General features: G+C 70.4%; 39 protein-coding genes and 2 pseudogenes (2 of these 41 only partly in view). 16 read left to right on the forward strand and 25 right to left on the reverse strand.

The annotated features are described in order from the left end of the window. From ACI791_RS10530 to ACI791_RS10545, 4 genes are all read right to left on the reverse strand, one after another. A protein-coding gene (locus ACI791_RS10530; protein WP_456586002.1) for a sensor histidine kinase crosses the window boundary here: on the reverse strand, positions 1-812 show its 5' end (the start). 1,198 nt of this gene lie to the left of the window's left edge; the window shows 812 of its 2,010 coding nt (coding positions 1-812); the start codon lies at positions 810-812; its stop codon lies beyond the left edge, outside the window. Between the two features lie 49 nt (positions 813-861). Further along, complete coding sequence (locus ACI791_RS10535; RefSeq protein WP_456586003.1) at positions 862-1,590, reverse strand: DUF6796 family protein; 729 nt, start codon at positions 1,588-1,590, stop codon at positions 862-864. A 118-nt stretch (positions 1,591-1,708) separates the two neighbouring features. Then, positions 1,709-2,365: a response regulator gene (locus ACI791_RS10540; protein WP_456586004.1), complete on the reverse strand. Its 657-nt coding sequence runs from the start codon at positions 2,363-2,365 to the stop codon at positions 1,709-1,711. Next, complete coding sequence (locus ACI791_RS10545; protein ID WP_456586005.1) at positions 2,362-4,233, reverse strand: sensor histidine kinase; 1,872 nt, start codon at positions 4,231-4,233, stop codon at positions 2,362-2,364. Before ACI791_RS10545 ends, ACI791_RS10540 begins: the two co-directional genes overlap by 4 nt. 177 nt (positions 4,234-4,410) lie before the next feature. On the opposite strand from ACI791_RS10545, the gene ACI791_RS10550 reads away from it, so the two are divergent. Both ACI791_RS10550 and ACI791_RS10555 read left to right on the forward strand, forming a co-directional pair. Beyond that, positions 4,411-5,121 (forward strand): hypothetical protein, encoded by a 711-nt coding sequence (locus ACI791_RS10550; RefSeq protein ID WP_456586006.1) that lies wholly within the window; start codon positions 4,411-4,413, stop codon positions 5,119-5,121. Positions 5,122-5,291: 170 nt separating this feature from the next. Then, positions 5,292-5,495 (forward strand): annotated as a pseudogene (locus ACI791_RS10555) (ADP-ribosylglycohydrolase family protein); the annotation flags it as partial. 72 nt (positions 5,496-5,567) lie between these two features. Here the strand turns inward: ACI791_RS10555 and ACI791_RS10560 are convergent. Continuing rightward, complete coding sequence (locus tag ACI791_RS10560; protein ID WP_456586166.1) at positions 5,568-6,167, reverse strand: hypothetical protein; 600 nt, start codon at positions 6,165-6,167, stop codon at positions 5,568-5,570. After that, entirely contained in the window at positions 6,164-7,342 is a 1,179-nt protein-coding gene (locus ACI791_RS10565) for a hypothetical protein (protein WP_456586007.1), read from the reverse strand. Before ACI791_RS10565 ends, ACI791_RS10560 begins: the two co-directional genes overlap by 4 nt. A 270-nt stretch (positions 7,343-7,612) precedes the next feature. Between ACI791_RS10565 and ACI791_RS10570 the strand changes: the two genes are divergently transcribed. Continuing rightward, on the forward strand, positions 7,613-8,083 hold the full coding sequence (locus ACI791_RS10570) for a hypothetical protein (protein ID WP_456586008.1): 471 nt from the start codon (positions 7,613-7,615) through the stop codon (positions 8,081-8,083). Between the two features lie 276 nt (positions 8,084-8,359). Here ACI791_RS10570 and ACI791_RS10575 read toward each other — a convergent pair whose 3' ends face one another. Then, positions 8,360-8,800: a hypothetical protein gene (locus ACI791_RS10575; RefSeq protein WP_456586009.1), complete on the reverse strand. Its 441-nt coding sequence runs from the start codon at positions 8,798-8,800 to the stop codon at positions 8,360-8,362. 613 nt (positions 8,801-9,413) lie between these two features. Between ACI791_RS10575 and ACI791_RS10580 the strand changes: the two genes are divergently transcribed. Further along, on the forward strand, positions 9,414-10,199 hold the full coding sequence (locus ACI791_RS10580) for a DUF6308 family protein (RefSeq protein ID WP_456586010.1): 786 nt from the start codon (positions 9,414-9,416) through the stop codon (positions 10,197-10,199). Positions 10,200-10,350: 151 nt separating this feature from the next. On the opposite strand, the gene ACI791_RS10585 is transcribed toward ACI791_RS10580, so the two are convergent. Then, positions 10,351-11,661, reverse strand: coding sequence for a DUF6884 domain-containing protein (locus tag ACI791_RS10585; RefSeq protein WP_456586011.1), 1,311 nt, complete (start codon positions 11,659-11,661; stop codon positions 10,351-10,353). A 9-nt stretch (positions 11,662-11,670) separates the two neighbouring features. Then, entirely contained in the window at positions 11,671-13,329 is a 1,659-nt protein-coding gene (locus ACI791_RS10590; RefSeq protein ID WP_456586012.1) for an NERD domain-containing protein, read from the reverse strand. A gap of 224 nt (positions 13,330-13,553) precedes the next feature. Here ACI791_RS10590 and ACI791_RS10595 point away from each other — a divergent pair, with 224 nt between their 5' ends. Together ACI791_RS10595 and ACI791_RS10600 are read left to right on the forward strand one after the other, a co-directional pair. Next, entirely contained in the window at positions 13,554-13,847 is a 294-nt protein-coding gene (locus tag ACI791_RS10595; protein ID WP_456586013.1) for a hypothetical protein, read from the forward strand. A 440-nt stretch (positions 13,848-14,287) separates the two neighbouring features. After that, complete coding sequence (locus tag ACI791_RS10600) at positions 14,288-15,418, forward strand: ADP-ribosylglycohydrolase family protein (protein ID WP_456586164.1); 1,131 nt, start codon at positions 14,288-14,290, stop codon at positions 15,416-15,418. Positions 15,419-16,076: 658 nt separating this feature from the next. Here ACI791_RS10600 and ACI791_RS10605 read toward each other — a convergent pair. The 8 genes from ACI791_RS10605 to drmD all read right to left on the reverse strand — a co-directional run bounded on the left by ACI791_RS10605 (position 16,077) and on the right by drmD (position 39,096). Next, on the reverse strand, positions 16,077-22,178 hold the full coding sequence (locus tag ACI791_RS10605) for a DUF4011 domain-containing protein (RefSeq protein ID WP_456586014.1): 6,102 nt from the start codon (positions 22,176-22,178) through the stop codon (positions 16,077-16,079). Beyond that, a complete protein-coding gene (locus ACI791_RS10610; RefSeq protein ID WP_456586015.1) occupies positions 22,162-24,426 on the reverse strand; it encodes a HelD family protein in 2,265 nt (754 codons plus the stop codon). The genes ACI791_RS10605 and ACI791_RS10610 overlap by 17 nt, the downstream gene beginning before the upstream one ends. Then, on the reverse strand, positions 24,423-24,947 hold the full coding sequence (locus ACI791_RS10615) for a hypothetical protein (protein ID WP_456586016.1): 525 nt from the start codon (positions 24,945-24,947) through the stop codon (positions 24,423-24,425). Before ACI791_RS10615 ends, ACI791_RS10610 begins: the two co-directional genes overlap by 4 nt. Before the next feature lie 656 nt (positions 24,948-25,603). Continuing rightward, a complete protein-coding gene (gene drmC / locus ACI791_RS10620) occupies positions 25,604-26,329 on the reverse strand; it encodes a DISARM system phospholipase D-like protein DrmC (protein ID WP_456586017.1) in 726 nt (241 codons plus the stop codon). After that, complete coding sequence (gene drmB / locus ACI791_RS10625) at positions 26,326-28,413, reverse strand: DrmB family protein (protein WP_456586018.1); 2,088 nt, start codon at positions 28,411-28,413, stop codon at positions 26,326-26,328. Before drmB ends, drmC begins: the two co-directional genes overlap by 4 nt. Next, entirely contained in the window at positions 28,410-32,105 is a 3,696-nt protein-coding gene (drmA, locus tag ACI791_RS10630; protein ID WP_456586019.1) for a DISARM system helicase DrmA, read from the reverse strand. Before drmA ends, drmB begins: the two co-directional genes overlap by 4 nt. 128 nt (positions 32,106-32,233) lie before the next feature. Further along, on the reverse strand, positions 32,234-35,947 hold the full coding sequence (locus ACI791_RS10635; protein WP_456586020.1) for an Eco57I restriction-modification methylase domain-containing protein: 3,714 nt from the start codon (positions 35,945-35,947) through the stop codon (positions 32,234-32,236). Then, the gene (gene drmD / locus ACI791_RS10640; protein ID WP_456586021.1) at positions 35,944-39,096 is read right to left on the reverse strand and encodes a DISARM system SNF2-like helicase DrmD; all 3,153 of its coding nucleotides are present in this window, start codon (positions 39,094-39,096) and stop codon (positions 35,944-35,946) included. The genes ACI791_RS10635 and drmD overlap by 4 nt, the downstream gene beginning before the upstream one ends. Before the next feature lie 160 nt (positions 39,097-39,256). On the opposite strand from drmD, the gene ACI791_RS10645 reads away from it, so the two are divergent. After that, positions 39,257-39,664 carry a very short patch repair endonuclease gene (locus ACI791_RS10645; RefSeq protein WP_456586022.1) on the forward strand — a complete coding sequence of 136 codons (408 nt, stop codon included), beginning with the start codon at positions 39,257-39,259 and terminating at the stop codon, positions 39,662-39,664. Here ACI791_RS10645 and ACI791_RS10650 read toward each other — a convergent pair. Beyond that, a complete protein-coding gene (locus tag ACI791_RS10650) occupies positions 39,653-40,813 on the reverse strand; it encodes a DNA cytosine methyltransferase (RefSeq protein WP_456586023.1) in 1,161 nt (386 codons plus the stop codon). The two genes, ACI791_RS10645 and ACI791_RS10650, sit on opposite strands and share 12 nt — an antisense overlap. 166 nt (positions 40,814-40,979) lie before the next feature. Here ACI791_RS10650 and ACI791_RS10655 point away from each other — a divergent pair. The 3 genes and pseudogenes from ACI791_RS10655 to ACI791_RS10665 all read left to right on the forward strand — a co-directional run. Further along, positions 40,980-41,129: pseudogene (locus tag ACI791_RS10655) on the forward strand (helix-turn-helix domain-containing protein); the annotation flags it as partial. Then, positions 41,105-41,944, forward strand: a complete 840-nt coding sequence (locus ACI791_RS10660) for an IS481 family transposase (RefSeq protein WP_456586024.1) — start codon at positions 41,105-41,107, stop codon at positions 41,942-41,944. The pseudogene ACI791_RS10655 and the gene ACI791_RS10660, both read left to right, overlap by 25 nt. A gap of 105 nt (positions 41,945-42,049) precedes the next feature. Then, positions 42,050-42,970 (forward strand): HNH endonuclease, encoded by a 921-nt coding sequence (locus ACI791_RS10665; protein ID WP_456586025.1) that lies wholly within the window; start codon positions 42,050-42,052, stop codon positions 42,968-42,970. Positions 42,971-42,995: 25 nt separating this feature from the next. Here ACI791_RS10665 and ACI791_RS10670 read toward each other — a convergent pair whose 3' ends face one another. From ACI791_RS10670 to ACI791_RS10690, 5 genes are all read right to left on the reverse strand, one after another. After that, the gene (locus ACI791_RS10670) at positions 42,996-44,102 is read right to left on the reverse strand and encodes a hypothetical protein (protein ID WP_456586026.1); all 1,107 of its coding nucleotides are present in this window, start codon (positions 44,100-44,102) and stop codon (positions 42,996-42,998) included. 7 nt (positions 44,103-44,109) lie between these two features. Beyond that, positions 44,110-45,195 (reverse strand): endonuclease NucS domain-containing protein, encoded by a 1,086-nt coding sequence (locus ACI791_RS10675; protein ID WP_456586027.1) that lies wholly within the window; start codon positions 45,193-45,195, stop codon positions 44,110-44,112. A gap of 93 nt (positions 45,196-45,288) precedes the next feature. Beyond that, on the reverse strand, positions 45,289-45,777 hold the full coding sequence (locus ACI791_RS10680; protein ID WP_456586028.1) for an enoyl-CoA hydratase-related protein: 489 nt from the start codon (positions 45,775-45,777) through the stop codon (positions 45,289-45,291). Beyond that, on the reverse strand, positions 45,735-46,034 hold the full coding sequence (locus tag ACI791_RS10685) for an enoyl-CoA hydratase/isomerase family protein (protein ID WP_456586029.1): 300 nt from the start codon (positions 46,032-46,034) through the stop codon (positions 45,735-45,737). The genes ACI791_RS10680 and ACI791_RS10685 overlap by 43 nt, the downstream gene beginning before the upstream one ends. Before the next feature lie 105 nt (positions 46,035-46,139). Continuing rightward, complete coding sequence (locus ACI791_RS10690; RefSeq protein WP_456586030.1) at positions 46,140-49,421, reverse strand: TM0106 family RecB-like putative nuclease; 3,282 nt, start codon at positions 49,419-49,421, stop codon at positions 46,140-46,142. A gap of 294 nt (positions 49,422-49,715) precedes the next feature. On the opposite strand from ACI791_RS10690, the gene ACI791_RS10695 reads away from it, so the two are divergent. From ACI791_RS10695 to ACI791_RS10710, 4 genes are all read left to right on the forward strand, one after another. Further along, on the forward strand, positions 49,716-49,937 hold the full coding sequence (locus ACI791_RS10695) for a FitA-like ribbon-helix-helix domain-containing protein (RefSeq protein ID WP_456586031.1): 222 nt from the start codon (positions 49,716-49,718) through the stop codon (positions 49,935-49,937). Then, complete coding sequence (locus tag ACI791_RS10700) at positions 49,934-50,317, forward strand: type II toxin-antitoxin system VapC family toxin (RefSeq protein WP_456586032.1); 384 nt, start codon at positions 49,934-49,936, stop codon at positions 50,315-50,317. Before ACI791_RS10695 ends, ACI791_RS10700 begins: the two co-directional genes overlap by 4 nt. Positions 50,318-50,521: 204 nt before the next feature. Beyond that, a complete protein-coding gene (locus ACI791_RS10705; RefSeq protein ID WP_456586033.1) occupies positions 50,522-51,145 on the forward strand; it encodes a hypothetical protein in 624 nt (207 codons plus the stop codon). A gap of 140 nt (positions 51,146-51,285) precedes the next feature. Further along, the gene (locus ACI791_RS10710; protein WP_456586034.1) at positions 51,286-52,314 is read left to right on the forward strand and encodes a patatin-like phospholipase family protein; all 1,029 of its coding nucleotides are present in this window, start codon (positions 51,286-51,288) and stop codon (positions 52,312-52,314) included. Positions 52,315-52,406: 92 nt separating this feature from the next. On the opposite strand, the gene ACI791_RS10715 is transcribed toward ACI791_RS10710, so the two are convergent. Further along, positions 52,407-53,159, reverse strand: a complete 753-nt coding sequence (locus ACI791_RS10715; protein WP_456586035.1) for a hypothetical protein — start codon at positions 53,157-53,159, stop codon at positions 52,407-52,409. Positions 53,160-53,391: 232 nt separating this feature from the next. Further along, positions 53,392-54,141, reverse strand: a complete 750-nt coding sequence (locus ACI791_RS10720; RefSeq protein WP_456586036.1) for an enoyl-CoA hydratase/isomerase family protein — start codon at positions 54,139-54,141, stop codon at positions 53,392-53,394. Positions 54,142-54,509: 368 nt separating this feature from the next. On the opposite strand from ACI791_RS10720, the gene ACI791_RS10725 reads away from it, so the two are divergent. Together ACI791_RS10725 and ACI791_RS10730 are read left to right on the forward strand one after the other, a co-directional pair. Further along, positions 54,510-55,748: a polyhydroxyalkanoate depolymerase gene (locus ACI791_RS10725; protein ID WP_456586037.1), complete on the forward strand. Its 1,239-nt coding sequence runs from the start codon at positions 54,510-54,512 to the stop codon at positions 55,746-55,748. 330 nt (positions 55,749-56,078) lie between these two features. After that, a protein-coding gene (locus ACI791_RS10730; RefSeq protein ID WP_456586038.1) for a S9 family peptidase crosses the window boundary here: on the forward strand, positions 56,079-57,671 show its 5' portion. It continues 333 nt past the right edge of the window; the window shows 1,593 of its 1,926 coding nt (coding positions 1-1,593); the start codon lies at positions 56,079-56,081; its stop codon lies beyond the right edge, outside the window.

The raw sequence follows: 57,671 nt of genomic DNA on the forward strand, positions 1-57,671 counted from the left end.
TCGATGCCGAACAGCCGGTAGCGGACGACGGAGATGCCGATGGCGAGCGGCACGGCGAGGGTGGCGACGAGGTTCACCGGAGCGGGTGCGACGAAGGAGGCCAGCACCGCCAGGGCCAGCGCGTAGCCGACCCAGGCGATCTGCCGCCGTCCGTCGGGATCGGCCCGCCGGAACCGCAGGACGAGGCTCGCGAGGGCGAGCACCGCGACCACCGGGAGCAACGGATTGAGGACCGTCTGGGCGGCGTCCAGGAACGGCTCGGGAACCGGAACGGCGAGGGGGTTCGGCGGCTGGTCCCTCTCGGGCTGGATGCCGGTGAAAGCGGTGAGCAGCGACATCGTGGCGATCAGCGCCAGCGCGGTGATCGCGACCGGGCGCCAGCGGCGGGACAGCAACCGTCCGCCCGGGAAGATCAGCGGAAGGAGGGTGACGAACGAGACGAACGACGGCACCCAGGTCCAGAGGGTGAGCCAGGCGGCGATCCGGAAGACCAACGCCGGGTCGTCACTGCCGGTGAAGCCGTGGACGGCGAGCCCGACGGAGCCGGCGTACACGCATGCGACGCACCCGATGACCGTCATCAGCTGCAGGACCCGGTGGCCGGGCACCCGTCCCAGCAGGACGGCGCCGACGATCGCCATGGCGGGGCCGACCACCGGCTCGGGGCTGGCGAAGAGGTCCGCGCGCTCGGCTGCCGGGGTGGCGGCGTGCGCGATCAGGCCGGCGACGAGCCAGCCGACGGCGGCCACGGCCGAGAGCCGGGCCACCGTGGTGGCGGCCCGGCTCGTCGGGGCTGCGCGTCGTCGGAGCACTGGCTGGACCACCTCGCGGGGCGACGCTAACGGAATGCGGGCCCGCTGATCAGGGGGTTGCCTCTTCCGTGGCGCGGGCCAGCCACCACTGCCGGTCGGTCTGCTTGGCGATCAGGACGGCGACGCCGAACGAGGCGGCGACGAACAGCCAGTGCGGGTCGACCGGTCCGGTGGGGAAGCCGCCGAAGTCCACGACCAGGAAGACCAGGAGGACGACGGGGATCCAGATCGGCACGACGCGGGTGCGCAGGTAGCCGATCGAGGTGAGCAGCACCGAGCCGGCCATGCCGAGCAGGAACGGCACCAGGACCAGCAGGGCGAGCGGGCTGTTCTGCGCCGACTCGACGAGGGCGACCATGGCCTCGCGGTCGGGCTGGTCGGCCGCCGCGTAGTCATAGATCCCGACGACGTGGATGCCGAAGAAGCCCAGGGCGCCCACGAAGCCGAAGACCATGGCGGTCGTGCCGAGCTTGGGCATGCGGGGACGGATCAGCTGCGCCATGGCGACCAGGCCGAGCAGCAGGAACGGAACGGCGATGGTGCCGAGGACGAGGCCGATCCGGGCGAGGGTCGGATTCGCCGCGTAGGCCTCGAGGCTGCCTTCGACCGAAGAGCTCTCGCCGACGATCCGGTTGATGAGGGCTTCGGCGAGATTGAGCGTCGCGCCGACGGTGAGGGCGACGACGGCGGCGCGGCGGCCGATGGGGGCGGGCCGGGGGATCGGGTCGACACGGGGCGTGGTCGCCGACAGAGCCGGGGACACGGGCTCAGCGGTCATCGGTGTACCTCCTTCTCCCGACAGGTCCTTCCCGGCGGGGCGAGGAACACGGTGGGCCGGGCGCTGTCCCGGCGTCGTGAGGCACTGGTCCCGATCCGTGCGGGTCGACCGGCGGCGGTCACCGGGCGGCAGGCGGAAGGCCGTTCTGATAGGCGACCACGACTGCCTGCACCCGGTCGCGGACCCCGAGCTTGGCCAGGACCCGGGTGACGTGGGTCTTCACGGTCGCCTCCCCCAGGTACAGGGCCGCCGCGATCTCCGCGTTGTTGAGCCCCTGTGCCATGGCGGCCAGCACGTCGGTCTCCCGCTCGGTGAGCGACCGCAGGCGGTCGCCGGAGCCGGTGCGCGCCGCCGGCCCGGCCAGGTAGGCCTCGACCAGCCGGCGGGTCACCGTCGGGGCGAACAGCAGATCCCCCTCGTGGCAGGCGCGGATCGCCGCGGCGAGCTCCGCGGGAGCGGTGGTCTTCAGCAGGAAACCGCTGGCCCCCGCACGGAGGGCGCCGGCGACGTACTCGTCGAGGTCGAAGGTGGTCAGGACCAGCACCCGGCACCGCGGCCGCGCCGACAGCACGGCCGCGGTGGCGGCGATGCCGTCGCTGCCGGGCATCTGCACGTCCATGAGGACGACGTCCGCCTCCTGCGCGACGGCCTCCCGCACCGCCTCGGCCCCGGACGCGGCCTCACCCACCACGGCGATGTCGGGTTCGGCGGCGAGGATCGCGCCGAACCCGCCCCGGACGAGATCCTGGTCGTCGGCGATCACCACCCGGATCACGGCCGTACGCCGGCCCGGGACGACGGCACCGGCATGGTCGCGGCCACCCGGAACCCGCCGGAGGGCTCCGGTCCGGCGACGAGCTCGCCACCGAGCGCCCGGACCCGTTCGGTCAGGCCGACCAGCCCGAAACCGGAGGACGACGATGCGGGAGGCCGGCTGCGTGGGCCGTCGTCGACCACGGTGACCGTCAGTCGGTCCCCGGCGCGGTCGACCGTGACCTCGACGCGGCTACCCGGCGCGTACCGGACGGCGTTGGTGAGCGCCTCCTGGGCGACCCGGTGGACGGACTCCGCGACGGCGTCGTCGGTGGGCAGGTCCTCCGGCACGCGCAGCCGGACGGTGACGCCGGCGCCCTCGATGCGGGCGGAGAGTTCGCCGAGCGCACGGGCGAGGCCCGGCGGCCGGGCCGGAAGGGCATGTCCTTCGGCGCCGGCCGCGCCGCCGTCGAGCAGCCCGAAGAGCACGTCGAGCTCCGCCAGCGCCCGGGTACCGGCATCGGCCACGGCCCGTACCGCCTGCCGGGCCCGCGCCGGCTCGCTGGTGCGGAGGGCCAGGGCCGCGCCGGCCTGGACGACCATGACCGAGATCGCGTGGCTCACCACGTCGTGCAGTTCCCGCGCCAGCCGCTGCCGCTCGGCCTGGACCGCGCGCGTCGACGCGCTCCGCTGTGCGGCCTCGAGGGTCGTCGCGGCGGCCTCGGCCGTCCGGCCGGCGTGGTCGCGGGACATCCACAGCAGGCCGGCGACGGCGGGAACCGCGAACGTCGCCACGGTGACCGCCACGTTCTCCGAGGCGTGCAGGAAGGTGTCGGCCGTGGTGGCCCCGGCCAGCACGGTCAGCGCCGCGAGGCTCCACCGGCGGCCGTCCGCACCGGCCGACCAGGACAGCAGCGCCCACGCCAGCACGGTCGACAGAGTTCCCGGCAGCGGGACGCCCGCCGCCATGGCCACGCCCGGCGGAAGTGCGGCCAGCAGGCAGGCGACGGCGGCGTCCACCCGGCGCAGCGCGACGCAGCAGCAGACCGCGGCGGCGAGCAGGGGCCCGAGGACGCCGGTCCTGCCGGTCGCTTCCAGTGCGGTCGTCTCGAGAGCGGCCAGGGCGGCCAGCACCGCCGCACCCCCGACGTCCAGCCTGCGGCGGCGGGGCCGGTTCCGGCTCCCGGCCGGTTCCTCCGGTGGCCGGGGCTCCGGGCTCTGCCGGAGCAGGCCGAGCAGGCGTCGGAGCTCGGTCACCGCCCGCCGTCCCACGGTGCCGACGGCCTCCAGGTCGGCAGTGGCGAGGGACTGCTCGGCTGCTCCCGCGTGCCGGCGCATCGCGAGCACGGCCTGGCGGACGACGTCCAGCGTCTCGCCGGCCAACCGGGCCCGCTCCTCGGCGACGACGCGGCGGGCGGTCTCGGCCGGGTCCCGGTCGCGGAGCTCCGCGGCGGTCGCCGCCGCCGCCCGCGCGTCGTCGTCCCGCCGGCGGACCGCCGCGCCGAACGCGGCGGTGCCGCCGACGAGCAGGCCGACGAAGAGCAGGTTGGCGACGGTCGGCTGACGGGCGACGACCGCCGCCACCCCTCCGGCCAGCAGGACGAGGCCCCACGCGCTGGTGTCGTAGCGGCGGAGGGCGAAGGCGACCACGAGGAGCGGGGCGAGGAGCGCCGGGTTCTCCAGGGGCACCCCGGCCGACCAGGCGAGCAGCTGGTACGCGACCGCCGCGGCCCCGGCGGGCAACGGCCGGCGACGGAACGGCAGGACGGCGACGACGGTCGCCGGCCCGAGGAGCAGCGCCTGCTCCGGTTCGGCCACGAAGACCGCCACCCACGCTCCGCAGGCGAGCGCGACCCCGAGCTCCGCGCCCCAGCTCCGGATCAGGTCCACCCGGGAAACCGTAGAACGTCGTCTGGCTCCTGGGATCCCCCTGCGGTCGGACCGGGAGGTCCTCCGATCGGCGAGAGATCGGGGTGCGCCGCGGGGGACGCGCGTCAGGAACCGGCGCGGACACGCTCGGGACCGTGCCGGTGGAGAGCCCACCGGACAGGGACGAGGGAGGCCGTCATGGCACGGAAGGCCACGTGGTTCGGGGCGGGGAGCATCGTCGCGGCACCGCTGCTGATCGGTCTGGGTGACCAGGTCCGCATGGCGGAGGTGGATCGCTCGGCGTCCGCCGGGATGGTCGACACCGGGTACGGGCCCGAGCAGGCCGCTCAGTACCTCGAGCAGGTAGCGGCCAACTCCGGCGCGTTCGCCGCCGCCGGAGCGCTCACCTACGCGGGAGCGCTGCTGCTGGTGCCCGCGCTGCTGACCATCTGGCGGCTGTCCGTCGGTGGCGCCCCACGGTGGGCCTGGGCCGGAGCCGTGCTCGCGGCGCTGGGCGTGCTCGGGCACATGGTGCACCTGCAGGGCTACTACGGCACCAACCTGGCGGTCGCGCCGTTCGCCGACCAGCCGTGGGCGGGCGAGCTGATGATCGGCCTGGAGGGCTCGCCCTTCGCGCTCGCGCTGTTCCTGCCGTTCCTCGTGGGCTGGCTCGCATTCCTGCCGCAGGCTGTCGGCCTCCGGCGGGCCGGGGTGATCCCCACGTGGGCCGCGGCGTCGGTCGTCGTGGGCACGGTGGTCTTCCTCGTCGTCGGTTCGACGCCGTGGAGCACCGGGCTCTGGATGGTCGGGCTGATCGCGGGCCTGGCGCCGGCCGCTGCGGCCGCGGTGCGTCGCGATGCCACGGACCCGGCGGGGGCTCGCGCCGAGGCGCGCGCCGCGGTGGGCTGAGGTTCCGTGTTCCCCGGGGAGTGGATGGGCCGCATGCATCGCTTCCACCGCGTCGCCGGCGCGCTGGTCGGATCCGCCGTCGGCGACGCGCTCGGTGCACCGTTCGGGTTCGGCCCTCCATGTGCGTCCTCCCCCACTCCCCGGTGCCCGCCCGGGGCTCGACGACGGAGATGTGCGGCGGTGGTTCGCTGGGCTGGGAGCCGGGCGAGTTCACCGACGACACGCAGATGGCGTTGCTCGTGGCGGCGTCGCTGGTCGAGCGCGACGGCGTGGGCGAGGCGGACCTGTTCGACCGGTTCCTGCGCTGGGCGGAGGCGGAGCCGCCGGACATCGGCAACCGGACCTGCGCCGTGCTGAGGTCCGGCCTGCCCTGGGACGTCGCGGCGGCCGGGCACTTCGCCCGGTCCGGTCGCCGCAGCGCTCGGCCGGGTGCGCTCAGCGCACGGCTACGTGGGAGGAACTGCCGGTCCTCGACCACCGAGCCCGTAGAGCGCCCGGTCCACGTCTCGGGCAGTCCAGTGAGGGCGATGCGGACGGATGTGCGCCAGGAGATCGTCGACTTCGTCCATGTATCGGCGATAGCGACCCGACCGGCGCCCGATGTCCCGCCCGATCGCATCGCGAAGCGCCGCATGGGCCCGGCGGTCGTAGACCGCCATGCGCTCGGGGGCCGACGCAGCGATCAGCGCCGATGCGAGCGCATCGCCGGAGGCGAATCCAGGGAGCACCGCCGGCGCGCGGCGCGCGACTGCGGCGGCTTCCGGCACCTCAGCGGAGTTGTCACGCGCGGCAGCGACGGCCGACGCGGTGACCTCCCGGACATCCCAGTCAGCCACATGGTTGAGCGCCGCTACCCACCGTGTGTCGGCCCGCAGTCGCCTCCAGAAGAGAAGCGCGCCGATGTCCGACTTGCCCGCGCTGCCACTGGTGCTGATGCGGGTGGACACGTCGGCGAAGACCTCGTCGTACACGCCGGTCGGGTTGGACTCACGGGCCTCGATGAGCCACCGGACCACGTGCTCGCCGGGCCGGTGTTCCACCATCACCGCAGCGGCGCTGCCTGGGCGACACGCTGAGGCACTTCGATGAGCTCGACGTCGAAGGCCTCGCAGACCCGCTGGAGCCGATCGCGCCAGCGAGCCTGCTGCGTGCGGATCTCGGGGACGACGACGGCAGCACGGCACGTGGCGTGGTCGAGGCCGAACTGCTCGAACCAGGGGGCGAGGTACGTGGCCTGGCGGATGAAGTGGCGGTAGAGGACCGCTTGCTCGACCGCGTGCCGGTAGTAGTTGCCCACTCCGCCCGAACCTTCGATCTTGATCTCGATGGCCCAGGGCGTGGAGCCGTCGCGCAGCAGGGCATCGAGATACCGACCGGCGTTGGACGGGGTGCGCCCCCAGCGTGTCGGGAACTGGCTGCCCCAGCTCACCCCATCCCTCACGGGACGCAACGTCTCCAGCACGCCGCTCGAAGTGCGGATCGGCACGGCGCCGCGCAGGATCCGCGACTCCAGGGCGTGCTCGTTCTGCTTCTCCCCTGCGGACAGCACGTCCTGCCAGGCGTCGGCGAAGCGGTTGATGACTTCCGTGGCGCGCGCGACGGAGTAGGCGGATTCGGTGACCTCCAGCCGGCCGTCCGGGACGAACTGCATCCACATCGTGCGCTCGGGTCCGCGCCGTCCTTGGTAGTCCTTGCCCACGTCGAGGCGGCCCAGGCGCGGGCCCACCTGAGCGACCTCGAGCCCCTCGAGTCGCAGCGACCACCACCCCTTGTTGGTCAGCATCGGGTAGGCGCGGAACTCGTCGCGGGAGACCCCGGTCATGATCCGGTCGACGAGGGCAGGCGGCTGCTGCCCCAGATCCATGAGGTATCCGAGCCATTCGGTGTACCGGTACCTCTCGTGATCACCTATGTCATCGAGACCGTGCCCGCTGATCGGGAGGATCTCCGCGCGGCTCGTCAGGCGGCGCAGGTTCACCCGGAACGTGGCTCGGAGCTGGGCCGAGAGGGTCCGCAGCGCCCCTTCGGCCTCGGTGTCCCAGTCGTCGTCCGCGAGAAGCAGCGTCACCTCGTCGGGGGAGACAGGGACCCCCTCGACGGTGTCATCCCCGTGTAGGTGTAGGTCGACAAGGTCCAGCAGCCCGCCGATCTGCGTCTTGCTGTCCGTACCGACGCCAACCGCACGCTGTCCGTCGTAGACGCAGCGCAGGACGGTGCTCACGACGGAGTCGACCCTGTCGCTGGAGTCGTCGATGCGGGAGACGCCGGCAACCTGACCCAGCAGGGCGGCTACGTTCTCAAGGGGTGCCATCTCGACCTTTCGCTTCGCGCGTTCAGACGTCGAACAGGGTGCCGTCGTCGTAAGGGTGACCGCCGGGCAAGGGCAGGAGTGCTCGCGTGCGCCTTCCGTAGGTATCGGCACGGCTTGGCGCGGGGCGAGCGCCGTGACGAGAACCCTGTGGTCGCCGATGGGCGCGGGGCAGGAGGTGTGGTGCTGCAGCAGTGGCCGCCCACGCCGCCGGTGGTCACCGAGCTCAGCCCGCCACCCGCCGTCCCCGACTCGTCACCCGAGGAGCTGTTCGCCCTGCCCGACTGGGGCTACGGGCAGGCGATCGAGTGGCGCTACACCGCCGGGTCACCGCAGGAGCCCGGACCGGCCGACGTCTGGACCCGGGTGCGCGTCCCCCTGGTCGCCGGCCGGCCGCTCACCGGTCTCGACCGCGCGCTCATCGCCGCCGACGCCGCCAACGGCATCTCCGTGGAGCTGCCCATCGACCGCTGGTGGTCCATCCCACCGGGCATGACGACCCACCTGACCCGCGAGCCGGACGGCGAGTGGGTGCACCTGGCCTGCCGCACGCAGATCGCCGCCGACGGCATCGGGCTGTGCCACGGCGAGCTCTCCGACGAGCGCGGCTCGATCGGCGAGGTCGCCCAGCCACTGCTCGTCCAAGCCCGCTGACGAATTGCCCCGTCGCCAACCGGCCCTGCAGGACGGGTTCGGCCACCGATCACAGGGGGCGGTCCCCCGGAGGTGCTGACGGTCTTCGCAACCAGACCCGCGCCACCTCGGACCGGTCTTGGGACATGGCCGCGGCCCAGTACTTCGCACGGTCGGATCCCCTGCGGGGAACGGCTCCTGGAACCCGGCTGACTCCTACCAACGGTGCTCGGTTCAGACGCCGCGGCGGACGGCGCGCTCGTGCACGCCGACCGCCGCGGTGACATCTCTGGTCGATCAGGGGCAGAGCTCCCCCCGCTTCACCACGCCGAAGTCGATCTGGCCCTCGACGTCGCCCGTGACCTGCTGACCGGCGGGGATGTTCTGGTCGCAGACGAGCCAGTTCGAGTCGACCATCTGGTTGCGGCTGCCCAGCAGGTCGTGAGAGACGCTGACCCAGACCTGGTTGGTCTGCAGAAGGTTCTGCGCCGACTGCAGGTCCATGCCGACGAAGTTCGGCATCGGGAAGTCGACGACGGGGGTGGCCGGCGTCGTGGCCGTCGGAGGTGCCACGGTCTCCGGCGCGGGTGCCACCGCTGCCGGAGTCTCCGCCACGGGTTCAGCCGGGACGGTCGCGGTGACCGTCGTCGTCACAGCGGCGGCGGTCGATGCCTCCTCAGGGTCCCCACCGAGCGCCGAGCCGATCGCGCCCACCACGACGACTCCGGCGAGCACCATGACCCACGGCCGCTTGTAAAGCGGGGTCTGGGTCGTGGGCGACCCGCCCTGCGGCGGGTACGGCGGCTGACCCTGCGGCGGGTACGGCGGCTGACCCTGCGGCGGGTACGGCGGCTGGTTCGGAGACCAGGCACCCGGCGGAGGAGGAGGCGCCTGTCCCGGGGCGTAAGCGGGCTGGGCGTACTGCGGGTGCCCGTGGTTGTCCGGGACCTGCGGAGGCGGTCCGTACGGCGGCTGCGACATGTGATTCCCCGTGTTCGTGCGTGGCCGACCACCGTCGTGCCGAGGCGTCGGGCACGAGCGGTCGAGAGTTGACCGACGGACCGTGCCACAGGCCGACTGCCGGGATGCGCTCCTCCAGATGCGGCTCGTCGCGTTTCACCCCTGGGGCTTCGCCGGCCCCAAGAGCACCACGACCTTGCCGCCTCGTCCCGTCCGGATCGCCCTCCGCAGTGGTGACGAGGTGCCCCGTGCCTCCGACCGGCCGGTGTCATCTCGCCGTGGTGGCGGAGTCGACGTAACCGGCCGGCCGCGCGGCTCGGCCGCGGTGTCCCTGCGCGAGGCTACGGTCCCCCGCGGGCCGTCGCCGGCGGCCCGTGAACGGGGGAAAGACATGGACTCACCCTTCCGGCTGCCGAGCGTGGCCGCCGAGCCGATCGCGTGGGGCGAGACGCTGGCCGCCGTCGTGGGCTACGCCCGTGCCGAGCGCGACCTGCGGATCGCCTGGACGCCCAGCCACCCGGACGGCGTCACCGTCAGGGTGCGGGCTTACGCCTACCGGGTCTACGACTGCGTGCTGCCCTCGGACGACGACGAGTTCGCCTGGCTGGACGTCCTCGTGGTGGACGGCATCAACGGGAAGATGGACCAGACCGCGATCACGGCGCTGAAGCACGCCGCCGACCGGGCATGGCCGCACGTCCGGACGGCGATCGAGCGCGCCGAGGGCCGGTCGTTCTGGGACCTCGACGAGGTGGAGGTGGGTCGCACGCCCCCGCCGGGGACCACGGGAGCAGAGCTGGCCGACGCCTGGCGCGAGTGCTCGGCGACCACGGGAATCAAGACCGCGCTCACCCACAAGCTGCTCCACCACAAGCAGCCGACGCTGTTCCCTCTGATCGACAACGTGACCGCGCCGCTCCTACGGCGCCACACGGATGACGACGTCAGCCTCTGGGGCGTCATCCACCGGGAGCTCACGGCGAACGCTCAGCAGTTCGATGCGCTGGAGAAGACGTTCGCAGGGCTGGTGAACGGTCCGGACGACGTGCCACTCACCCGCCTGCGGCTGCACGACATCCTGCTGTGGCTGCAGGCGAGCGGGAAGTGGGCCCACGCCGTCGCCGCGGGCAAGGCCACCGACGAATGGGCCCGGTGGCACGACGACGACACAGCCTGAGCGCTGGCGCGCTGGCCTACGCGCGCCGGACCCTCGACGAGGTCACCACACCGGCGCACCTTGGGTGCCGAGACTTCCTCGGCCGGCACCTTCCTCGTCCGTGTGGGACCCGGCCAAGCGGTGCCCCCGGCGCGTTGACCGGGGGTCAGCCCTACCGGTTCCTGATCGCGGAGCGTCGTCCGCTCAAGGCCTTCCGCAGGGGCGTGGGAGGAACGTCGCGCAGGTTGAGCGGCGCGTCGGTGAGCTCGAGGAGTCGGGCCTCGCCGGTCGTCACCTGATCCGCGGGCAGCGGCAGCGTGGCCACCCGCAGATGCGCCTGCATCCAGGCCGTGAGGTCGTCCTCGGAGATCGACTGTTCACCAGGCCGGGTGAGGCAGGAGGCCAGGGTCAGGCGGAACGTCGAGAAGTCGCGGTTGCCGCCCAGGTGCATGGTGGCCACCCGACCCCAGAGCGTGTTGGTCGAGCGGACGCCGTTCGGGCGGACGCCGCCTGCCCGGCCGGCGTAGATCAGGCCAGGAAGCACGCGGTGCCCGAGCCCGGCGGAGAGCTCGTCGGCGCCTTGGTCGTCGGCCCACCAGCTGTAGAGACCCGGCCGATCGGATGCCGTGCGGCCGGCGGCGAGAAACTCGCTCGGGGGCACAGCGTTTGGCTGGTCCAGCAGCCAGGCGACGTCCGGAATGTCGGCAGCCGCGGGCACGAGCTCGGCGGGCAGCTCCGCCGAACCGCCGTACCAGGCCAGTCGCTCCCCCTGCCGGAGTCCGACGAGCGGCTGGACCAGCGTCCCGCCGGCCCGGGCGAGGGGGCCGACGAGGGGCTCGCAGTAGGCCCTGCCCGCATGCGCCTCCACGGTCAGGCCGCGGAGGTCGTGCCGTTCGCCGAGCTGCGCCACCACCCAGTCGCCCCAGGCGCTGCGGTACCGGGCCGACTGCTTCGGCAGGTAGACGTCGTACGGCGCGACCACCTCGTCGGGGTGGAGCAGGCCGAACTTGGCGCTGAGGACGTACCAGGGCCGGCCAGACCGGACGGCGCGATCACGCGCCTTCCGGAAAGCGGTCCCGGTGAAGATCTCGGCGGCGGGCGCCGGGCCGGTCGCCTTGGAGCCGGAGCAGCCCACCAGGACGACGTCGGCACCGAGATCGGCTGTCGCGGACGCACCGGCGGACCCTCCCGGGAGTGGGGCCGAGGCCTGCGCCGTGGTCGAGCCCACCCCCTCGGCATCCTGGCTCCTCCTCCACGGGCTCGTCGGGAAGCCGAGTCGGCCGAGGACGTCGAGCGCCCTGTGCGACGTGAACGCCGACCGCTCCATCCCGGTGGCCAGGGCGAGGACCTGCTTCGGCGGCCAGCGCGTGCCCTCGACGTCGACCCAGTGGGTGCGCACCTCGTCAGGAGCGGCCCCGCGCAGCGCCGCCCGGACGGCTTCCGCATCCAGCGAGTACCGAGCGCCCTCCTGCACGAACTCCACGACTCCCCCTCAGCCCGTCGGCGTGGAGCCGGAGGACTGCGCGAGCCGCTGGGCGACGGCGTGGCCGCCCACCCGCCGGATCAGCTCCAGGTCGCCACAGACCACCAGCAGGTCGCGGGCGCGGGACAGCCCGACGTACAGCATCTCGCGGGCGCGCTCCTCGTCCCGGAAGCCGTTGACCGCGAGGACGACCGCCGGCCGCTCCAGCCCCTTGAAGCCGAGCACGTGCCCGTAGAAGAGGTCGTCGTCGGACCAGAAGGAGTTCCAGTAGGCGTCCTGGCCGGCGGTCTGGCGCTCCGCCTGGACGGGGTGCCGCCGGTAGGTGGTCAGCAGCGCCACCGACTCGGCCGGCCAATCGGCGTCGAGGAGGGCGGCCGCCTGGTCGTCCGCCGCACCGATGGCATCGTCGGTGGCGCACTGGACGAAGCGCACCGGGACGCCGTCGCCACCGCGGTAGCGCATCTGGCTGGTGGTGAGGCTGCCGAACGTGCCGGCGATCTGCTTGGTGTTGCGGAGGTTCTCGTCGAGGTCGAAGGGCGTCAGCGCGACAGGTGGTCGGCCCTGGCGCGCGAAGACCCGCTGCCCCTCGTCGGCGAACACGTAGAGGCAGCCGTCCTCCGGGGAGCGCAGCGCGGCCAGGACCGCCGGCCACCAGCTCTCGGCGAAGTCCTGCGCCTCGTCGATGACGATGGCGTCGAAGCGGTCGGCCACGGCCAGCCCGCCGGCGAGCTCCACCATCCGCTCGGGGAGGTACTCCTCCCAGTAGCCGCTGTCGTCGTCCGACCCCGGGGTGACGCCCCAGTCGATACCCAACCCGTGGAAGGTGCCGACGTAGGCCGGGCGCTCTTTCGGCTTCCACATCTCGACCCGGCGGCGGAGGTACTCGGCCAGGCCGCGGGAGTAGCACATCACCGCGACCCGCTCCCCCTCGAGCGTCAGCCGGCGGGCCTTCTCCAGCGCGAGCCAGGTCTTCCCCGAGCCGGCGCCGCCGCGCACCTCGACCCGCCGGTTGGAGCGCAGCCAGTCGAGGACGCGCGCCTGGTCGCGGGTGAGCAGGTCGCACTCGGCCTCGCGCTCGTGCAGCGTCGCGAGCAGCTCCTGCTGCGGGATGCCGACCCCGGCGAGGCAGTCGACGAACGCCTCGAGGTCCTCGGCCGTCGGCGGCTCGACGTCGCTCTCCCACTGCCGCAGCGCGCTCGCGACCCTGGCCGCTGCCTGCGGCAGGTCTGCCTTGTCCAGCACCATCCAGCGGGGCGCGTCGGGGGCGGCGAAGTCGTCCGGCAGCGTCGTCGCCGGCAGGGCGACTAGGTGCACCATCCGCGGGTCCCCTGCGGTCCAGCGACGGTCGCGACGCAGGTAGTCACGCAGCAGGTACTTGCAGCGCAGCGCCTGCTCGACGGGGCGGATCTGCTTGTCGAGCCCGCCGCCGACCTGACGCCACTCACCTCCGCGGAGGTGGACGCTGCCGCCCTTGACCTCGATGACGGCGATCCCGAAGCCCGGCCAGGCGACGATGACGTCGGCCTCGCGGTCCTCGCGCCGGTCGCTGAACCGCTGCCCGCAGACCATGACGGCGTCGTCGGGTAGCTGGTCGCGGAGCGCGTCGGCGAACAGCCGCTCGGCGTGCGACTCGAAGACGGGACTGCTCGGGAAGACGCGCGCCGTCATGCGCGCACCGCGGACGTGGTCATGCCTCTGCCCCCGTGGCCGGCTCGGATGGATCGTCCCGGCAGCGTGACATGCCATACCGACACCTCAGCCGAACCGGACGCCGAGTTCTTCAGGCAGGACACATCTGCCTCTGCCCGGCGTCCCCCCCACCAGTCCGCTCACATTCTCCCCGGGCGGCGCATTGGACCGGGGAACCCGGCGCGTTCGCCGACGACACCCAGATGGCGGTGCTCGTGGCCACCTCGCTTGTCGAGCGGGTGAACCTCGACGACGCGGATGTCTTCGACCGATTCCCCGCGTGGGCGTGGGCGGAGGCCGAGCCGCCGGACATAGGCCACCAGACGCGCGCCGCCCTCCATTCCGGCCGGCTGAGGGACGTCGCTGCGGCCGGAGTCCCGTCCTGGTTCCGGCCGCTCGTTCAGACTCGACTCAGGAGCCTCGGCCCTGTCGGCAGACCGCCCGCTGCAAACGGCGGCGGCGGGACTGTCCGCTCGCGTGAGAGCGTCTTGCCATGACTGACCTGACGCCTACCGGTTCCTGCTTCTGCGGATGCGGCGGCGCTACGAAGCCAGGCCGATTCTTCGTGCAGACGCACGACCGTGTCGCCGAAACAGCGGTGATCCGTGAGAAGTACGGCTCGATCGCGGCCTTCGTTGTTGCACACGGCTACGGCCCGGAAGCAGCTGTCCCGACGACCCGGTAACGCCGCTCAGCCGAGAGGTCGCGATCAGGTTGCCCACCGGACCGGCTGCTTCTCGCCGACGAGGTGTCTCATAGTGGGCCGCAGCGACATCCCAACGCCGCCGCCGGCCCCGATCAGCAGGGTGAACGATGGCGGCCGGGGTACCAGCACCACGCCTCCGTGTCCGCCGGACGACCCAGCGATCACTGAGCGCCGGCGGCGCGCGCCAGTGCCCGTTCGAGTGCATCCATCGCCGCCCGGCGGATCTCGGCGCTGACCCACGGCGACCCGTCGGCCGGCGAGGGCTGCGCGATCTTCCACGAGCTGATGCGGGTGGCGCTGGACGGCAGCGACCCGCTCGCGGCAATCCCCTCCGCCCTGGAGGCCGTGGCGCCCGAGCACCGCGAACGGTGGGCGACCGTGCTGGCGCCTTCGTGGACTCCGACGGACGCGACCGAGTCCAACGGCGCGGTGTGGCCGACGCTCGGCCAGGCGGTGTGGGCGCTGCGGAACGGGCGTGACTTCGCCGAGGTGCTGCGGCTGGTCATCGACCTGGGAGGCGATACCGACACGGTCGCGTGCGTGGCCGGCGGGCTGGCCGGGGCCGTGTACGGGATGGGCGGCATCCCGAGCCGGTGGGCCTCGGTGGTGCACGGCCAGGTGCCCGGGCACGGCGACAAGGTGTGGCGCCTGTCCGATCTGCAGCAGCTGGCGGCGGCCCTCGACGGCGGGGTGCAGCGGAACTACGACCCGGGCGTGATCCCGCGGATCGGCCCGACCGAGGTGCTGCCCGGCATCTGGGCCGGCAACCTCGACGGCGCCCGGTACAGCGACGACGACTTCGCCGTCATCTCGCTGTGCCGGCTGGGCGAGCCGTTCCCGCACCCGGTGCACCGGATGGCCTACATCGCCGACAACGAGCACAACGCCGACCTCGACGTCATGCTCGCCGACGTCCTGGACGACATGGCCGCACTACGGGACGAGGGACACCGGCTGCTGGTGCACTGCCACGGCGGCGCCTCCCGGACGGGGCTGGTGCTGCGCGGCTGGCTGGTGCGCGAGAAGGGGATGTCGGTCGGGGAGGCGACGGCGCACGTCGCCGGACGCTGGCCGCATCTGGGCCTGTGGAACGAAAGCTTACGACAGCCCTGCAGCGCCTCAGGAGGCAGCGTAGGTAAACGAGCCTGCGCACTCAAGCGCAGTCTTCGACGAGACGAGGGGCCCCGCCCGACACCGGAGGACACACACGTTGCGGGCAGAGCCCCTCTCGCTTCCGGGCAGCGCCCGGCGCCGGGTGGCTCGGGACCTTCGCCGCTACTCGAAGGACCCCCGACCTTTGGCGGCACCATATGGACGTACAAGCCGGGAGGGGCGATGACTCGCCCAGGCAACAGTCGGTAAAGCGCGAGTAGGTGACCGTTGCGCCGACGAGCCGCTCCACGCTCTGCTCCCAACGGCGACTGACGAGATGGACGACGGGCTCTGCATCGCCGCCGACGTCCGCCGGTACGGGCAACAGTTCTTGCCGGCAATCGATGATCGCCTCATCGCCTGCAGGTGAGGCCGGCTGTCACCAGCAGAAGCCACAGACTCCTGACGTCGGCACTTCTGTGTGACACTCCGGGCAAATTTGGAATCGACGCCGAACCATTGACCCGGGATCGCCTCGGGAGCTCGCGCCCGCGGCTGGACGCGAACGCGCCTCCCGAACCTTCTCTGTATCCGAGACGCACTGTGCGCAACGCAGCCGCCGACTCGACACCTTCGTAGAACCACACATTTCGCACCGCGGCACTACCCGACGGCCATCCTGGTCCACCGCCGCGCCGGCACGCGCGATGTCGAGCTCCTCCTTGATCGTGCGGACCCGCTCTCCTCCCCCAGCGTCCATCACCCTGAACAGGGGACGTTCGTGGTTCAGATTGCTCATCCGCGACTCCCTGCTGTGTGAACACGCCGCTCGTGGCGACGAGGCCACCGCATCGTATGACGCACGTCACGTAGCGGGTCGCCCTCGGAGCTCGCGAGACTCCCTCAGCCCCTAAGCCTCCGGCGGTTTTCAGCCCAGCTCCGCCTCCCGCAGGATTGCCGCCACTTCATCCGTCATCGGCTCGAAAGCCTCGAGCTTCTGCCTGGCAGCAGCCCGCTCGCGGTCCGAGAACATGCCCGCGAATCTCTGATCGAGCACGCTGGCCGCCGGGCTCTTGTGGAGCAGCGAGCTCTTGGCCAACCGTCGCCAGTTGAAGCGCGCCTCCTCGTCGGCCACCAGCTCCTTCACCGCTTGGCGTGCGCCCGCTGCCAGCACGCGGCTGGTGAAGTGTGCGGGCTCGTAACCGCAAGCCGTGCGCACGTAGGCCAAGTCAGCGCGGATGCGATCGTCGAATAACTTGAGGAGACGCTTCGACGGGCGATCGGGTGCTCTCCCGACCGATGCAGCTGGAGGCCCTTCGCCCGCATCACCCCGCTCCTCACGGAGCCGATCGGCGGCCTCAAGCAGTGTGGCTGCTCGGGCCGGCTGAGCGAGTTCCTCGTCGAACAGCGTCTCTGGTTCTACAGCAGGAGTCCTGGGCGAAGGCGTTGCGGCCGTGTTGATGGTCGGCAGGACGCGGTCACCCAGCCGCAGCTCACCGTCCTCGTTGACCAGCGAGCCGGACTGCTGGAGCCGAGAGATGGCTGCCGAGACGGCAGCCTGGATGTCCGATCCCTGCCTGCGCCAGCCGAAGAGCCGAGCGACCGCAGTCGACAGGTCGGCGACCTCCATCGCTCGCGCATCACGCACCAGCAGCAGCACGGCGAGGTCCAGCTCGGCCGGCGGGATCCAACCGACCTTGCGGACCCCCTCGTCCACCGCCGGCACCCGCACCTGCGTCATCTCGGCACCGGAGAGCGAGAGGAAGCCAGCCGTGTCCCGGAGGACCCGCCGGCCGTCGACCGTCACCTTCAACAGCATGAGGTCGATGTTCTGCTGGATCGCGGCACCAGCTCGTCCCACCCCCCAGTCGCCGCGGAAGCGTTCCAGCAGACGACCGTGGTGCAGGGGTGCCTCCTCCCGGAGAACACGTTCGAGGTAGGTCCGGATAGCAGGGAGTGCATCCTTCGACCCCGGCGTCGCCCACGTCCGCTCGGCGGGTCGGCGGCCGTACTCGGATGGCGCCGGGTACGCCACCGCCCAGTCGGGCTTGGCGTCGAAGTCGACCTCGTCGAACAGCACCTCGGGAGCCGGCTCCTCGGACGCCCGCGGAGCGGGAGAGGTGTCGCCGCGGACAGCCGCCTCGATGGCAGCACGGAGCCGCTCCGTCTGGCCGCGCCGGTCCCGGACCCAGCTCAGCCCCCAGATGCGGTGCATCCGCCAACCGAGACCTTCGAGCACCTGCTGACGGAGCCGGTCGCGGTCCCGGGCCGCCTTGGCCGAGTGGTACATGGCGCCGTCGCACTCGATGGCGAGCACGTACTCGCCCTCGCGCTCCGGGTGACGTACGGCCATGTCGATGCGGTATCCCGCGCTCCCGACCTGCGGATCGACGGCGTAGCCCATGCCGCGGACGACGTCGAGCACGTCCTCCTCGAAGGGGGTCTCGGGGGCTGTGATGCCCTCTCGGGCGTCAACGGCCAGCGCCGGGAGGCCACGGGCGGCGAAGTCGAGGTATGCCTTGAGGTGCGGAACGCCGTTCTGCTCGTCGGTCGGCACTGGGAACTCGTCTGTGGTGATGCGTCCAGCTCGGAAGGACGAGACCACCTCGACCCGCCGGCGGGCGCGGGTGACGGCCACGTTAAGACGCCGCCATCCTCGCTTCCGGTTCAGCGGTCCGAAGTTCATGGTCATCTTGCCGTGCTCGTCGGGCCCGTAGCCGATCGTGAAGATGACGACGTCGCGCTCGTCGCCCTGGACGCTCTCCAAGCTCTTGATGAAGAACCCGTCGAGTCGGTCGTGATCGCTCAGCAACCGCCGAAGGACGGGTTCGTCGACCGAACGGCGTTCCATGGCCGCGAACACCGCTTCGACCTGTGTCGAGCTGAACGCCACCACCCCGATGGACAGGTGGGGATGCAAGGTCGCGTGGTGCAGCACCCGGTCGACGACGAACTCCGCCTCGATGGCGTTGTCGCGAGTCGTCCCCCGGTTGTAGACGCCGTCGACGACGAAGCTCTCCACACCCAGGTCCGGCGCCTCGAACGTCGCGCCGGGGAACGAGTGCAGCTCCCCGTCGTAGATTCGGTGGTTCGAGTAACTGATCAGCGATTCGTGCTGGCTCCGGTAGTGCCAGAGAAGCGGCAGGTTGGGCAGTCCACCGGATGCCTTCGCGAGCAGGAGGAGGGACTCGAACGAATCCGTCGCTTCGTCGTCGTCCTCGGTGAGGTCCTCGCTGTCCGTGGACGCCGTGAAGAAGGCCGTCGGCTCCAACTGCTTCTCGTCACCCGCGACGATGAGCGCATCTCCTCGGTAGATGCAGTTGACCGCATCCCACGGGAGGACCTGGGAAGCCTCGTCGAAGATGACGACGTCGAAGCGCATGTCCGCCGGCAGGAACTGGGACACCGCCAGCGGGCTCATCATGAAGCAGGGCTTGAGGTCCTGGACGAGCGAGGCGGTCTCCGCGAGCAACTGCCTGATCGGCTTGTGCCGGGCCTTCTTCACCGCTTCGCGGGTGATGATCTGCGCGGCCCTGCTCCCGTTCGAGCTCGGCCTCCGAGCTGCGCACTGGGAGACCACACCGGCGTAGCGGTCGTCGACCTGTCGGCTGTCGAGCGCCCGGAAGTCCTCCACAAGGGCATCGCGGTCCGCCGCGCGGTAGCGCTCGAGCCGATCGTCGATGCGCACGGTCGCTTCCACCCAGGCCATCAGCGTCGCCCGCTCGATGACCGGGGCGACATCAGCAGCAGGAGCGACGGCGGTCACCAGCTCGTCCAGCACGCCGGCGAGGCCGTGATCGCCGAACCACTCGGTGAGCCGCGTGTACTCGACCCAGTCCTCGATGTCGGTGGCGGCGCGCTCGGTCATCTCGTCGAGGAGGTGCTCGGCGTCCTCGAGGTCCATCGCGAAGGCCTCCCCCAGTTCCCGCGATCGACCGTCGAGGAAGAGACGGCGAACCTCACGGGCTGCGGCCGACCAGCGATCGACCAGCGCGGTGAGGTCGGCGGACGTCAAGCTCGGGGAGACGACCTTCTCGGCGACGACCGGGGCGACCGCACCGCCGAGCTGCTCGCGGACGCCGCCAGCCCATGCGAACGCCCCCTCCAGGTCGGCCCACGAGGTGTCGAGGCCCCGGTAAGCCGGCCCCAGCTTCTCCTGGTCGTCTTCGTAGGTCTCGAAGATGCGGGCGCCCGCATCGTCCCGGCGACGGGCGATCCGGAGGAGATCCTGCGACTCCCGCACGGTGACGTCTCGACCGGTCACGGCAGCGACGTGCTCGGCCGCTTCGACACCGACCGCCAACGTGGCGGCCGCACGAGCGCACCACTCCGCGAGCTGGTGCAGCGGCATGTCCAACGCACCCGACCCGAATGCACCGAGCTGCTGCTCGATCTCCGTGTGCAGCTGGCCGGTGAGGGTCTGCAGCCGGGCGCCCACGGTGGTGAGCATCGGGTCGGGATCGCCGTCGACGGACAACTGGCTGGAGAGCGCGCGCATGTCCAGGTCATCGCCGGCCAGGCGAACGGCCTTGCGAGCAATTTCGATCGCCGTCGCCAACCGACCGAAGTCGGTGTCACCGCGGCGGTAGTAGGAGCCCAGCCGGGACGCGTGATCGATCTCGCCCTGGTCCAGGGCGTGCTCCGCCCGCTGCCACTCGGCCGCCTCCCCGAGGAGCGAGAGGACGTCGGGGGTGACCTTGCCCGAGACGGTAACGGCCTTGAGCTGCTTGCGATCGGCACGCGCCTGACCGGACCAACGACGCAGCCCCGTGTGCACTTCTCGGAACCGGTGATCCAGGGCCGCCAGCTCGAGGTCGAGCGCCTTCGGGGTGAACACGCCTTCGAGTGCTGCTCGGCGGCCCTGCATGGCTCCGACGAGCGCGCCCAGGACTCGCTCGGACTCCTGGAGCGCGGCATGGAGGCTGGGGTTGAACCACGGTGCCAGCGGCCGTGCCGTGACCTCTCCGAGGACGGCCAGGTCGGCGAGGCGCCGGGCGACGGCCAAGGTCGGGTTCTCCGCACCGAAACCGAGCGCGCCGCCCAAGCGCTGCGTCATTCCGAGGACCTCGACCAGCCGCTGCGGCAGTTCGCCGAGCCACTGGACCAGCTGCCGCGACTGGGTGGCGGTCGTGGTCCCGCCAGGGACCCAGCCCGTATCTGCCGGATCGAGCAGGGTCTGGACGTCGTCGGTGCGGTCGCTGTCCAGCTCGGCGTGACGCGGACCGGCCTCTCGGAGCAGCCGTGAGGTGACGTCCTGGTACTCGGCGACCTGAGCCTTCAGCTCCGCCGCGCGATCGTGGACGGCGGCGAAGTGCGTGTCACCGGCGGAAAGCCACGAGACCAGCGCGCCGTCCGGACGGGATTCCACGAGCGCGAGGACCTGGTGACGTCGCTCGACGTCTCGGTCGCGGTTGCCGAAGGACATGCCGAGGTCCGCGTCGACCGCCGAACAACGGCTCCTGAGCGCGGCGACGGCATCCCGCGCGAGCTGCGTCGATCGCCGCATGCCGTCGACGTCGAGCCGCCCGATGGACGCCACGTCGAGGTCGCGCCAGAGGAAGTCGTCGCCCTGCAGCACCGACTCCCAGGCCCGTGTCAGCCGGGCTGACCGGTCGAGGATGGCGGCGAAGGTGCCGTCGGACAGGTCCGCCCAGCTCGCGGACACGGGGACCGCGACGTGGCGGTACGGCTCCAGGTGTGCGACGCGGCCGAGGACCTCGAAGAGGCTGCGCCCGAGGATCTTGCGCACCTCGTTCATCGCCTCGGCATAGTCGCTCAGCTGCAGCCTGTCCTGGGTCAGGGCCGAGAGCTCGACGTCGGTGAAACGAGCAGCAGCGCGCGGGGACTGCGTGAGGGCGCGGTGCAGCTCCGCGGCGACCTGCTTGCGCGTCGCCGCGTGGCTGTGCAGCTGCAGCAGGAAGGGGCTGAGCTGCTTCTCCGCGAGCCGGTTGCGGACGACGTCGAGGGCGGCGGCCTTCTCGCTGACGAAGAGCACGGAGCGAGCGGAGGCCATCAGCTCGACGATGATGTTGGCGATGGTCTGGCTCTTGCCCGTACCCGGAGGGCCGTCCATGACGAAGCTGCGCCCGTCGCGTGCAGCGAGGATGCAGCGGCGCTGGCTGCTGTCGGCGTCGAGGATGCTCATCAGCTGCTCGGGCGGCACGACCCGGTCGACGTCGTCCTGGTGGACGGGCTGGAAGTCGAACTGCTCCCCAGTGGGCGAGTCCGGGCCAAGGGCCAGCAGCTGCACCATCGGGTGCTCGAGGACCTGCTGCTCGTGGTTGAGCAGGTCCCGGAAGATCGCCTCCTTGTGGAAGCTGAAGTTGGTCAGCACCGCTCGTTCGACGACGGTCCACCCTTGCTGTCCTCCGACCACCGCGGCTACCTGGGCGAGGTAGTCGCGGACGACGACACCGTCGGCGTCTGGAGTCGGCAGCGCGAGACCGTAGTTCTGCTCCATGAGGAGCTGGAGCGCCGGGTTGAGGACGACGTCGTCCTCGGTGGATGCCAGTGACCACGCGCTGGCGTCGCCCTCGCGGTGCAGCTGCACCGGCACCAGGAGCAGGGGGCTCTCGACCCGCTTCTCGTCAGGATCGAGCCAGCTGAGGAACCCCGCCCCGACGTACAAGCTCCAGAAGCCTCGGTCGGCGTAGGTGCTCTGGCTGACCTGGTCGAGTCGCCGCAGGGCATTGGGGAGCTTCTCGGGCGTCTTGTTGCCGACCTCGATCCGCGGCCGATCGCTCCGCAGCGAGGCGAGCCGCCCTCGGTCGTCGTCGAGGTCGTCGGCCTGGTCGGTCGTGACGACGGCCTTGCCCGCCGCCACCACGCCGAGCAAGCCGTCGAGCCCTGGTGCGGTGATCTCCAGCGACGCCGTCTGGACGTGCTTGAAGTAGATGAGCCGTTGCCGACCGTCGACGGCGACGAGCGCTGCGCGCCACTCCGCGATCTGCCGACGCAGCTTCCGGTCCAGGGCATCCGGGAGGCCGAGACTCACGTTCTCGGCCTCCGGGCGATCAGAAGAGCGTGTCACGGATGCCTCCCTGCAGGAGCCGGCGCACGAGGTCCTCGACCAGGCGCCGGTCGTCCTGGTCCAGCTGCGCGATGAGTTCGATCAAGGAATCGCCGTCCGGCTGGGCGGGGCACTTTCCGTCGGCGACCTCCAGGTCGGCGATGGCTTCCTCCGCGGACGCAGCCATCGCCACGACCGGCCGTGGCGGTACGAGGTGGCCGAGCCCCTCGGGAAGCTCCTCGGCGTCGACGAGGCGGAGCACCTGGGTGCACCGCGTCATCGCCACGTAGAGCTGTCGCTGTCCGTCGACGAAAGAGCGGGATAGCTCGGTGGGGTGCAGAAGGACGACGGAGTCGAACTCGAGTCCCTTCACCACCGAGGCAGGGACGACGGTCAGCGGCTGGCCGAAGTCGCCACTGCCCCCGTCACCGATCGAATCGTCGACCTGCCGATAGGACGCGAGCAGACCGCCGTAGGACTTGTCTGGCACCACGATGGCCGTGGTCATGCCGCTCTCGACGTCCTGCTGTGCCAGCTCGAGTGCACGCTCCTCCCCCGGCTCGATCGCGTCGAGGTGCACGGTGGGAGCCCCCGCTCCGGCGCGGACCGACCGGGGGGCCGTCAGACCGGGTGAGATGAGAGGGAGCAGCCGGGAAGCAAGTCCCAGCACCTCGCCCGGCACGCGGTAGCCGATGGTCAGTGTCTCTACGCTGGCGGCACCAGCGGAGAGGTGGTCGGTCAGCTCGGTCCAGTCGTCGCGCACCCACGGGCCGGTCGCCTGCGCCAGGTCGCCCAGCACGGTGAATGAACCGTCGGGGCACCGGCGGGCCAGCGCTCGCGCCTGCATCGGGGACAGGTCCTGCGCCTCGTCGACGACCACGTGCCCGTAGGTGCGGACCTCGCCGTTCAGGAGGAAGGACAGCTCGTCCAGGCAGAACAGGTCGTCCACGGTCCACGGCTCGTCGGCGATGCTCGCCCGCGCCTCGCGGAAGAGGCCGGCGCGTTCATCGGCCGACAGCACCCCGGCGGAGGCGTCCACGAGCCATGACTGCGTCCCGTAGAGACTCCGGAGCAGTTCCTCCGCGGTGAAGGTGGGCCACATCCGGTCGAGGGCGTTCGTGAACGTCGACAGGCGACGGATGGCCGGCTCCGTGGCGATGACCGCTCGGCCTGCACCAGCCTGCGCCTCCGTGTACGCGGCGAAGGCCGCAGCGGACAGCGCCTGCCGGAGCACATCGCGCGCCTGGTTGTGCGGCAGCTCCCGTCGACCGACGTCGTCCAGCAGGGCGCGGATCCGTGCCGCCGGCACGATCGCCCGCCCGCCCCCGAGGGAGAGCTCGAGGTCTTCGTCGCCCCAGCCACGTCGGGCCAGCAGCGCCCGCCGCAGGACCACAGCCATCGCCGCACTGCCCTTGACTCGTGCGACCTCGGGTGCGTCGAGTGCTGCGGGTGTGGCCTCTCCCGCGTACAAGGACGAGAGGTCGACCTGCAGGATGTCGGAGGCATCCAGCGAGGGCAGGACGCCACTCATGTAGGCCAAGAACGCCGTGCTCGGCGCGACGACCAGGATCCCTGCCCGACGGAGAGCTTCGTCGTTGAACGCGAGCCACGCCGCGCGGTGGAGGCCGACGACGGTCTTCCCCGTCCCCGGGCCGCCCTGGACGACGAGGACCTGGTCCCTGCCCGCTCTGATGATGCGGAACTGCTCGGCCTGGATGGTGGCGACCACCTCGCGCATCGCGCCGTCGCGGGATCGGTCGAGCTCGGACAGGAGCGCGTCGCTGATCGGAGTGGGGCCGTCCAGGTCCTCGTCGCTGAGGTCTGTGGCGGCAGCGGCGGTGATCTCGTCGACAACTCGCGACAGCACACGATCCTGCTCGCTGAACACGCGCTTGAGCTGGAGCCCGCACGGGTCCTGCGCGGTGGCCTCGTAGAAGACCTGCGCTGCGGGCGCGTGCCAGCTGGCGACGACCAGATTCTTCGACTCGTCGTGGACTCGCCGGCGACCGATGTAGAGCGGCTCCCCGTGCTGGTCGACCCGACCGAAGACGAGCTGACCCGACCCACGGCTGTTGCGCAGGACCTCGAGCGCGCGCCGCAGGGCTGCTGCCGTCGCCCGGTTGCCCTCTCCGTAGCTCTGGTAGGTCTGCTCGACGCTGGCGAGGCCCTTGTCGAGCAGCTCGTACGCGCGCGTGACGTAGGCCTGCTCGAGCAGGTGCTCGGGGTGCGCCGACCGGCTCTCAGCCGATGGCACGACGACAGCGGTCACGCGAAGCGTCCCTCGAGACTGCCGCGGAGCCCGGAGGCCACGCTCGCCGACACCAGATGATGCATGTGGTTCCCCCGCGCACGTCTGAACCGACCAATTCGTGGCCGTCTTCCGAGACGCTGCCATCTCGTGCCGACGATCCTGGAGATGCGGACGTCTCCGTCACCGAAAAGGAGCAATTGCTCGACCACCGGGCTCAGCAGCCCCAACTGCCCCGCGCCGCATCGGCGTGTGGGAACCCATCCGACGATGCCCGCGACGTCATCGGACGTGGTCACCTCGTGCCGCCGACCAGATCGCGGGGTCGACTTCCCAGGGGTCACCTTCGCCGCGCCTTCGCGACTGATCACCTCCGCGACGTCGATCAGCAGTTGCTGGGCGACCTCCGGGTCGCGCACGCCGTGGGGCGCGAGCCACCGGAGGACCATCCGGTCCGGCTTGATCCGGCCGTCGTCGCCGCACAGCATCCGGCAGTAGCCGCGGCGGATGCCGTAACGGCCCTCACCACGGACACGGCGCATGCCATTCTTGATCGACGCGAGCAGCGGCGGCGATGCCAGGGCATGGTTCGCGGAGGCACGTCCTCGACGCCGTGTTCCAGCAGCACGCGCGCGTAGCCGAGCACAGCCTGAGCCTTGGTGATCCCGCCACGGGTAGACGTCCGCTGACGCTTCCTCGAGACGGCTAGCAGCGACTCCTCGTCCGGGAAGCGTTGCACGAATCGATCGAGCGGATACACGTCGTCGACGAGGGTCGCCGGCGTGAGCAGTGGCCCGGTGGCCCCGGACCCGAGCACCCGCCGGACCACAGGCACCACGACCCCGTCGTAGCGCGCGCCGATGCTGCACACCGCGTCGAGTACGCACGCAGAGAGACTCGCCCAACGCTGCTCGCGAGGGCGAGGGCCGAGCGCTGCCACGCGCTCGGCGACGGCAGTCACCACGTCCTCCGATGGGGGGACGCGGAAGAGCGTCGTCGACGTCATCGTCCAGTGCTTCCCGTCTCGTTGCCGCGCTCGCTACCGGCCTCGGGGCACCATGACATCCCCCGAACGACAGTTCAGAGCAGCTAGATGGTTCAGCATCACCGCGCATGCCCCCGCCCTATTAGCACCCTCTGAGGTTCCATAAGCCTCGCGAGGGCAGCCGCGCGGCTACACGACCTCCTATCGCGAGGATCAAGCCAGGTCTCGAAGATTGCCGGCCGCCAACAGGTCCGCGAATCGCCGAGTTATCTGGCTCGCGAAAGCCGCGTCTTCAATCAGCACTCCGGCCTCCAGGTTCAGCTCCACGGCGGCGTAGGAGAGGTTGGCACTGGTGACCAGGGCGGCGCGGTCGTCGATCACCAAGACCTTCGAGTGCTGCATCCGCGGTTGTCCGGTCTCTGGATCGCAGTAGCCCAGGACCCTGGCTCGGGGAACCGCCCCCCGGATCGCCTCGGCGCAATCGCGACGCTGACTCACATCGCAGACGACGGTGATGCTCAAGCGCCGCTGCGCCGCGCGCCTCAACGCCTGAACGAACGGGGCGGTCGCCGTGCCGGAGTACGTGGAGGCGAGGACTGACTCCTCAGCTTCGTCGATCAGACGGACGATGGCGGCCGTCGTCCTCACCGATTCACCGGGTAGCTGCGCTCCGCTCCAGACCAGCGTTGGTGGCAACGGCGTCCTCTCGACGGTCGACGCGATGACACGCAGGGTTGCAGCCACTGCTTCCCGACTGCCGAACGCGCTCAACACTGCGGCCACGTGCTCTTCGGCCACCTCACGCTTGTGTGAAGCAAGGGTCCGCACCGCACGTCGGGCCACGCCGTCAATCGCCAGGCTGTCTGCCACCCTCCGGAGCTCGGTAGGAAGAAGGAGCTCGCTCAGGGGCTCCAGCTTCGCCAGGCCCGCTGCCGTCACGTCGTCAGACCGTCGAGCAGCCCACTGACCCCCAGGATGCCCGCCTGATTTCCGAAGAGGGTCAACACGAACCTGCGGTCCAGGAACCTGTTGGCGTTGTCGCAGGAGGTCTCCGAGAGAAAGGTGCAGAAATGGCACGCGGCACCGTGGAGGAAGTCCTCCTGCCCACGCGGCACCCGGTGGGAGCAGACGGGATCGGAGGAACAGCGCGACGCCCGCGTCAGGGAACGCGTGACGAGTCGCTCCATCGCCTGCCGCGCGGACTGTTCCACGAGGCCGCCCAGCGTCCCATCGCTGTCCGGGGAGGTCGTGGAGATGAGGAATCCAGCCGCGGGTTCGTGATCGTCACTTCCGCGCCACGCGTAGATTCGCTCGCTGAGCGAGGCTGAACCGTAGCCGGCATCGAGCGCCATCTGACGGATGACCAGATGGGCGAGGGTGTGGATGGCCCAGTAGCGAGGGGGCTCCAGCCGGCTGTCCGGATCAGTGACGGAAGCGGAACTGCTCGTGCGCCGCTTCACGTTCCGGCGGTGCGCCTCCTTATGGGCATCCCAGAGCGCGGAGTCGAGGACCGCCTTCTCCCAGGGGCCGACGACGTCCTCGCGAAGGCGGAGGAACACTCCTTCCCCGTGATCCTCGGTCGCCGGGACCCAACGCGGCTGCTTGCGCGCCAACGGAGCCAGACGCTCTGGTGCGTCCCCGATGCGGTCGAAGGCATCGACTCGCGTGAAGCCGACGAACGCGTTCACCTTCTTCAACCGGTCGACGGCCGCAACCGTCTCGATGGCCGGAGTCAGGTTCGTAGCGACCTCTACATCCCGGATCCGGAAGTCGCTCTCACGGGCGTGCTTGGCGAAGTCCGCGGGCCGAATGAGTGTTCGCCACTCTGGCGCCCGCAGTTCGATCGGGCTGTAAGGCGTCGTGCGACCGTTGTCCTCGACTCCCTCAGCGGCGAGTTGGAGCGCCTCCCAGACGACCGCGTCAGAGACGTCCGACAGATCGAGGCCGTTCTTGAGGACGAACATCTTGAACATCGGTACGACGGCCTCGGTGGTCGCCATCGCCCGCACCTCAGCCGAGACGCCTTGCAGCCGAGCAGCGACGTCGACCGCCTTCAGCTCCTTGCTCTCCGGAACGACCAGGAGGCTGATCGTGGCCGGGAACCACTGGTTGGCCGCGCCCAGCAGCATGAGCTTGGTCTCGGCCGTGCACTTCTCGAACGTCCCGAGGTGGGGATGACGCCCTCGGCAGTGCGGCATCCGTTCGGCCCCCGCCGTCCCGGTGAGTTCGCGCATGCTTCGCGTCGATCCGCAAGCGACACAAGTGACACGCACCTCGGGACCGATGTTGCTGCGCCACTCGAGCATCCGCAGCCTCGTGGCGGGGTTCGCCACCCCGGGCGTCTTGTCACAGGTCCAGGTCCCGCCGTGCGAGCCGTGGACGAAAGCGGTGTACGGGAACTCGTCCAGGTGACCATTGATGCACGCCACGAGATATCTCGCCGGCACAGCCACGCTCTCGCGCGGCTTGCCCTTGCCGTTGCGGCCTCTGCACTGCTTGTGTACGAAACGGGCTTGGTCGGGACGCATGCCGATCGTGTTGAGGAAAGTGAAGACGCCGCCCTCCCCCTCGAACGGAGCGAGACGATCGCACCCCGTGCACCGCAGCCATCGAGGAAAGGCAACGGCCGGGACGCCCAGCCTCGGCACCTCGCGGGGCCCTACTTCCTGCTGTGGTGGGCGCCGCAGTTCCCGGATCTGACGGCCAAGCTGTGCCTTCACGGCCTCGACGAGCCGGGGCTCGAAGATCTGGAGGGCTCCACCCATCTGCGCGTACGCCCGCTCCCAGGCGTCGAGGCCCTGCGGCATGACGGCGATGTGCGGCAAGTCCACAGACGCCCCGATTCCGGCGGTGTAGAGCAGAGCTGTCGGCCGCACAGAGCCGACGCGGCCGAAGTTCTTCGGCTTCACCTGGTCTTGGTGCTCGAACGGATCGACGATCTCCGCCGTGGCGACGTAGGTCGCCGAGGTGTCGGGCTCGCCTGCGCTCTCGGTGCCAGGGGTCGTGGCGGCTGCCTCGCTCATGCGTCCATCTCCACAGGGAAGACCCACGCTGGCGCACCCGGCGGGTCGGGCTCCGCGATGCGGTCACCGTACGAACGGACGACCAGGCTGATCTCCGGCTGGACCTCGCGCATCGAGTTGGCAACCCGCAAGTAGACGTCGTCGCCGAATGCAGGGCCCTCCTCGGGGCTAACCAGGAGGCCTCCCGCCCCCGTGTAGTCGATGTCTGGCACGGCCTTCGCCTTCTTGTACCAAGCGTCGAGTCGACGAGTGAGCTTGTTCTTGATCTCCTGCACGCGGTCGTCGGCATCGGAGCCAGCCGCTCGCCGGGCGATGACCTCGACCAGGTTCTGAAGGGTGCTGAACCGCGAAGTGATGCTCCACGCGCCCGCTTGCGGGGAGTACGAGGGCGTCCGGCCAACATCCAGGACACGAGCGATCGAGACGAGCACACCCGTGAGACCGCGTTCTAGGGAACTGTCCGAGTAGGGAGTGACCGACAGAGCTTCCACGTGGGCGTAGAACGTCCGGTGATCGTGCTCGAACTGCTCGTAGTGCGCCATGTCTCGCGGACGGGAGCGGTTGGCGAGCGTGACCACGAGCCCCGGCTTGTCCGAGACGCGTCCCACACGGGAGGAGGCCTGGATGTACTCAGCCGTGTTCTTGGGCTGCCCGACGACGAGCATGAGACCCAGACGCCCGACGTCGACCCCGACCTGGAGCATCGACGTAGCGAGGACGACGTCGTAGGGCCGCTCCCCCGCGCGCTTGGGAACCGCCTTGTCCGCCTTCCGGAGAGCGGCGTGCTTGTTGTGCGCCTGCGTCGTGTCCCAGTTCGCGTCGAATGGAGCGGAGAGCCGGTCGAGGGTCTTGGTGATGTCCGTCGAAGAGACGCGCGAGGTCAGCTCGCCGATCTCGAGCCCCCAGGTACCGCGACGCGGGTAGCCACTGGTCTTGTCCGGGTTGGTGATCCGGGTCGTGACGTCGTCGTCCAGGTATCGGCGCATGCCAGCCAGTTCACGAGTGGCGCTGAAGTAGCCGACGAGCGTCATGTACGGGTCAGCGACGTCGCCGTGTTGGTCGAACAACTTCTGCCCAGCCAGCAGGAGGATCTCGCTGACGCGGATCTCAGCGAGGGTCAGTTTGGCTCCGTGCGCGCAGACACCGAGATAACGCCGGCCGGGGTGCTCGGCCGAGACGGGCACTTCCTTCGAGAAGTACGTGTCGGAGACGTCGAGGACCTGCGGAGGGAAGATCTCGACGCCTCGTCCGTACAGACGAAGCACCTGATTCTCGGCGTTCCGGCTGGTCGCCGTCGATGCGACGACCAGCGGGCGGACTGGATCGGCAGTTGCGACGTCGGTGCCTCGTTGCCAACTGCACAGCGTGTCGACTGCCACCTCGAACAGCCCGACTGCGGTGCCGAGCGCGCCCGTGATGAGGTGCAGCTCGTCCTGGATCACCAGGTCCGGAGGACGAAGGCGTCCGGCGGCTTGGACCGTCACCTTGGGCAGGACGCCGCTCGTGTTGTGGCTCGTGCCGGTACAGACGGCCACCGGTGTGTCCGGGTGACGGTAGCCATGACGGGGACAGCGCTGTGCGACATGCCCGAAGAGGCTCGCTGCCTGACCCTCACGAGCGATGCGGGCGAACTTGTCGACCGTCGCCAACAGGAAGCTTGGTGGATACCGGTAGATCTCCTCGTCGACGGTGAGGACCGGCAGACCATCCTCGACGGTGCCGCCTTCGGCGAAGGGGCATTCCGCGCCGAGCTTTGCACCGCAGTGGACGAGCACACGACGCCGGGCTTTGTCGAGACGAATGTGCTGCTTGGGCGAGATGGGCGACCCGCACCACGGGCAGCGCTGGAGCTGGAGCACCGTGATGCCGTACGGGCGGCCCTCGGTGGCCACCGCGGCGCTGATCTGCTCCTCAGCCTCGGTGAATGACTTCGGACTGACGTTGCTACCTACCCACAGTCCGATCCTGAAGGGCTCCGTCCCCCAAGTCTGGGGGTCTTCGCGACGGACCAGCTCGGCGGCGCAGACGAGCGCCGTGGCGCGCTGGAACTGCTGAGTGGTGAGCAGGCGCAGGGTGTACCGCATGAGCACCGCGACACCATCGCCACCGTCCAGCGGCCCATCCGGAGCCTCGACCACGCCTTGAAGCCGTCGGATCGCGAAGGTGTACGCCGCGAGCCCGAGATAAGCCTCTGTCTTACCGCCGCCAGTCGGGAAGAAGAGCAGCTCCGCCCGGGCTGCCTCGCTGCTTCGTCGAGGGGACGTCGGATCCGTCAGGGCCGGCAGTTGCATGAGGATGAAGCCGATCTGGAAGTGACGCCATGACGCTGCACCCTCCCCCCTCGCCGCCACCTTGCTGGTCGCGGCGGCGATGCTGAGAGCGGCATCCTCGGCCCGGGCCTGGCCCACCTGACTGTGCACTCGCTGGTCGGCCATGACTCGGTTCATGAACTGGAAGGCGCGGAAGACGTCAGGATTCGAGCCGAGGAGTGCGAGCCCTTCCTCGAGCCGGTCCGCGGCCGTTCCCGCGTCCTCGATGGCAATCTCCGCGATCTCAAGGAGGTGTTGCGGGAGCTTGGCCGCGTCAGACTTCCGGAGCTCGAGCCACTCCCTGTAGCCGGCCAATAGAGGCGACAGCCCGTCAACGACCTCGGCCTGAGATGCCGACGCGAGCCGCGTCATCGAGAGAAGCGTGCCTTCGACGCCTGAGGCAATCGTCTGCGGGATCTCTGCCTCCGGAACCCAGGTGGTTCTGACACGGTTGGCCGTGCGGGAGCCGTCGGCTAGATCTCGACGCCACAGACCTTCAGGGGAAGGAGGGAGCGTGCTCCAGGTCGCAGAGCACGTCCTGCCGACGGCGAACTCGAGGCGATCCCGGTAGAGCAGCTCCAGTCGCTGCTCCTCGTCATCCAGTCCTGGGGCCAAGGCATTCAGCGGGTCGTGGATCGAAAGGAACGCGTTGCTGCCATCTGCGGCGGCGACCTCAAGCTCCGCCTGGAAGAGCCATTGGCGCGGGGGCAGGTTCCCGTCGGTCACCCGTCGGTTTTGCAGCGCCACCTCGACGATGAGGGTCCCATCGCCGTCGGCCAACACCTCGACGCTGACGGATACCTCTACGGACCCAGCGTGCTCCAGGACCGGTAGGTCGAGGTCGGCACCGGGCAAGAGCTGGCTAGCAGGCACCGAGACGCGGTGCTCATGGGGGGTTCGGTCGTAATAGGTGCGCGTGCGGCCGTCCTCGTCCATCTCCCGGCGAGCGGCGTAGGACCCCCAGCGTGCGACGAGCGTGAGCCCAGGGCCATCGGGGGCGATGCGGAATCGCAGCCCGATCGAGGAGGGCGCGATCAGCTTCGACGCCGGCCCCTTGTCGTCAGCCTCCTCTGGATCGTCCGACTCCGTCACATCGAGGTCCGGAGCTTCTGGGACTCCTGGGCTCCCCTCGTCGACCTCGGTGATCAATGGCGCCTCTACCGCTCGCAGATCCGCCACGTCGGTAGCCAACGAGAGACGAGGGGCCTCCACTGGCGCAGCCGTGTCAACTTTCACCGGAGCAAGGGCCCCCGCCAGATACCGACCACGTGGATTGCCAATAACTGTCTCTACAGGCCCTCCCCAGGGCCCAACAAGGTCCGCGACCAGTAGTCGATGCAACTCGTCTCTCACATCTGCCGACGAGACGGAATCGTTACCCATTCGGCCTCCACCGCCTTCCCCATCGCCAACACCCCATTTGACGGGATGCCGCGTCTCACTCTGACTACGCAAGAGCCTGCTCCATCAATTGAGCGGGCCCTACCGACGTGGGCGACCCCATTCATCGACTAGCGACTTCTATAGTCCCCATCAGGCCAGGCCGCCAGCACGTCTCGCTCTTCCGCCGAAAGCTCGTACGCATCGGCAACTAAGGCTTCGAGCTTTCTCAAGGCTGCGACATCCATCGGGTCGTCTACAAGCGCATCCACCACCTCGGCTATCGCCGGGAGAACTGCAACGTTTGACGGAGCAGGGTACTTGCGCAGATGCCCGATCTTCATCTGTGGCATTCCTTCACGGGCGTCACGAAAGCTGAGATAATGGAACCATCGCAGTACTCGCGAATTCAATAGCCCCAGAAGTACCGACGCGGTCCACGGTGCCTGGCCGAACACGCCGATGACTGAATTGCGAAAGTTTACACCCGAAGCAGGTGCTGCAATCGGAAAGCGAGCCGTCTGGCGAATCAGGACATCCGCGGCCTTCTGCTGTGCATCCCGACCCGAAAGCAAGTCGGCCGGGATGTGAAGCCGAGCCACCGGGACGCTGAATGGCTGAATGTCTTTTCCGGCGATGATAGGCACACGCCCGAGACCCTCGGCGCCAAGCAGCCGCCTCGTCTCGGCACTGGTCTGGAACCCGACCTCACGAAATAGCCCTGCGGGGAGGGGCGGCAGGGAGGAAAGGTGGCGCATGAGCCCGTGATCCTCGAGCTCGTCTGCATCGTCGTCCCGCAGATCCCAAGCGCGCGCGGAAGAAGTGCCACTCCTATCGGCACGGGCGGAAAATCTCATACACGGCATGAAGACCCGCCGAAATCGTCCGTCCCCATAAGTTGCCATAGGGAGCCGCAACTCGGCAATTGACGTCACAGCTGCCCTAGTAGGGGCGTACCCGTCGAGATCAGCGACGGATGTCGGTATCACGAGGTCGACAAAGCCACCAGGCCGAGCCAAGCTGCATGCTCGCTCGATGAACATCGAATGCGTTGTGCGGTAGCCGGCAAAACTACGATAAGTGGACGCGAAGAGCTGTCGAAGGTTTGGATTCATCGGGGCCGCGGCACGACCAGCATGAGCAACCCAAGGGGGGTTGCCGACGACGGCATCGAAGCCACCGCGTTCCACAACAACGTCTGGTATCTCCACCACCCAGTGAAGTGGCCTCCAGCCACCCCAGTCGTTCGTCGCGACGTCCTGCAACGTGTGCAGGATCTTGGCGAGCATGCCTTGATCAGCGAGGTCAGGTTTATCGGGGAACGCCTGCGCCGTGGCCAGATCGAGTTCCACGTAGGCGGCCCGCCCTCGACTACTGCCGGACAGGGCCGCGGCAATCACGCCATCCGCGATGACTCGCAGGGTTCGATTGTTCTCGTCAAGCTCGCGCACAAGTGTTCGCTTTGCCCGTGCTGAACGCATAGGATCTTCCTCGGAAACAACATTCGCGAGACCCTCGCGGATTTGACTTGCGCGTCGAATGATTGACTCAACGTCAACCCTCAGGCCCGCATTATCCGAATGGCCCACTTCAGGATCCAACCGCAAGCCTTGCAGCTGATCCAGATCGGTCAGTCCAAGTATCGAGCTACCGCACAGGATCTTGTCGTCTACGAACGAGAACGGTCGGGCAGGATCGAGAGACACCAGCCAAAGCGAAAGCTTGCACATTTCAATGGCCATCGGATCTATGTCCGCGCCGTAGAGACAATGGGCAACGACCTCCCGAACAGCATCGAGCCGCCGACGCTGGCGGTCGACCGCTCCGAGGTCATCGTGTGCGCCCCCTTCGCGCTCCCACGCATCAAGGAGCCGGTCGGCGAGGTATCGCGCGGCGGCTACCAAGAAGGCACCCGAGCCCACTGCAATGTCGGCAACCTTGAGACCGAGCAGCGCAGCCGATGAGATCGGAACCCAAGCCGTGCTGTCATCCGTTTCGAGCGGGCCAGGCGAGTAAACGAGCGGCTCCAGAGCGTGCCGGACTACTTCCTCAGCAAGTGCGCGCGGCGTGTAGTGCGTCCCGGAAGTTGCCCGCGAGCGAATTTCGATAACGAGCAGGCCGCCGGCCGGGACTACATAAGGGAGGCCTTGCGGATCGAGGCGCATTAGGCGGTAGTAGCCGATAAGCTCGTCGACCAAAGCGCCATCACCGACCACCGGCCGAAGCTTCCGGCGAGCCTCGTCCTGAACTGCGTTGTCGCCGCTCTCGACATACGCCCTCGCGAGCTGACGCGCTGTGCGACTCTTGGCCGCCGGCTGGTGCTCTTTGACCCAGGCGACTAGACGCTCGGCGAAATCGTCCGGGTCCTCCTCCGCAAGGTCATTGAGCTCGTGGAGCGCCTCGAGTGCCACCTCGGGCTCGGACCCGCCCTCTGGGCCTTGGAGGCCGACGACGACCTCATCGGTATACCGAGCGGAGTAGCCGAGCAGTCCCTCGTAGACGTAGCCGATCTGCTCGACGTCCAGCTCACGGAAGGAGACCTGGCGGTCCTCTCCGTTGACGTCGACGTGCTGGACCGACCGGAGAACGTGGAACATGACCCGGTCGTCGACGAGAACCTGCAGGCCGCCGGTGGCTTCGTCGGTCGACGTGAGCCAGGGGAATCGGTCCGGGTCGAAGAGCGAGCCACCGTAGGCCGGCATCCGAAGGTCCTCAAACGTCGCCCCGTCGTACAGGGCACGACTCGTCGCGAGCAGGCGGTGCCAAGTGTCGTACGTCGACGCAAGCGCCTCCTCCCCCTGCACGCCGACCGCGTGGCGGCGTCGCTCGTCGAGACGATCGAAGACGTCGGAGATGCCGTACGCCTCGCGATAGAGCTGTTGCGTCGGGAGCAGCTCGTTCGCCTCGGCGAAGAGGAGGAATACGATGCGCATCATCGAGGTGACGGCAGCGTCGTAGACCTCGTGCGCGTTGGCCGGTAGAGGCGACACCGAGCCAGCGGCGAGGGCGCGCAGATGGGACGCGGAGAAGGACTGGACGAGGAGCTCCACGGACGCGCGGACCTGGTTGCCCAGTGCGTCGGTGATCTCCTCCGCGCTCGCCACGCTGGCCTCGAACAGTGCGTCGAGTCGTCGCTCCCGGGCTCCGCCGGCGAGGGATGTCAGCCGGGCCAGTGCCCAGAAGGCGTCGCGCATGTCGGGTTCTTCACGGAACAGTGCTCCGTCGAAGATTCCGGATCCCGTGCCGCCTTGGGCGTTCTGCCAGACGAGTGACCACCAGCGTCCGTCGGTCACGATGGCCACGGGAGCTCGGGTGCCGCCGTTCTCGCCGGAGGCTCGGAGCAGCGCCGCACCGCGGTCGATGCTGCTCGCCGTCCATCCATCGGCACCCGGCGCGGCGAGATCCTCGGTCGGCTCGACGACCAGTACGAGAGCCGCGCGAGCACCCCCCGCGTCGAGCGCACCCGAACTCTGGACCGTCACCGAAGCATCCAGGTTCGTCGCAGTGACGGCTGCGTCCGGATCCGTCCGGTAGTACTCCCCCCACTCCAAGACGTCAGTCACGAAGGTCTGGACCCAGGCATCGCGCTGGCCGAGATACCGGGACGATGTCTCGACGTCCGTGCGGTTCTCGGCGCGCATCCACTCAGTCCAGGCTTTCTCCCAGTCGCCGAAGCCGGACCGGAACGCCTCGCGGACGTCGTCGACGGCGTCGTCGGGCCGTGCCAGTCCAGCCGGGAACTGAGCCTTCAGCGCGGGTCGGGACAGGAACGGCCCCTCCGTCAGCACGAGCTCAAGCCATGCGAACAGGTCTTCCGTACGACGACGTGGCCGACGCTGCCTCACGCTGCCACCTCCGCATCACCAGGGGTGAGGGCGAGGACGAGTGCACCGATGAAGACGTGCGGCACAGGACGCGCATAGCGCGCTCGCACGGCTACCTGCTCGCGCGAACGCTCCTCGGCCAGGACGTCGAGGCGGCGCTGCACCTCACGGATGTCGCGACGCCGCTGCGCAGCGCTCCCATCCGGCTCGAAGAGCGTTTCCTCCGCCTCACGAGCCTCTCGTTCCATGCGGGCCATGGAGCGCGTGAGGGTCTGCTCGAAACGCTGGAAAGTTCCATCCACTCGTGACAGGTCAGACTTTAGGCGGGCGTCGAGATTTGTCACCAACTCGCGCACACGGCGTTCAGTGCGCACGCCTACCGAGCGCTCGACGCGGCCTCGCAGGCCCTCGGGCTCGTCCGCCTCTGCATTCCAGCGCTGGACGATTGCCCGCAGAACTGGCGCCGGCACAGGCATTAGGTGGTCACCGTCCAAGGTGGCGGCCAGGAGTTCTTCGGACAACTCCCCGCCGAGCTCCTGCCGTCGACGCAACCGGGTTCCTGCCAGGAAGACCTCTTCGTGCAGTCGGACACCGCTCGCCCCCACGAGGACCAGCCGCGCGACTGCAGCAGCGAACGAGTCCTGCAGCTCCGGGACGACCACCGCCGTCACTCTGTGGATCGACGGGACCGGTTGCCAGAGCTCCTGGCGCAGCGTGCGGGTGGCGTGCTGGACCAGCGGATGGCCGAGGTGGGTGTGCACGATGTCCGTCCGGCCATCCAGGACGGCGTCGGCGTCGAACGTGATGGGCCGACGCTTCCCGGTCAGGGGGTCGTCGAGATCCGTTGTCGCGAGCTGCCACGTCGGTCCGACGCTCCGGGGCACCTCGAAAACCGCAGCATCGCTGCGGTCGTCACCCACCTCCACCAGCTGCGGCTGGTGCTGCAGGGACAACGCGGTGTCGACGACCCGACGGACGTTCGCGGGGTGGAGGTGGAGTCGATCGCGGACGGCGCCGAGTTCACCGGCGATCCGCGTCAGCTCACCGGAGAGCCGCCGTTCGCCCTTGAGCATGTCGTTGACGGCCTTCTGCGAAGCGTTCGCGGCCGCGCGGGCGGGGCGAGCCACACGGCCGAGGAGCTGACGCTCGATGTCTGGCGCGAGCACCGGATTGGCAGATCCGAGGTCTGCCCGGACGTTCTGCATCTTGTCCGTGAGGCGCTTCAGGAGGTCCATGTCCCGTGCGAGGGCGGAGGCCCCACCTTCAGCGGGGACGAAGTGCCATGCGACGGGAGTCTCGGTCTGCCCGTAGCGGTCGATCCGGCCGATGCGCTGCTCGAGGCGGTTCGGATTGAACGGCACGTCGAAGTTGACCAAGCGATGGCAGTAGCGCTGCAGGTCGATTCCTTCGCCAGCCGCGTCCGTGGCGAGCAGGATGCGGACCGGATGTTCCGACGGGTCGGCGTTGAACCGGCGGCGGATGTCCTCACGGTCCTCTTGAGGCGTCTGCCCATGGATCACCGCGAGCCGGCTGGAGTCGTAGCCGACTCCCTCGAGTACAGCCTGGATCCACTCGAGCGTGTCCACGTACTCGGTGAAGACGACGACACGCTCGTTGAACCACGTCCCATCGGGTCTGGTGACAGCGTCCAGGAACGTCATCAACGTTCGGAGACGTGAGTCCGGGGAGGCCTCGTAACCCTCCCCCCACGAGATCAGGGCTTCGAGGTCATCCGCGTCTCGCTGGGCCAGATCAGGCAGTGCTCGTCGCGTGTCGAGCAGTGTGTCCAGCTCGAGTTGAGAGGCGCGGCCCTCCTCGTCGTCGGAGGCGTTCTCCCCCATGACGTCGTCATAGTCCGGGAGCTCTGGCTCACGGCCGTCTCGCCTCGCCTCCAGGTAGGCGCTGGCTGTCTTGGCGAACGCCCAGGGCGAGGACAGGAAACGCTTTTTGAGCAGGAGCGCCGCGATGTCAGATGCGTTCGACTGCCCAGCGCGGGCGGCCCGCTCCCGCCGTTCGATGAGCTCGATCAGTCGTTGGTAGTGCTCAGCCTCGTCCTCGTTCGGCGCGAAGGGCAGCGCTCTCACCTCGCGCTGGTGGAAGCGCTCGTCGTGCAAGTCCGTCTTGAGCCGGCGAACCGCCACCTCGCCCAGGGCGACACGGTCGATCTCGGCGCCGCGAGCGAAGCGGTGGTCGTCCACCATCTCCAGCAGTGCGGTGAAGGATTCCTGGTACCCGTTGTGAGGGGTCGCGCTGAGGAAGAGGCGGTGTTCGGACATGCGAGCGAGCTCCCGCACAGCCAGAGTCCGCTGGGAGTCCACCGCGTAGACGCGCTTCTCGGAACTCCGCTGCGGTGCCGACGGCGCGACGTGGTGCGCCTCGTCGACGACGAGGACGTCGAATGCGAACCCGTCCGTCGCGGGTCGCTGGCGAGCGACGTCGAACGCTGCCTGGAGGAGGCGTTGCGCACGAGCAGTCGGCAACCAGGACATCGAGACGATCACTCGCGGGAACAGGACGAACGGGTTCGCGTGGACGCCGTACTGCCGGCGGACATCGCGCATGCTTTCCGAGCTGATCGCTTCGAACGAGAGACCGAACTTCTCCGCCATCTCGTCGCGCCACTTGAGCACGAGGCCAGCAGGGCAGACGACGATCACCGTGCGCGCGCGGTGACGGAGCAACAGCTCTTGGACGACCAGACCGGCCTCGATCGTCTTACCGAGACCGACATCATCTGCGAGCAGCAGGTTCGTGCGTGGCGCCGCCAGAGCACGACGCAAGGGTTCGAGCTGGTACGGCTCCACCGTCGCTCCACTGCGGAACGGTGCCTGGTACGCCGAAGGGTCGGCCGAGGTGACCGCTCCCCAGCGGAGGGCGTCGACGAAGGCCGCGAGGGTCGCAGGCTCGTCGATCTCCTCGACGCCCAGGGTGTGGGGCAGACCCTGTTCGGGGACGAGATTGGTTCCGCTCTCGATCTCCCAGACCACACGCAGCTCGTCGCCGAACCGGTCGTCACCCATCGCCTGGAGCGCGACCGCGTGCTGGAGATCTGCCGCCCCGTCGTCAGCCGAAGAGCGCGGAAGACCTTGGGCTGTCACGTCGGTGACGACCCATCGGGCCCCCCGCACGTCGACGAGCTGGCCCACCTCGGGTAGCGGTGCAGCAGTCAAGGGTGATCGCACTCCTTCACGAATCGTGTCTGAACACTAACTTCGTGCTGCCGGAGATCTGTGCTTGACGCACGGAGATCCGCCTGCCGCGTGACAGCCTGGACGCGTGCCTGCCAGAACGCCCCAGCCAGGTCCCCATCCGGGGTCATCTAGTGCCGAGATGTCGCGGCGCATGGGCGCGGTGAAGAAGCGTGACAACGAACCGGAGATGGCCGTCCGCCGACTGCTGCACGCCGCCGGCCTGCGCTACCGAGTGGCCTGGCCGGTTCCAGGCCAACGCCGGCGGACGATCGACATCGCCTTCACGCGCGCACGTCTCGCCGTCTTCGTCGACGGATGCTTCTGGCACGGCTGCCCTCTGCACGCGACGTCGCCGAAGGCCAACACAGCCTGGTGGGTCGAGAAGATCTCGACCAACCGAGCCCGCGACGCGGACGTGACCTCGCAGCTCGAGGACATGAGCTGGACGGTGCTGCGCTTCTGGGAGCACGAGACGCCGGAGGACGTCGTATCGACCATCGTCGAGCGGCTCACATCATCCGAAGGCGCGTCGAGGTCAGGGCGCTGACTGGGCCACGTGCTCGTCGAGCGCCGACATGAAGTCCCCCGAGTACCGGAGGTTGCTGCGCCGGAGTCGGTCACGGAAGCCCTTCGTCGCTCTGTGCGACAGGGGCTCCTGGCCGTGTGTCCGGAGGACGTCAGCCAGGTGCTGGTACTCAGGTGCGGGAGATCGTGGCCACTCGGACGCCTGGACGTCCCACCTCTGCCCTCCGAGGTGGCAGGCGGCCTTCGGCCAGACGCCGCCGTCCACGTGCGCTGTCGTCTCGAGGGTGCCCGCCGTATCGCCGGCGGCGAGCAGCCCTTCCCCGATCCACCGCGCCACCGGGACGCTGACGGCGTTGCCCACCAGCTTCCACCGGTCGCGCGTCGGCGCGTTCGCGGTCCATCCGGCAGGAAACCCCTGGAGCACCTCCGCCGCTTCGATCGACGGCCGCACGATGCGCATGCCCGGCTCGTTGTCGCACATCCACACCGCCGGCGGGCTGGGGATGCTGACGGTCGTGGAGCCCTTCAACGTCGGCACGGCGTCGATCGCCCACCCGACGCCGCGGTTGCCCTCGGTCCAGTAGAAGCCGTAGGCACTGTCACGTGCGGCTCCGGAGGCTGCGCCGTCCGGCTCCTCGGACGGTGCGTCGCCCCGGAACAGGACGGCTGCCGGGTCGTGCATGGCGGATGCAAGCAAGTACACGCGCTTGCGGCGCTGGGGCAGCCCGAAGGAGCGGGAGTCGATGGTGCGGTAGGCCCACGCATAGCCAGCGGACTCCAGGGATGCGGTGATCTCCCGGATCGCCGCCCCCCGACCGAGCCGGAGCATGTTCGGCACGTTCTCGATGAGCACCCATTCGGGACGCGATGTCCGGAGGAGCTGGAGCACGTGGCGGATGAGGCCGGAGGCCAGCCCTTCCAGACCTGACGTGCGGCCCGCCTGCGACAGGTCAGTGCAGGGGAAGCCGGCCGTGACGATCGTGGCGTCGCGCAGGTCCCGGAGCCCGATGACGTCGCCGTTCAGGTCGGCGTCCTCGAAGTGGTCGGCCAGAACAGCCCTCGCGGATGGCCACCACTCGTACAGCTCGGACGGCTCGTCGATGCCTGCCTGCTGCAGCCCGAGCTCCATCCCGCCGATCCCGGCGAACAGTCCGAGGATCGAGTGCGCCACGGCGAGAAGCCTCCCACGGTCACTTCGATCTGCGCTGGTTCGGCACACGCGACTAGCTGTAGCGACCACGGACGTTGTTGGCAGTCGGCGTGGTGGCTTGATCACGAAGGAGACCTCCGGAAGGAGTGGTGGTGCTTGACGTCACCATTGCCAACCGGAGGTCTCTGTGGCCCACGCTAACGCCCGCACGACCCTGTATGCCCGCAAGCTGATAGTCGCCCGTGTCCGAGCAGGTCACCGCCCCGGCGAGGTCGCCAAGCAGCTCGGCATCAGCCGGCAGACGGTCTACAAGTGGGTGTATGCTCGCGCACTGAGGGCGAGGCCGGGCTGTTCGACCGCTCCTCCCGGCCGCATCGGTCGCCTCGGAAGACATCGCCAGAGACGACAGCGGCGATCGTGGCTGCCCGCGTCGAGCACCACGCTGGGCCGCTGCGGCTGGCGGCGATCCTGGGACTGGCGGCTTCTACGATCGGCGTGGTGATCGCCCGTGCCGGACTGCCCCGGCTGGCCGAGGTGGACCGGCTCACCGGCGAGTTGCTGCGCGGCCGGCGGCACAGCGACCGCCGGTATGAGCGCGAGCGCCCCGGGGACCTGCTGCACGTCGACGTCATGAAGCTCGGCCGGATCCCCGACGGCGGCGGCTGGCGAGTTCACGGCCGGCAGGCCACCGTCGGCCACCGGCACAAGCCGGTGCCCATCGGCTTCGACTACGTGCACGTGGCCATCGACGACCACTCCCGACTGGCCTACGTCGAGGTGCTGCCCGACGAGCGGGTGGATGCCTGCGCCGGGTTCCTGCGCCGCGCAGCAACCTGGTTCGCCGCCCATGACGTCACCGTCGAGCGGGTCCTAACCGACAACGCGATGAGCTACCGCCGCGGCAACGCCTGGGCCGCCGCCTGCGCCGAGCTGGGCCTCGGCCGCCGGTTCATCCAGCCCGGCCGACCGTGGACCAACGGCAAGGCCGAGCGGTTCAACCGCACCCTGCGCACCGAGTGGGCCTACGCCACCGCCTGGACCAGCAACGACCAGCGCACCGCCGCGCTGGACAGCTGGCTGGAGCACTACAACACTGCCCGCAGCCACTCCGCCCTCGGAGGTCGCCCGCCGATCAGCCGCCTCGCCGCGTGAACAACGTCCCTGGTCGCGACAACTAGCCCTTCGGCTCCGGGGTTCGCGGACGCCTCCCCGGCGCTCCTCGTTGCTGAACACGTCAGATCAGTAGAAGCTCCGCCCGTGACCGGAGTTGCCTCGGAGCAGTACGTCAGAGCAGCCGCCCTCGACTGGTTGAGCAGCGTGTCGCTCGACGGGACCATCCCGGTCACCCGCGCCCAGCTGCGAGACGACTTCCGCGTCGGTGGTGACCGCTTCCCGCTGGTCGACGCGGGCCGCGGGATCCGCCGGCCGAAGGGATGGTCGGCGGCGCTGAGCATCCTGACCGCGGCGCCGGAAGGCGCTCCGTCCCGGCCCTATGACGACTCCGAGGGCGCGGACGGGCTGCACCGGTACAAGCTCCGGCGGGACCAGCGAGGCGCCGCGGAGAACGAAGGGCTGCGTCGCGCCATGCTCGAGCAGGCGCCGCTGATGTGGTTCTACGGCATCCGGCCCGGGATCTTCCAAGCGATCTTCCCCGTCTACCTGATCGGGGAAGAGCCCGAGCACTCGCAGTTCGTCATGGCGCTGACCGAGGAACAGCGTCAGGTCCAGCCAGGCAGTCGCGTCGAGGAGACCCTGCGGAAGTACCTCATGACGATGACCCGCCGACGCCTCCACCAGCCGGTCTTCGCCAGTCAGGTGATGGTTGCCTACGAAACTCGCTGCGCCGTCTGCTCCCTCAATCATCGGGAGCTCCTGGACGCCGCACACATCACCCCGGACTCAGACCCGCACGGAGCAGCAGTCACCAGCAATGGGCTCGCACTCTGCAAGCTGCACCATGCTGCCTACGACAGAAACATCCTCGGCATCCGGCCCGACTACACCGTCGAGATCCACCACCGCCTGCTCGACGAGATCGACGGCCCGATGCTCCGACATGGCCTCCAGGACCACCACGGGCGAACGCTGATGCAGATTCCCACCCGCCGTGCGGATCGCCCGGACACGGATCGACTGATGGACCGCTACCAACACTTCCTCGCTACGCGCCGTCCGTAGTGTGGTGCTCGAAGCCAAGAGCTGGTCAGGTACTAGCCTGGTCGCCGAGCAGCTCATCCAGAGCTTCGACGATCACGTCCTTGGCGCCCGGGGCAGTCAGCGATGTCTCAGGTATGGAAGGTCGCTTCGCGTACCCGCGAACGGCCAGATCCGCGTACAGCGGGGTCACGCCTGGAAGCACCCGCAGTCGCTCAGCGAGTCGCTCCACCGCCTCGATAGGTAGCCCTGCCCCCCGGCGATGGATCCAGTCGAAGTTCATTGCCAGTACGCTGCGCCCTTCCGGGGCCGTGGAAATACTCCACACAGGGACGTCGATCCCGTGCGTTGAGAACCAGGCCGTGACGGACGGGTGCGCGCCTTCCCCCCAGTACCAGCGCGAGAAGAGCGGGTGGCTGCGACCGTGTTCGTAGACGGCGGTGAGTACCTCCGCCGCAACTGGGCCACTGTGGTCGGCGATCGCCGACAGCAACTCTTGTTCGTTCCAGCGACGCCGGGAGCCTTCTGTCGCCTTGCGGCGAATGCCCTCCTGGCCGTAGACGGCGGGGACGAGCACCTCGACGCCTTCGTGCCCCATGTAGGTCAACTCGAGCGCGAGCACTTCGAACTCTGGCCGTGTCCGGTCGTTGAGGAACTCGATGATGCGCTTCAGCTCGTCGGTGATCGCGTCTACTGCGATGACCAGGCGCATGGCGCCCGAGGCAAGGTTCCGGGTCACCGTCTCGCGCAACGACTCCGGGTCGAAGTCCCCGCCCGAAGCGTCCGCCCGTCCCCCGAGGACCTCCACCAACGATCTGCCCGCCCGAGCACGGAATGCCTCGTCGAGCTCGGCGTATGACATACGCCAGATGCCGGATGCATAGGCCAATGTCTGGCCGACGACGCTTCGCCTGATCTCCGGGTTCGCACGCAGCTTGACCTCTACCACGGTGAGCTCACCGGTCAGGCTGACTGCGAGAAGATCCATGGGGCCTGTACCGGGCACGTACAACTGGCTCACGACCGCCAACGGCGAGCCGTCTCCGCCGGGGAGGAGCTCGGGCGAATCCAGCAGCATTGTCTCGAGAGCCGCCTCGTCGGTGTAGCTCGTGACCGTCGGTCGCTCCCACGAGCCTCCAGGCGTGCGGATGAGCACAGTCCCGTCACTCCCCCAAGTCGAACGCGGTCGCCAACTGCTCGAGCGTAAAGCGGTTGCGGAGCTTGCAAGCACTGTTCTGGTTGGCAAACATGCCCTTCACCCAATAGGCATCCGACCGCGGGCGGGTTCGCTCCCACGTCACCGGGACGACGTACTCCCGGTGTTCCTCCCCGTTCGGGCGAGGCGGGTGCTGGTAGGCAGCCGCGAGCGGCTGGTCGGCCAGCTTCACGAGTTCCCCTTCGAGATCCACGACGGCATCCTCGAAAGGTCGCGCCTCTCCGGCTACTGTGCCGACACCCACGTACCCGGTCCCCGGGATGCATGCGAAGACCCGCGCGCCGATCGGCAGCTTGCGCAACGTCCGGGAGAACCACTCGGCGCCACCGGCGGAGACGAATCCGTAGCGGCTCGCGTCGTCCCAGCTCCGATTGCCGCTCTCCTCGCCGAAGCTGACATACCAGTCCTGTTCGTTCCACGCCTCCTTCGTGCCTCCCCGCCCGGCGCCACCCTTCCTCGCCGGTGTCCGTGCCTCGTCCATCAGCCACGTCCGAGCCAGGTAGGCGCGCTCCCCGTCGTCGAAGTACCGGAAGAAGACGACGTTGATGGGCACGCTGAAGTCGGACAGATAGGCGATGATCCGCTCGGTGGCCGGGTCGACATCACCGGCGACCACGGTCAACCGGTGACCATCGTTGAGTTCTTCCGGCACATCGGCAGAGAAGGTGTCGGTCCACTCCTGCTCGAAAGCCACGCCGGGCTTGTAGTTGGCGAAGATGTCGAGTACTTGCTCGTGGCTCAAACTCCGCACCCATGAGCCGTAATCGAGCAACTGGGCTACGACCTCGCGTGGGGTTCGGTCCCGTTTGAGCTCGAGGACGTGCAGAGCGCCCTCGTCATCGATGGCCAGCAGATCGATGAACTTGCCGAAGTCCGTCGGTACCTGTCGACCGATGAGCAACAGCGGCGTACCGAGGATCGTGGGATCCGCCTCGATCATCGTCTCGAGCTGGGATTCGAGGGGGACGCCCGTCGCTGGAACCTTTACTGGCTTGCCTTCGTCGATGCGCCAAAGGCCTACTTCCAAGGGCACTGCATGCTCCTCATCGGCTTTCGCTAGAAGGTCGTCGGCTATCGGATGGCACGCTCGCGGAGGTCGCCCTGACTGACCTCTGCCGGGGCGGACTCAGCCAGCCGAGCGGCGCATGGACCACATCTGGGCCGGGCGCTCAGACTGCATGGCGACGTCCCACGGGATCGCGCCGGTGACGACCTCCTTGCGGAAGTTGCTCACCGCGATCCGTGCCAGCTCGGGATCAGCGGCGACGCGGGCCGCCAGCTCCCGCGCCCGGTCCTCCACCGCGGCGTCATCCAGCGCCTCCCAGGCCAGCCCGAGCTCCACGGCCTTCGCGCCGTTGATCTCCTCGCCGAACAGCGCCATCGCCGCCGCGGCCTCGCGGCCGATCAGCCGCGACAGGATGACGAAGTGCCCGCCGCCCGGGTGCATGCCACGCTTGAGGAAGCCGGCCAGCAGCCGCGCATCCCGCGCGATGATCCGCAGGTCGGTCGCCAGCAGCATGTTCATGCCGGCACCCACCGCCGAGCCACGCACCGCCGCCACCGTCGGCACCTTCACCTGGCCGAGCCGGTAGAAGGAGTCGTAGATCTTCCCCATGCCCTCGTAGGATCCGCGGCTGCCGGATCCTTGCCGGCCGAGGTCAGCGTGGCCACGTCGCCACCCGCGCAGAAGGACTTGCCGACACCGCGGATGACCAGCGCGCCGACCTCCGGCTTGGCGTCCACCTCGTCGAACGTGGCGATCAGCTCGTCGGCCATCCCGGGCGTCAGCGCGTTGCGCCGGTCAGGCGCGTTCAGCGTCACGATCGCGACGCCGTCGTCCACCTCGAGCTGAACCTCACCGGTGCCGGCCACGAGCCCACCTCTCCACCGAGCAGACCGGCTCCAGCGCCGACCCGCGACAACACCTGACAGGCATCACACCACGGGCCCGCACCGGCCCGCGCATCGCGGTCGGGATCAGACCACCGCCGCCGACTCCACCAGGCGGCACAGGGCGTTCACCCGCCGCAGCTGCTCCGGCGTCCGCACCGGCGCGTCGAGCACCAGCGGGCTCAGCACCACGACCGCCAGCGCCTGCGCCCGCGACACGGCCACGTTGAGCCGGTTCAGGTCGTAGAGGAACGACACGCCCCGCGGTGCGTCGTCGGCGCTGGTGCTCGTCATCGAGTACAGGACCACCGGTGCCTCCTGCCCCTGGAACTTGTCCACGGTGCCGACCCGCGCCCCGTCCGGCAGCGCCACCTTGATCAGCGCGACCTGGGCGTTGTACGGCGCCACGACCAGCACGTCCGCCGGCCCGATCGGCGCCTCCTCCCCCAGGTGGTTGCGCCACGTCGAGCCCTGCACCGACCGCCACAGCCGCGCGACGGCGTCGGCCTCCTGCCGGCACTTGTCCGCCGCCGTCAGCGCGTGATCGACCGGGTGCACCCGCAAGCCGCTGCCGGACAGGGGCCCCTCCCCCAGGATCGCCACCCGCTCGCGCCCGTCCGCCGCCTCCAGCCGGCCCTCGTAGGCCAGGTCCGACACGAACGCCGTCAGCGAAGGGTGCATCCGGTACGAGCGGTCCAGGAAGACACCGCGGTCGGCCGGGATGGTCGCGTGGCCGTCGAGCAGGTGCTCGAGCGCCGACGCCCCGGAGCCGCCCGGGTGCATCGCCTGGGTGGGCTGGGCCAGCTGCTGCGGATCGCCGAGCAGCACCATCGACCGCGCGCCTCGTGCGACCGCGACGGCGTTGGCCAGCGAGAACTGCCCCGCCTCGTCGACCACCAGCACGTCCACGGCCTCCGCCACGTCGGCCCGGGTCCAGAACCACGCCGTCCCGCCGACCAGCCGCGCGTCGCCGTCCGCCAGCGCCCGCGCCACGAAGGCGTTGTCCTTCGACCACGCGACCCCGTCCGCGCCGCAGTGCTGGTGCTCCTCGCACTTCTGCAGCGCCGGCCGACCCACTGCCTTGAGCAGGTTGCCGATGACCGCGTGGGACGTCGCGGTCACGCCCACCTTCTTCCCGGCGTCCAGCAGCTCCCGGATCAGCGCAGCCGCGGCCGTCGTCTTGCCGCTGCCCGGCGGCCCCTGAATCGCCAGCACCTCGCCGTCCAGCGCCAGTCCGAGCCGCACGATCGCCGCCGTCGTCGTCTCGCCCTCACGCAGCTGCGTTCCCGCGGGAACGCGGCGCTCGACCAGCGCCTGTCCGAGGCAGTCCCGGCCGGCGAGCACGTCCTCGCCGGTGTCCGCGATCGCCGCCCGAAGGCCGGCGGTGTTGAGCGGCCCGCCGGGCCCGAGCCCGCGCGGTCGCGGCGGCTCGGCGGCCGTCGTCTTCAGCACCAACCGCCCGGCCGCGGCGTCCAACTCGAAGACCGTCCCGACCTTCTTCGCGGTGTCCACGTCGAGCGCCTCGTCACCGGCGGAAAGTCTCGTGTCCTGCACCGGGAACGAGTACTCGTAGAGGTGGCTCCGCTTGTCGGGCCCCAGGTACTGCACAAACGTCAGCCCGCCCAGCGCCGCCCCGTCCCGCTCCAGCTCCTCGGCGTCGAGGTCCTGCAGGCGGTAGACCTCCCACCAGGCCGGCCGGTCCTCGCGGCGGTGCCAGCCGACGAGGTCGCCCAGCGACTCGTGCCCGGCCGCGTGCAGCCGGTCGGTCAGCTCCTGCTCGGCGGCCTGCGCCTCGGTCACCTTCGCGTCCGGCGCCACCACCGAGACCACTGGTCGCGGTCTCGGCCCGTGCAGCGCCTCCAGCTCGGCGCGCTGCTGCTCCAGCCACTCGTGCAGCTCACGGGTCGAGTCGACGTCGTCCTTGTTGTAGGCCTCGATGCCGTCCAGTCGCGCCTGGTCGCCGTCTTCCAGCCAGGCCTCGTACTCCAGGACGCTGCCCAGGGCGCTCGCCACCGCTCCCTCGTGCGACCGCCCGTAGAACGCCTCGACCTTCTTGATCGAGTACGACTCCTTGCTGATCCGCATCGACTGCCGGACGACGGGATAGAGGTCGACGAACCGCTCCTCGCGCAGCAGCTGGTCCAGCTCCGCCTCGCGGACGCCGTAGCCGCCCGTCAGCCGCTTGAGGGCGGTCACCTCGTAGGGCGCGTAGTGGTAGACGTGCATCGCAGAGTCGGCCTGCACCGCCGAGACGATCCGGTCGACGAGGTCGGCGACCAGCTGCTTCTCCGCGGGCCGGTTATGCGCCCACAGCGCGGTGAACCCGCCCGACCGGTTGCCGACGCCGGCGAGGTACTCGATGCCCGCACCGTCCTCGAACCAGGGGTCGCCCTCGAAGTCGAGGTACAGGTCGCCGGCGCTCGGCGGCGGCAGCCGGAGCAGCCCCAGGCCGTCGACCGGGTCGAGCAGCGTCCGCGACGCCACGCCCGTCGTCCGCTCTTTCAGCTGCTCGGCCGCCTGCTGCTGCAGCCGGGTGCGCGCGTCTGCACCGATGCCCGAGGCCGCGAGCTGCTCCGGTGACGCGGTGGCCAGCGCCGCCAGCGTCCCGATGCCGACCGCACGCAGGGCGTCGCGGTGGTCGCCGCGCATGCCGGCGACCAGACCGAGGTCGTCGGCCTCCCGCAGCTCGTCGTCGCAGCGCGACGCCCACCGGCACTGGCCGCAGTAGGCGACCGGCGCGGGCGTGGTGGCAGGCGGCGCGGCCACGAAAGTCTCCAGCCGGGCCCGCGCGCGGCGGGCGTACGCCGCGACGTCGACCAACCGCCACGGGCGCGACTCGCCGTCGCCGGTGACGACGGAGATCCATTCCGGCGCCGCGCCCTGCAGCACGGTGAGCCGCTCGGCGTAGGTGGCCATCTGCAGCAGCGCGGCGACCTTCAGCTTCCGGGCGAGCTTGGTGTCGGCGATCTCGTACGACCAGCCGCCGAAGAGCGACGGCACCTCGACGCGGAGCAGGAAGTCGGCCTGCCCGCCCCAGGCGCCGTCGAAGAAGGTCCCCTGGTAGACGACGTCGACGCCGGAGCGCATCGCCTCGACCGTCGCGGCCTCGGCCTCCCGGCGGCCGTCGGCACCGGAGGCGGCCGCGATCTCGGTGACCGTCCGACCGGCCGCGACCAGCGACGCCAGGTACTTCCGCTCGTGCTCGAGCCCGCGGTCGAAGACTAACTGCACCTCCTCCGACGTCGGAGCCGCCGGCGCGGCCCACTCCCCCGCAGCCACCCCGAGCTCCAGCCGCGTCAGGTGCCGGCACTCCTGGTGGTGCGTCAGATCGGTCGGGCTGAGCACCAGCCGTCCGTCGAGTCGCTGCATCGCCCCGTGCCTCCCCGTGCCCCCGTCGCCGGCAGCCTGCCGGACGGCCCCGCCTCGGCGCAGGAGTAGCGGACGCCACCGACACGAAGGCCGCGCTCCCGCCCCGGCGGACCCAGCCGTCACCCGGACGGACGAGCCGGGTCAGGCTTCCCTCGTCGGCGGTCCCGGACCTCCCCGCCGTCTGTTCGCCCGACGCACCACGCCCCGAGCTCCGCGGACCGCTGCCCGAGGCAACGCCAGGACGGCCTCGAGCGCGGCTTGCACTCTGCAAGCAGACTGCTAGCATCCTGCGACATGAGGACGCTCTATCTCCGTAACGTCCCGGACGACGTGGTGGAACGCCTGGAGCGCCTCGCTGCGCGGAGCGGCCTCTCCGTCAGCGCCCTCGCGATACGTGAACTCGCCGAGACCTCGCGTCGAGCGGACAACCCCTCGCTGCTCGGCGAGCTGCCGGACCTGGACGTCGACCCGGCCACGATCGTCGAGGACGTGCAGTCCGGACGCGCCGCCCGGTGATCGTGGTCGATGCCTCGGCGGCACTCTCGGCACTGCTCAACGCCGGACCGGCCCGGGAACTGATGGCCGGCGAGCAGCTCCACGTCCCCCATCTCATCGACTCCGAGATCGTCAACGGGATGCGTCGACAGGTCGCCACAGGGGCGGTGACCGACGAACGGGCATGGGCGGCGTTGGACACCTGGCGCCGACTCGGCGTGGTCCGCCATCCGGTGGCGCCGCTGCTCGAGCGCATCTGGCAGCTGAGGGACAACATGTCGGCGTACGACGCGTCCTACGTGACCCTCGCCGAGGCCCTCGGCTGCGCCGTCGTCACCGCCGATGCCCGGCTCAGCCGGGCCCCGGGTTCACGGTGTCCGATCACCGTCGTCCCCCGCTAGCTGTCCCCGGTCAGGACGGCGGTGACGTCGGCCTGATCGTGACGCGCGCCGTCGCCGTCGTCCGCGGCGGCCTCGATGGTGTCGTTCCGACGTCGCCATGGACACGGCCCGCGCGCCAACCCGTTGACAGCGCCGGGCAGCCGAGAACGATGGCCCCTGCGGCGACGTCGCCGGGCGCCGCGCCTGTCCGCGGAAGGAGGGCGCATGTACGCCCGCAGCACCACTCTGACGGCCGACCCGGACCGCCTGGACGCCGGCATCGCCGGCGTCCGCGACGACGTCATGCCCGCTGTGGGCGACATGGACGGCTACGTCGGGCTGTCGATGCTGTGCGACCGGGGAAGCGGCCGCTGCATCGTCACCACCGCCTGGGAGAGCGAGGAGGCGATGGCCGAGAGCCGCGACGCGGTCCAAAGGATGCGCGAGCAGGCGACGGAGCAGTTCGGCGCTCCCCCGCCCGAGGTGCGGGAGTGGGAGATCGCGGCGATGCACCGGCTGCACCCCGCAGGCGACGAATCCTGCGCCCGCGTCACCTGGTCCCGCGTCGATCCGGCCACCACGGACCGCGTCCTCGACGTCTTCCGCACCGACCTCGTCCCGCGGATGGACGAGATGCCCGGCTTCTGCAGCCTCAGCCTCATGCTCGACCGGCAGACCGGCGACAACTCCCTCACCGCCGTCTACGCCGACCGCCGCTCCATGGAGGCCTCCCGCCAGCGGGCCACGTACATCCGCGACGAGTTCCGCCGCGGGCTGCACATGTCGGCGACCGACGTCGCCGAGTTCGACCTCGTCCTGCACCACCTACGCGTCCCCGAACTGGTCTGAGAGCCCGGGCCGCCCGGGAAGCCGATGGGGCGCGCTCTGGTTCAGCCATCCCGCTGCGCCGGCGCCCAGGCTCCCCGCCCCGTCGGCGGGGCTGGTTCTGACCGCAGCACCGACGGGCCGCGACGGCCCTACGGTGGGGCATGACCTCGCCGGAATCCCTGCCGGCCGACCTGGTGCTCGAGGGCGGCGGCATCAAGGGCATCGCGCTCACCGGCGCCGCCGTCGAGCTGCTGGGCCGGTACCGGTTCGAGCGGGTGGCCGGCTCCTCGGCGGGCGCCGTCCTGGCCGCGTTCCTCGCCGCGGGGCTCTCCGCCGACGGGATCCGGGCCGCGGAAGCCCGGTTGGAGTACGACCGCATCCCGGACTCCTGGGCGCCCGTGCCGCTGCTGGCGCCGGCGGCGGGGCTGCTGCTCCGGTCGGGGCTGCACCCCGGCCGCTACATCACCGAGTGGGTGCGCCGGGAGCTGGCCGATCTCGGCATCGAAACCTTCGGGGATCTGCGCCGCGAGGACCCGGGTGACGACCCCGCGCTCGAACCGTGGCAGCGCTACCGGCTGGTAGTGACGGCGACCGACGTCACCCGGGGCCGGCTGCTGCGGCTGCCGTGGGACTACCGCGAGTACGGCCTGGATCCCGACCGCCAGCCGGTGGCCGACGCCGTCCGTGCGTCCCTGGCGATCCCCTACTTCTTCGCACCCCGGAGCCTGCGGAACCCGCGCACGGGGCGGAGGTCGACCCTGGTGGACGGCGGGGTGCTGTCCAACTTCCCGATCGAGATCTTCGACCGCACCGACGCCGCCACGCCGCGCTGGCCGACCTTCGGCGTGGGGGTGGGCGACACGCTCGCCGACGAGGACGTCTCGGTGTTCGGCGTCCGGCACCTGCCGCCCCCGCTGCGGCTGCTGGACTCCCTGGTCGCCACCACGGTCACCGGGCGGGACCGCACCTACCTGGCCGACCCCTGCGTGCGCCGCCGGGCCTTCTCGATCGGCACCGCCGGCACCGGGCTCACCGAGTTCGACGTCGACGCGGCCGAGCGGGCCCGGTTGATCGCGGCCGGCGAGCGGGCCGCCCGCGAGTTCCTGGCCGGCTGGGACTGGGCCGCCTACCTGCGCGACTGCCGCGGCGTCGCCCTACCCCCGGCGCCGTCCGGTCCGCGGCCGGCGTAGCGGCTCCCCGAGGACGGGCCCGGCGGACCATGGACGCGACGACGGCGGTGAGGTCGAAAGACGGCGCGTAAACAGCCGCGCGCCGGCCGGGATCAGGCCGCGTCGAGCCGGTAGAGCGCGGTGTGGTGCACCTGCAGCACCGGCTCGTCGCCGGCCAGCACCAGCGCGTCGTACCGGACCTCGTCGTGCCGGCCGCGGCGGCCGACGCCGGTGACCCGCCCATGGGCGGTCAGCTCCACCGGCAGCCGGGCGACGCCGAGGAAGCGGCAGTCGCTGGACGTGTGGATCCACGGCCCCAGGGCGACGTTCTGCATGAGCAGCTCGTTGACCAGCCGCAGCAACAGCCCCGGATGCACCAGCGGCTCCTGCCGGTACAGGTCCAGCGGCTCGCCGATCGCATCCAGGTACCAGTCGTTGCGCTCCGCGGTGCCGGCCTCCGAGACGCTGCCCAGCGGGCCGACGACCGGGTCGGCCACCGGCTCGGGCGGTGCGGCCACCTGCCGGTAGCCGGTGAGGTCCGGGCGGTCCGCACCGAGCCCGGCCGAGCCGACGCACCGCACCTCCCCGGACGGGCCGCTGACGGTGAGCCGGCCGTCCGCCGGCTCGACCAGCAGCTCGTCGCCGTCGTAGGTGGGCCGCCGGAAGCGCAGGTCGATTCGGCCCCGCGAGAGCCACTCGGCCCCCCAGGCCGCCACCAGCGGCGTCGTCGTGCGGGCGAACAGCTCGACCCCGGGGACCAGTGCGCCGGAGAAGCCGTACCGCCGCGCCACGTCGTCCTCGTGGATCTTGTTGGTCGACTCCTCGACGACGTGGGCCACGAAGCGGTGTGGTTCGGGAGCGGTCACGTCAGCGGATGCTGCCGTGCCGGTCCCCCGGTGTCGATCCGGAGGCCGGCGACCGGGCGCGCCCGGCCACTGGAAGGGGTCGACCCCACCCTCGCGCCGTGTCCGTCGCCGACCCGCTCGCAGGCCGCGTGCCGCCTCCGACTCCGACTCCGACGGCGCCTGCGCACCCGCTCCGTCGAGGACACGCCGGCCTCGACCCGCTGGGTCGGCGAGGATCGGCGGTGGCGGTGCGCTATGCCTGAGCCGACCGCCGCATCGACCACATCTGCGCCGGGCGCTCGGACTGCATCGCGACATCCCACGGGATGGCGCCGTTGACGGCCTCCTTGCGGAAGTTGTTCACCGCAGCGCGTGCCAGCTCCGGGTCGGCGGCGACCCGAGCGGCCAGCTCCCGTGCCCGGTCCTCGACCGCGGCGTCGTCCGGCGCGTCCCAGGCCAGGCCCAGCTCGACGGCCTTCGCCCCGTTGATCTCCTCGCCGAACAGCGCCATCGCCGCCGCCGCCTCGCGGCCGATCAGCCGCGACAGGATGACGAAGTGCCCGCCACCGGGGTGCATCCCGCGCCTGAGGAAGCCGGCCAGCAGCCGGGCGTCACGCGCGATGATCCGCAGGTCCGTCGCCAGCAGCATGTTCATGCCGGCGCCCACCGCCGAGCCGCGCACGGCCGCGACCGTGGGCACCTTCACCTGGCCCAGCCGGTAGAAGGAGTCGTAGATCTTGCCCATGCCCTCGTAGGCGTCGGGGGCCGCCGGGTCCTTGCCGGCCGAGGTCAGCGTCGCGACGTCGCCGCCCGCGCAGAACGACTTGCCGACACCGCGGATGACCAGCGCGCCGACCTCCGGCTTGGCGTCCACCTCGTCGAACGTGGCGATCAGCTCGTCGGCCATCCCGGGCGTCAGCGCGTTGCGCCGGTCGGGGGCGTTGAGCGTCACGATCGCGACGCCGCCGTCCACCTCGAGCTGAACCTCACCGGTACCGGCCACGAGCCCACCTTCCTGCCGAGCGGACCGGCCCTGGCGCCGACCCGGACATTCCCTGACAGGCATCACACCACGGGCCCGCACCGGCCCGCGCAGAGGCTCTTGGTGTCGATCAGCCCGCCGGGGCCGAGCCGGTGCGGTCGGGGCGGCTCGGTCGCCGTCGTCCTCAGCCAGCAGACGCCGGTGACACGACTCCGTGACGTGCGGGCCCGCACGCGCGGGCTCCACCCCGACGAGCGTCCTCGCGCCCGCTCCGGCCGTCCGCACGACACACCGGGCGTCAGCCGCTCCGCGCGCGTCCCACCCCGAGCCCGGGTTACGTTGACGTGACGTAGATCGCACACCGCGCCGAGACAGAACTGGCAGGGCCCATGCTGTACACCGCGTACGAAGTGAACCGGCGGGCGGGAGCGCCCGTGGTGGCCGCGTCGCAGCTGACCGCCCGGGCGCTGGAGGCGCTGCCCGCCCCGCTGGGGCGGATGCCCGCGCTGCGCCACGTGCGCGCGGCCTGCGACATCCTCGGCCACGCCCGGCCGACGCACGACCGCCCGGAGTTCGGCATCGACTCCGTCCTGGTCGACGGCGAGACGGTCGCCGTGCGCGAGCGCCCGACGCTGCGGACGCCCTTCGGCACCCTGCTGCACTTCGAGAAACCCGCGGTTCCCGGCCAGCCACGGGTGCTCGTCGTCGGACCCATGTCGGGGCACTTCACCACGCTGATCCGCCCGACGATCCGGACCCTGCTCTCCGACCACGACGTGCACGTCATCGACTGGCACAACGCCCGCGACATCCCGGTCGAGCACGGGGCGTTCGGGCTCGACGAGTACATCGAGCACGTCGTGGACGCCATCCGGTACCTCGGTCCGGACACCCACGTCGTCGCCGTCTGCCAGCCCGCCGTGCCCGTGCTGGCCGCGGTCGCGCTGCTCGCCGCCGCGGACGACCCCGCCCAGCCTCCGAGCATCACGCTCATGGCGGGCCCCGTCGACACCCGGGTGAACCCGAACCGGGTCAACACCGCGGCGACGACCAAGCCGCTGTCCTGGTTCGAGCGCCGCGTCGTCGACACGGTGCCGCGGGGGCACGCGGGCGCCGGGCGGCGGGTGTACCCGGGCGTCGTCCAGCTGACGGCCTTCATGTCGATGAACCCGAAGCGGCACCTGTCGGCCCACGCGCAGCTGTACCGCGACCTGGTCGCCGGCAACACGGAGCGGGCGGCCACCACGCGAGCCTTCTACGACGAGTACGGCGCGGTCATGGACGTGCCCGCGGAGTTCTACCTGGAGACGGTCAGCCGCATCTTCCAGGAGCACCACCTCCCGACCGGCCGCTTCACCTGGCGGGGGCAGCGGGTCGATCCGGGCGCGATCCGCCGGACCGCCCTGCTCACCGTGGAAGGCGAGAACGACGACATCTGCTCCCCCGGGCAGACGCGCGCCGCCCACGACCTGTGCACCGGGATCCCGCGGGAGCGCAAGCAGCACCACCTGCAGCCCGGGGTCGGTCACTACGGCGTCTTCAGCGGCTCCCGCTGGGAGGGGGAGATCTACCCCGTCGTCCGCGGATTCATCGACCGCGCCTCGGAGCGGCTGTCCGCTCCGGCCTGAGCGCGTCGGGCGACGGCGGCTGACCTGCCGGACAGCCTGACCGTCGACAGCCCCGGCGGCGGCGAGGACACCTGGATCGTGCCGGCGGCGGGCCGTCCGAATGCGCGGATCCGCCGGTGAACGGCGCTCGGCCGGCCCGACGGGCCCTTCCCTGAAGCTCGTGCGCGAGGTCCTTACCGACCCGCCGGACAGCGGCGTGGGACCATCCGCCCGAGCACCGTGGGCGCCATGCTGCACGGGCCCGCCGCGCCCCGGACCATCCCGGACCCGAACGCTGTGGGCGCTTGCTCTCCGGGAGAGGTGTCGGCGGAACATGGAGGACTCGGCGCGGTGACTGCAGACCTCGCGACGGACGTGATGCCCGGCACGGAACCGGCCGACGGCTCGGCAGCCGGTGCCCGGATGTCGACGGGCACCGTCGAGGAGGCGGTGGCGCTCGCCGAGGGGCTCGTCGACGCCTGGGGCAGCTGGGGCCCCAACATGACCCCGGACGCCCGGCAGGTGGCCTTCATCAGCGACCGCTCGGGCAGTCCGCAGCTGTGGATCCAGGACGTCGTCCTCGACGGCGCGCAGCCGCCGGCCCGGCACGTGCCCCTGTCCGACGACCCGGTCGTCTCGGTGCGGTGGGCGGCCGACAGCCGCTGGCTGGCCTGCGAGGTCGCGACCGACGGCGGCGTCCGGACGGCGGTGTGGGTGGTCCGGCCCGACGGCTCCGACGCCCGCCGGATCGCCGGCGGCCCCGACGAGCACGCCGAGCTGGGCCCGTGGACCCGCAGCGGCCACCGCTTCGTGGTCACCGTCCCCGGCGCGGCGGCCGGCACCCCCACCCGCGCCTACCTCGCCGACCCCTCCACCGGGCGGCTCGACCCGCTCGCCGAGGGTGATCTCATCCACGTGCTGGACATCTCGCTGGAGGAGCGGTTCATCGTCCTCCGCGACGGGGAGCGGGGACAGGAGTTCGTCAGCGTCGTCGACCGCCTCATGGACGAGGACTTCAGCGCGCTGCCGCAGGGCGCCACCGGGTCCACCGAGGTGGCGCTGATCCGGCCGGCCCCCGACGACCACGCCGGGCCGGTGTACGTCTATCTCGCCTCCGACGTCGGCCTGCCCCGCCGGCAGCTCATCGGGCTGCCGTTCGGCCCCAACGGCTGGCGCGGGGAGCCGCGGACGCTCGCGGCCCGGGAGGACGCCGAGCTGGAGTGCATCGACGCCGACGACGCCGGCCGGCTGCTGCTGCTGGTGTGGAACGTCGCCGGGCGCAGCGAGCTGGAGCTCCTCGACACCGCCACCGGGGGGCGCACCGCCATCTCGGGGCTCCCCGGGCTGGTCGCCGCCGACCCGGTCCTCAGCCGCGACGGCGCCAGCGTCGTGCTCGGCGTGCAGGGGCCCACCCGCCCGCGAGAGCTGTGGCACCTGGACACCACCACCCATGCCTGGACGCGGGTCACCTCCGCCCCGCCGCTGCCCCGGCGCCGGCTGGTCGTCCCGACCCTGGAGACGTTCCCCGGGCGCGACGGCCTGCCGCTGAGCGGCTGGCTCTACCGCGCTCCCGGCCGGCTCAACGGCCCCGGCCCGGTCGTGCTCTACCTCCACGGCGGGCCCGAGGACCAGGAGCGGCCCACCTTCGCACCGCAGCACCAGGCGCTGGCCGTGGCCGGCCTGAGCGTCTTCGCGCTCAACATCCGCGGCTCGTCGGGCTTCGGCCGGGAGTTCGTGCACGCCGACGACCTGCACGGCCGGTACGACGCGTTCGCCGACGTCCTGGCCGCCGCCGAGCACCTCGTGGAATCCGGCATCGCCGAGCCCGGCCGGCTCGCGGTCACCGGCCGGTCCTACGGCGGCTACCTGACGCTCGCCTGCCTGGCCTTCTCCCCGGGGGTGTTCGCCGCCGGGGTGGACGTCTGCGGCATGTCCGACCTGGTC

It is taken from the genome of Blastococcus sp. SYSU DS0973 (assembly GCF_054051055.1).

Coding starts and splice junctions, on each gene's coding strand:
- ACI791_RS10590 (WP_456586012.1), bottom strand. CDS start 13,329: ATGACGGCGCGCGTCTTCCCGAGCAGTCCCGTCTTCGAGTCGCACGCC.
- ACI791_RS10580 (WP_456586010.1), top strand. CDS start 9,414: ATGGACTCACCCTTCCGGCTGCCGAGCGTGGCCGCCGAGCCGATCGCG.
- ACI791_RS10680 (WP_456586028.1), bottom strand. CDS start 45,777: ATGGGGAAGATCTACGACTCCTTCTACCGGCTCGGCCAGGTGAAGGTG.
- ACI791_RS10645 (WP_456586022.1), top strand. CDS start 39,257: ATGTCGCGGCGCATGGGCGCGGTGAAGAAGCGTGACAACGAACCGGAG.
- drmA (WP_456586019.1), bottom strand. CDS start 32,105: ATGGGTAACGATTCCGTCTCGTCGGCAGATGTGAGAGACGAGTTGCAT.
- ACI791_RS10725 (WP_456586037.1), top strand. CDS start 54,510: ATGCTGTACACCGCGTACGAAGTGAACCGGCGGGCGGGAGCGCCCGTG.
- ACI791_RS10550 (WP_456586006.1), top strand. CDS start 4,411: ATGGCACGGAAGGCCACGTGGTTCGGGGCGGGGAGCATCGTCGCGGCA.
- drmB (WP_456586018.1), bottom strand. CDS start 28,413: ATGAGCGAGGCAGCCGCCACGACCCCTGGCACCGAGAGCGCAGGCGAG.
- ACI791_RS10695 (WP_456586031.1), top strand. CDS start 49,716: ATGAGGACGCTCTATCTCCGTAACGTCCCGGACGACGTGGTGGAACGC.
- ACI791_RS10595 (WP_456586013.1), top strand. CDS start 13,554: ATGGCGGTGCTCGTGGCCACCTCGCTTGTCGAGCGGGTGAACCTCGAC.
- ACI791_RS10535 (WP_456586003.1), bottom strand. CDS start 1,590: ATGACCGCTGAGCCCGTGTCCCCGGCTCTGTCGGCGACCACGCCCCGT.
- ACI791_RS10710 (WP_456586034.1), top strand. CDS start 51,286: ATGACCTCGCCGGAATCCCTGCCGGCCGACCTGGTGCTCGAGGGCGGC.
- ACI791_RS10705 (WP_456586033.1), top strand. CDS start 50,522: ATGTACGCCCGCAGCACCACTCTGACGGCCGACCCGGACCGCCTGGAC.
- ACI791_RS10575 (WP_456586009.1), bottom strand. CDS start 8,800: ATGGTGCTCGCCGGAGTCGTCGTGGTGGGCGCGATCGGCTCGGCGCTC.
- ACI791_RS10690 (WP_456586030.1), bottom strand. CDS start 49,421: ATGCAGCGACTCGACGGACGGCTGGTGCTCAGCCCGACCGATCTGACG.
- ACI791_RS10615 (WP_456586016.1), bottom strand. CDS start 24,947: ATGCGCCGTGTCCGTGGTGAGGGCCGTTACGGCATCCGCCGCGGCTAC.